The sequence below is a fragment of the Providencia sp. PROV116 genome, from assembly GCF_028482485.1.
Taxonomy (GTDB): domain Bacteria; phylum Pseudomonadota; class Gammaproteobacteria; order Enterobacterales; family Enterobacteriaceae; genus Providencia; species Providencia rettgeri.
Genome location: NZ_JAMPQO010000001.1, coordinates 230,687 through 288,357, shown reverse-complemented (window position 1 = coordinate 288,357; position 57,671 = coordinate 230,687). Strand labels below are relative to the sequence as shown.

52 protein-coding genes, 1 tRNA gene, 1 pseudogene and 1 other annotated feature (2 of these 55 running past the window's edge) are annotated in these 57,671 nt (G+C 39.3%); of the genes and pseudogenes, 25 read left to right on the top strand and 29 right to left on the bottom strand.

The annotated features are described in order from the left end of the window. A protein-coding gene (gene sohB / locus PSE72_RS01440) for a protease SohB (RefSeq protein WP_115167207.1) crosses the window boundary here: on the bottom strand, positions 1-377 show its 5' portion. Its footprint begins 670 nt before the window's first position; only the first 377 of its 1,047 coding nucleotides appear in the window; it begins with the start codon at positions 375-377; its stop codon lies beyond the left edge, outside the window. 177 nt (positions 378-554) lie between these two features. Between sohB and PSE72_RS01435 the strand changes: the two genes are divergently transcribed. From PSE72_RS01435 to PSE72_RS01425, 3 genes are all read left to right on the top strand, one after another. Next, the gene (locus PSE72_RS01435; RefSeq protein WP_109912273.1) at positions 555-1,319 is read left to right on the top strand and encodes a YciK family oxidoreductase; all 765 of its coding nucleotides are present in this window, start codon (positions 555-557) and stop codon (positions 1,317-1,319) included. Between the two features lie 5 nt (positions 1,320-1,324). After that, the gene (cobO, locus tag PSE72_RS01430) at positions 1,325-1,915 is read left to right on the top strand and encodes a cob(I)yrinic acid a,c-diamide adenosyltransferase (RefSeq protein WP_004911054.1); all 591 of its coding nucleotides are present in this window, start codon (positions 1,325-1,327) and stop codon (positions 1,913-1,915) included. Positions 1,916-2,072: 157 nt separating this feature from the next. After that, positions 2,073-2,252, top strand: coding sequence for a hypothetical protein (locus PSE72_RS01425; RefSeq protein WP_115167206.1), 180 nt, complete (start codon positions 2,073-2,075; stop codon positions 2,250-2,252). 217 nt (positions 2,253-2,469) lie between these two features. Here PSE72_RS01425 and aphA read toward each other — a convergent pair whose 3' ends face one another. The 4 genes from aphA to rnm all read right to left on the bottom strand — a co-directional run bounded on the left by aphA (position 2,470) and on the right by rnm (position 6,339). Then, positions 2,470-3,183: an acid phosphatase AphA gene (gene aphA / locus PSE72_RS01420; RefSeq protein ID WP_004911059.1), complete on the bottom strand. Its 714-nt coding sequence runs from the start codon at positions 3,181-3,183 to the stop codon at positions 2,470-2,472. A 368-nt stretch (positions 3,184-3,551) separates the two neighbouring features. Then, entirely contained in the window at positions 3,552-4,469 is a 918-nt protein-coding gene (rluB, locus tag PSE72_RS01415) for a 23S rRNA pseudouridine(2605) synthase RluB (protein WP_004911066.1), read from the bottom strand. Positions 4,470-4,671: 202 nt separating this feature from the next. Next, positions 4,672-5,292: an L-threonylcarbamoyladenylate synthase gene (locus PSE72_RS01410; protein WP_115168281.1), complete on the bottom strand. Its 621-nt coding sequence runs from the start codon at positions 5,290-5,292 to the stop codon at positions 4,672-4,674. A gap of 150 nt (positions 5,293-5,442) precedes the next feature. After that, complete coding sequence (rnm, locus tag PSE72_RS01405) at positions 5,443-6,339, bottom strand: RNase RNM (protein ID WP_272690868.1); 897 nt, start codon at positions 6,337-6,339, stop codon at positions 5,443-5,445. 139 nt (positions 6,340-6,478) lie between these two features. Further along, positions 6,479-6,580: a sequence feature (Trp leader region), on the top strand. 25 nt (positions 6,581-6,605) lie between these two features. Between rnm and PSE72_RS01400 the strand changes: the two genes are divergently transcribed. The 6 genes and pseudogenes from PSE72_RS01400 (at position 6,606) to PSE72_RS01370 (ending at position 14,571) form a co-directional block, all read left to right on the top strand. Further along, positions 6,606-8,180, top strand: coding sequence for an anthranilate synthase component 1 (locus tag PSE72_RS01400; protein WP_198641115.1), 1,575 nt, complete (start codon positions 6,606-6,608; stop codon positions 8,178-8,180). Then, positions 8,180-9,814: pseudogene (gene trpD, locus PSE72_RS19910) on the top strand (bifunctional anthranilate synthase glutamate amidotransferase component TrpG/anthranilate phosphoribosyltransferase TrpD). The gene PSE72_RS01400 and the pseudogene trpD overlap by 1 nt, the downstream one beginning before the upstream one ends. 1 nt (position 9,815) lies before the next feature. Further along, on the top strand, positions 9,816-11,192 hold the full coding sequence (trpCF, locus tag PSE72_RS01385; RefSeq protein WP_110731955.1) for a bifunctional indole-3-glycerol-phosphate synthase TrpC/phosphoribosylanthranilate isomerase TrpF: 1,377 nt from the start codon (positions 9,816-9,818) through the stop codon (positions 11,190-11,192). Positions 11,193-11,255: 63 nt separating this feature from the next. Further along, a complete protein-coding gene (gene trpB, locus PSE72_RS01380) occupies positions 11,256-12,446 on the top strand; it encodes a tryptophan synthase subunit beta (protein ID WP_115167204.1) in 1,191 nt (396 codons plus the stop codon). Continuing rightward, entirely contained in the window at positions 12,446-13,252 is an 807-nt protein-coding gene (trpA, locus tag PSE72_RS01375) for a tryptophan synthase subunit alpha (protein ID WP_115167203.1), read from the top strand. Before trpB ends, trpA begins: the two co-directional genes overlap by 1 nt. A 317-nt stretch (positions 13,253-13,569) precedes the next feature. After that, positions 13,570-14,571, top strand: a complete 1,002-nt coding sequence (locus tag PSE72_RS01370) for a ShlB/FhaC/HecB family hemolysin secretion/activation protein (RefSeq protein ID WP_115167202.1) — start codon at positions 13,570-13,572, stop codon at positions 14,569-14,571. 344 nt (positions 14,572-14,915) lie between these two features. On the opposite strand, the gene ompW is transcribed toward PSE72_RS01370, so the two are convergent. Next, entirely contained in the window at positions 14,916-15,566 is a 651-nt protein-coding gene (gene ompW, locus PSE72_RS01365) for an outer membrane protein OmpW (protein WP_115167201.1), read from the bottom strand. A 404-nt stretch (positions 15,567-15,970) separates the two neighbouring features. Here ompW and PSE72_RS01360 point away from each other — a divergent pair, with 404 nt between their 5' ends. Continuing rightward, the gene (locus PSE72_RS01360; RefSeq protein WP_115167200.1) at positions 15,971-16,723 is read left to right on the top strand and encodes a YciC family protein; all 753 of its coding nucleotides are present in this window, start codon (positions 15,971-15,973) and stop codon (positions 16,721-16,723) included. A gap of 98 nt (positions 16,724-16,821) precedes the next feature. On the opposite strand, the gene PSE72_RS01355 is transcribed toward PSE72_RS01360, so the two are convergent. Next, positions 16,822-18,624, bottom strand: a complete 1,803-nt coding sequence (locus PSE72_RS01355) for a SulP family inorganic anion transporter (RefSeq protein WP_115167199.1) — start codon at positions 18,622-18,624, stop codon at positions 16,822-16,824. Between the two features lie 225 nt (positions 18,625-18,849). Between PSE72_RS01355 and PSE72_RS01350 the strand changes: the two genes are divergently transcribed. Beyond that, complete coding sequence (locus tag PSE72_RS01350; protein ID WP_004911114.1) at positions 18,850-19,407, top strand: septation protein A; 558 nt, start codon at positions 18,850-18,852, stop codon at positions 19,405-19,407. A 59-nt stretch (positions 19,408-19,466) separates the two neighbouring features. On the opposite strand, the gene PSE72_RS01345 is transcribed toward PSE72_RS01350, so the two are convergent. Next, on the bottom strand, positions 19,467-19,664 hold the full coding sequence (locus tag PSE72_RS01345; RefSeq protein WP_004911118.1) for a YqaE/Pmp3 family membrane protein: 198 nt from the start codon (positions 19,662-19,664) through the stop codon (positions 19,467-19,469). A gap of 289 nt (positions 19,665-19,953) precedes the next feature. Here PSE72_RS01345 and yciA point away from each other — a divergent pair, with 289 nt between their 5' ends. Continuing rightward, positions 19,954-20,382 (top strand): acyl-CoA thioester hydrolase YciA, encoded by a 429-nt coding sequence (yciA, locus tag PSE72_RS01340; RefSeq protein ID WP_004911119.1) that lies wholly within the window; start codon positions 19,954-19,956, stop codon positions 20,380-20,382. Between the two features lie 86 nt (positions 20,383-20,468). Here the strand turns inward: yciA and PSE72_RS01335 are convergent, their stop codons facing one another. Together PSE72_RS01335 and PSE72_RS01330 are read right to left on the bottom strand one after the other, a co-directional pair. Further along, positions 20,469-21,188, bottom strand: a complete 720-nt coding sequence (locus PSE72_RS01335; protein ID WP_115167198.1) for a TonB family protein — start codon at positions 21,186-21,188, stop codon at positions 20,469-20,471. A 126-nt stretch (positions 21,189-21,314) separates the two neighbouring features. After that, positions 21,315-21,488 (bottom strand): YciY family protein, encoded by a 174-nt coding sequence (locus PSE72_RS01330; protein WP_004254127.1) that lies wholly within the window; start codon positions 21,486-21,488, stop codon positions 21,315-21,317. A gap of 288 nt (positions 21,489-21,776) precedes the next feature. On the opposite strand from PSE72_RS01330, the gene cls reads away from it, so the two are divergent. Both cls and PSE72_RS01320 read left to right on the top strand, forming a co-directional pair. Further along, positions 21,777-23,237: a cardiolipin synthase gene (gene cls / locus PSE72_RS01325; RefSeq protein ID WP_117162234.1), complete on the top strand. Its 1,461-nt coding sequence runs from the start codon at positions 21,777-21,779 to the stop codon at positions 23,235-23,237. A gap of 22 nt (positions 23,238-23,259) precedes the next feature. Then, complete coding sequence (locus tag PSE72_RS01320) at positions 23,260-23,592, top strand: HI1450 family dsDNA-mimic protein (RefSeq protein WP_115167196.1); 333 nt, start codon at positions 23,260-23,262, stop codon at positions 23,590-23,592. A gap of 78 nt (positions 23,593-23,670) precedes the next feature. Here PSE72_RS01320 and oppF read toward each other — a convergent pair whose 3' ends face one another. From oppF to PSE72_RS01285, 7 genes are all read right to left on the bottom strand, one after another. After that, entirely contained in the window at positions 23,671-24,672 is a 1,002-nt protein-coding gene (oppF, locus tag PSE72_RS01315) for a murein tripeptide/oligopeptide ABC transporter ATP binding protein OppF (RefSeq protein ID WP_198641111.1), read from the bottom strand. Beyond that, entirely contained in the window at positions 24,669-25,658 is a 990-nt protein-coding gene (locus PSE72_RS01310; protein WP_004911130.1) for an ABC transporter ATP-binding protein, read from the bottom strand. The genes oppF and PSE72_RS01310 overlap by 4 nt, the downstream gene beginning before the upstream one ends. Positions 25,659-25,668: 10 nt before the next feature. Beyond that, entirely contained in the window at positions 25,669-26,577 is a 909-nt protein-coding gene (oppC, locus tag PSE72_RS01305) for an oligopeptide ABC transporter permease OppC (RefSeq protein ID WP_004911132.1), read from the bottom strand. 14 nt (positions 26,578-26,591) lie between these two features. After that, entirely contained in the window at positions 26,592-27,512 is a 921-nt protein-coding gene (gene oppB / locus PSE72_RS01300; RefSeq protein ID WP_004254116.1) for an oligopeptide ABC transporter permease OppB, read from the bottom strand. Between the two features lie 71 nt (positions 27,513-27,583). Next, complete coding sequence (gene oppA / locus PSE72_RS01295) at positions 27,584-29,224, bottom strand: oligopeptide ABC transporter substrate-binding protein OppA (RefSeq protein ID WP_115167194.1); 1,641 nt, start codon at positions 29,222-29,224, stop codon at positions 27,584-27,586. Positions 29,225-29,317: 93 nt separating this feature from the next. After that, positions 29,318-30,931 (bottom strand): ABC transporter substrate-binding protein, encoded by a 1,614-nt coding sequence (locus PSE72_RS01290; protein ID WP_425029260.1) that lies wholly within the window; start codon positions 30,929-30,931, stop codon positions 29,318-29,320. 528 nt (positions 30,932-31,459) lie between these two features. Next, positions 31,460-32,104, bottom strand: a complete 645-nt coding sequence (locus tag PSE72_RS01285) for a YchE family NAAT transporter (RefSeq protein WP_004254112.1) — start codon at positions 32,102-32,104, stop codon at positions 31,460-31,462. A gap of 482 nt (positions 32,105-32,586) precedes the next feature. Here PSE72_RS01285 and adhE point away from each other — a divergent pair, with 482 nt between their 5' ends. Beyond that, positions 32,587-35,292, top strand: a complete 2,706-nt coding sequence (gene adhE, locus PSE72_RS01280; protein WP_198641108.1) for a bifunctional acetaldehyde-CoA/alcohol dehydrogenase — start codon at positions 32,587-32,589, stop codon at positions 35,290-35,292. Between the two features lie 198 nt (positions 35,293-35,490). Here the strand turns inward: adhE and PSE72_RS01275 are convergent, their stop codons facing one another. Beyond that, on the bottom strand, positions 35,491-36,120 hold the full coding sequence (locus PSE72_RS01275; RefSeq protein WP_115167192.1) for a thymidine kinase: 630 nt from the start codon (positions 36,118-36,120) through the stop codon (positions 35,491-35,493). 524 nt (positions 36,121-36,644) lie between these two features. On the opposite strand from PSE72_RS01275, the gene hns reads away from it, so the two are divergent. Beyond that, positions 36,645-37,055 (top strand): histone-like nucleoid-structuring protein H-NS, encoded by a 411-nt coding sequence (hns, locus tag PSE72_RS01270; RefSeq protein ID WP_004254106.1) that lies wholly within the window; start codon positions 36,645-36,647, stop codon positions 37,053-37,055. A 465-nt stretch (positions 37,056-37,520) separates the two neighbouring features. Here hns and galU read toward each other — a convergent pair whose 3' ends face one another. Together galU and rssB are read right to left on the bottom strand one after the other, a co-directional pair. Next, positions 37,521-38,441: a UTP--glucose-1-phosphate uridylyltransferase GalU gene (gene galU, locus PSE72_RS01265; protein ID WP_115167191.1), complete on the bottom strand. Its 921-nt coding sequence runs from the start codon at positions 38,439-38,441 to the stop codon at positions 37,521-37,523. Positions 38,442-38,600: 159 nt separating this feature from the next. Continuing rightward, positions 38,601-39,611 (bottom strand): two-component system response regulator RssB, encoded by a 1,011-nt coding sequence (gene rssB, locus PSE72_RS01260; protein ID WP_198641107.1) that lies wholly within the window; start codon positions 39,609-39,611, stop codon positions 38,601-38,603. A 125-nt stretch (positions 39,612-39,736) separates the two neighbouring features. Here rssB and PSE72_RS01255 point away from each other — a divergent pair, with 125 nt between their 5' ends. The 3 genes from PSE72_RS01255 (at position 39,737) to PSE72_RS01245 (ending at position 41,403) form a co-directional block, all read left to right on the top strand. Beyond that, the gene (locus tag PSE72_RS01255) at positions 39,737-40,216 is read left to right on the top strand and encodes a YchJ family protein (protein ID WP_115167190.1); all 480 of its coding nucleotides are present in this window, start codon (positions 39,737-39,739) and stop codon (positions 40,214-40,216) included. A gap of 94 nt (positions 40,217-40,310) precedes the next feature. Beyond that, positions 40,311-41,159, top strand: coding sequence for a formyltetrahydrofolate deformylase (gene purU, locus PSE72_RS01250; RefSeq protein WP_110731961.1), 849 nt, complete (start codon positions 40,311-40,313; stop codon positions 41,157-41,159). 159 nt (positions 41,160-41,318) lie between these two features. After that, a tRNA-Tyr gene (locus PSE72_RS01245) sits at positions 41,319-41,403 on the top strand. 1 nt (position 41,404) lies between these two features. Here the strand turns inward: PSE72_RS01245 and PSE72_RS01240 are convergent. Beyond that, a complete protein-coding gene (locus PSE72_RS01240; protein WP_004911163.1) occupies positions 41,405-42,280 on the bottom strand; it encodes a LysR family transcriptional regulator in 876 nt (291 codons plus the stop codon). A 565-nt stretch (positions 42,281-42,845) separates the two neighbouring features. Here PSE72_RS01240 and xthA point away from each other — a divergent pair. Further along, entirely contained in the window at positions 42,846-43,658 is an 813-nt protein-coding gene (gene xthA / locus PSE72_RS01235) for an exodeoxyribonuclease III (protein WP_115167189.1), read from the top strand. Between the two features lie 65 nt (positions 43,659-43,723). Here the strand turns inward: xthA and PSE72_RS01230 are convergent, their stop codons facing one another. The 3 genes from PSE72_RS01230 to PSE72_RS01220 are packed head-to-tail and all read right to left on the bottom strand — an operon-like array spanning position 43,724 to position 47,262. After that, the gene (locus PSE72_RS01230) at positions 43,724-45,652 is read right to left on the bottom strand and encodes a DNA topoisomerase III (protein ID WP_115167188.1); all 1,929 of its coding nucleotides are present in this window, start codon (positions 45,650-45,652) and stop codon (positions 43,724-43,726) included. Positions 45,653-45,655: 3 nt separating this feature from the next. Then, on the bottom strand, positions 45,656-46,699 hold the full coding sequence (selD, locus tag PSE72_RS01225) for a selenide, water dikinase SelD (protein ID WP_198641102.1): 1,044 nt from the start codon (positions 46,697-46,699) through the stop codon (positions 45,656-45,658). Between the two features lie 11 nt (positions 46,700-46,710). Further along, on the bottom strand, positions 46,711-47,262 hold the full coding sequence (locus tag PSE72_RS01220; RefSeq protein WP_198641101.1) for an NAD(P)H nitroreductase: 552 nt from the start codon (positions 47,260-47,262) through the stop codon (positions 46,711-46,713). A 471-nt stretch (positions 47,263-47,733) separates the two neighbouring features. On the opposite strand from PSE72_RS01220, the gene sppA reads away from it, so the two are divergent. From sppA to pncA, 3 genes are all read left to right on the top strand, one after another. Further along, positions 47,734-49,590 carry a signal peptide peptidase SppA gene (gene sppA / locus PSE72_RS01215; RefSeq protein WP_272690867.1) on the top strand — a complete coding sequence of 619 codons (1,857 nt, stop codon included), beginning with the start codon at positions 47,734-47,736 and terminating at the stop codon, positions 49,588-49,590. Between the two features lie 167 nt (positions 49,591-49,757). Next, positions 49,758-50,777, top strand: a complete 1,020-nt coding sequence (gene ansA / locus PSE72_RS01210; protein WP_004911183.1) for an asparaginase — start codon at positions 49,758-49,760, stop codon at positions 50,775-50,777. Positions 50,778-50,799: 22 nt separating this feature from the next. Then, positions 50,800-51,426: a bifunctional nicotinamidase/pyrazinamidase gene (gene pncA, locus PSE72_RS01205; RefSeq protein ID WP_004911188.1), complete on the top strand. Its 627-nt coding sequence runs from the start codon at positions 50,800-50,802 to the stop codon at positions 51,424-51,426. A 110-nt stretch (positions 51,427-51,536) separates the two neighbouring features. On the opposite strand, the gene PSE72_RS01200 is transcribed toward pncA, so the two are convergent. Next, positions 51,537-51,842, bottom strand: coding sequence for a YeaC family protein (locus PSE72_RS01200; protein WP_115167187.1), 306 nt, complete (start codon positions 51,840-51,842; stop codon positions 51,537-51,539). A 114-nt stretch (positions 51,843-51,956) separates the two neighbouring features. Then, positions 51,957-52,370: a peptide-methionine (R)-S-oxide reductase MsrB gene (msrB, locus tag PSE72_RS01195; protein WP_115167186.1), complete on the bottom strand. Its 414-nt coding sequence runs from the start codon at positions 52,368-52,370 to the stop codon at positions 51,957-51,959. Positions 52,371-52,725: 355 nt separating this feature from the next. Here msrB and gapA point away from each other — a divergent pair, with 355 nt between their 5' ends. Together gapA and PSE72_RS01185 are read left to right on the top strand one after the other, a co-directional pair. Continuing rightward, positions 52,726-53,721: a glyceraldehyde-3-phosphate dehydrogenase gene (gene gapA, locus PSE72_RS01190; RefSeq protein WP_004911198.1), complete on the top strand. Its 996-nt coding sequence runs from the start codon at positions 52,726-52,728 to the stop codon at positions 53,719-53,721. Positions 53,722-54,013: 292 nt separating this feature from the next. Next, positions 54,014-54,895 (top strand): D-hexose-6-phosphate mutarotase, encoded by an 882-nt coding sequence (locus PSE72_RS01185; protein ID WP_198641099.1) that lies wholly within the window; start codon positions 54,014-54,016, stop codon positions 54,893-54,895. Positions 54,896-54,996: 101 nt separating this feature from the next. Here the strand turns inward: PSE72_RS01185 and PSE72_RS01180 are convergent, their stop codons facing one another. From PSE72_RS01180 to PSE72_RS01170, 3 genes are all read right to left on the bottom strand, one after another. Beyond that, on the bottom strand, positions 54,997-55,749 hold the full coding sequence (locus PSE72_RS01180; RefSeq protein ID WP_115167184.1) for a MipA/OmpV family protein: 753 nt from the start codon (positions 55,747-55,749) through the stop codon (positions 54,997-54,999). A gap of 133 nt (positions 55,750-55,882) precedes the next feature. Continuing rightward, on the bottom strand, positions 55,883-56,962 hold the full coding sequence (alr, locus tag PSE72_RS01175) for an alanine racemase (RefSeq protein ID WP_115167183.1): 1,080 nt from the start codon (positions 56,960-56,962) through the stop codon (positions 55,883-55,885). A 60-nt stretch (positions 56,963-57,022) separates the two neighbouring features. Further along, positions 57,023-57,671 carry the final stretch of a D-amino acid dehydrogenase gene (locus PSE72_RS01170; protein ID WP_115167182.1) on the bottom strand. It continues 653 nt past the right edge of the window, so only the last 649 of its 1,302 coding nucleotides appear in the window; its start codon lies beyond the right edge, outside the window; the stop codon is at positions 57,023-57,025.

Sequence of the window (57,671 nt, the reverse complement as noted above, 5' to 3'; positions counted from 1 at the left end):
ATTGCACTGATCTCTTCACGTAAAGAGGCAACTTCACGGGCATCCATGCTACCTTTAAAGTCTAAGACATATAAACAAGGTTTTTTAACCCCTGTTTGGCCTAATTTCGCCCCTGTTTTCTCACTTTTTGATTTCGCTTTTTGCTGCTTTTTAAATGCTTTCAACCACGCTTTATGTTCTGGTTCATTCATTTTAATTTGTTGCATTTGGCGTTGGCGCTCACGATAACTTTCACCTAAATCTGTGATTTTTAAAGCACCTTTAGCCCCTTGTCGGCGCATACCTACGCCAAACACAAAGACAGCTAGCAAAACCACCGCCACCAAAATAGTGACGACTTTTGCTAAAAATAGCCCATACAATGAGAAATACTCCACAATCTGATCCTTTTGATGTTTATCTTCAATACAAAAATAATCTCACGATTACGTGCAAACAACCAGAAAAAAACAGAGTTAGCACACAAACTTCGTTAATAACTATGTTAGATTAGCCAATTATCACAATCAGTGCGATGATAACCGTACATGCTAATCACAATAGTAGGAAAGAATATGCTCCAATATCAACCTAGACAAGACCTATTGAAAGGTAAAACGATTCTTGTAACCGGTGCAGGTGATGGCATTGGCCGTGAAGCCGCTCTCACTTATGCGCGCTATGGTGCATCCCTTATCCTTGTTGGTAGAACACAGCATAAATTACAATCCGTTAGTGATGAAATAGCCGCTTTAGGTGGAAGTAAGCCACCTTGCTTTATATTAGACTTATTAACTGCAACAATTGATGACTGCTATACTCTAGCCTCGCAAGTTGCCGCAATAACACCTTATTTAGATGGCGTATTACACAATGCCGGAATACTTGGTGTCGTTGCCCCCATCACTGAGCAACCCAGCGACCTATGGCATGATGTTATGCAAATAAATGTTAATGCCACATTTATGCTAACTCAAGCATTGCTCCCTTTGTTACTCAAAGCACCTAATGCCTCATTAGTTTTCACCAGTTCGAGTGTAGGTAAGCAAGGTCGCGCCGGTTGGGGCGCCTATGCTGTATCAAAATTTGCCACCGAAGGTTTAATGCAAGTGCTAGCCGAAGAATATAAGCAGACTAATCTTCGTGTAAATTGTATTAACCCAGGCGGCACTCGAACCTCAATGCGAGCAAGTGCATTTCCTGATGAAAATCCGCTTAAATTAAAAACCCCTGCTGATATCATGCCTATTTATATCTATTTGATGGGCGATGATAGCCTGCGTAAAACGGGAAGTAGTTATGATGCTCAACCCGGACGTAAACCTGGTGCTGCGGAGTAAACACGATGTCTCAAAATCGACACGAAGAACGCCAACAACGTTTAAAAGAAAAAGTAGATGCACGTATTGAAGCCGCACAAATTGAACGAGGGATCGTTATTGTCTTTACTGGAAATGGGAAAGGCAAAACCACAGCCGCATTTGGAACTGTCTGCCGTACAGTAGGCCATGGTAAAAAAGCCGCTGTTGTTCAATTTATTAAAGGAGGTTGGGATAATGGCGAACGCGAACTACTAGAACCACAAGGCGTCCCCTTCTATGTTATGTCAACAGGGTTTACGTGGGAGACTCAAAATAAAGAGACCGATACCCTTGCTTGTATGGAAACTTGGCAGTACGCCAAGCAATTGTTAAGTGACCCACAGTACGATTTAGTCATTTTAGATGAGCTCACCTATATGGTGAGTTATCATTACCTCGAATTAGCAGAGGTGGTTCAAGCATTACAAAGCCGCCCTACCAATCAATCTGTCGTGATCACGGGTAGAGGTTGCCACCGAGATTTAATCGAGTTAGCCGATACAGTAACAGAAATGCGCCCAGTGAAACATGCATTTGATATTGGGATTAAAGCTCAAAAAGGGATTGATTGGTAACTAGCCGCTAAGAAAGTGCAATAATTCGATATTTATACAGTTATTGTACTTTTAATCGACTTGTATCTAGCTAACTATCTTTGGTCTTACAGGCCAAAATGGTGGTCTACAAACTAATAATGGTACTGTTAAAGTTAAAGGAGATACTCTAAATAACTTGTATGGTTCAATTGCTGCAAATGTGAATAATAACGCTGCTGCACGTAACGATGTTGACATTAAACTCAAAGCGACATTCAATAATAATTATGGGCAAATTACAGCCGCTAATAACCAAAAGCTTGATATTGGCACATTAGAAAACTACGCAGGAAAAGTGACTGCTGGGAAAACCTAACTATTTATTCCAAAAATCGGGTTAATAATCAGTATGGGGCTTTACGTTCGACTAATACCACTAAGATCACCAGCCCTATCGTCACGAGTGGAACGACAGGAAGCATCTCCGGTAATCGTGTGATTATTGATGCTGTTGTGACTAACTAAAATATCCTACGCTTAAAAAAGGCGGTCATTTCTAAATGACCGCCTTTTTATTATGGCTAATTACAGAATTAATATTCTGAATTAATCACCACCTCTTCACCAAAACGCCCGGCTTTTGGTAATGGTTGATAAGATGAATTAGCTGCACGTAAAATACGGACACCACGAATACCTAACTCATGAGCTGCTGCGATATCTGCATCAGCATCACCATAATAGATGGTTAATTTGTGATCACGCATCCAACTCACTTTATTATTTTGCCCTGGTTCATCACCTGCAAAAATGACAGGTTGCATTTTATCTGCAGGTATTGCTAAACCTTCTTGAACGTATTTAGTCACCGTTTCTGTTTTTGTTTTCGTACGGCCTGTGATGAAATAGACAGTATCACCGCGATCTAAGTGCATTTTGACTAAATCAATACCCACTTGTTTTGGCATGCTGAATTTGTCCCACTCATTATTCATTTTTTCCCAAAATTGTTGGTTTTTGAGATAGCTAAAGTCGTTAGGAGAGAACTCTAATTTACCACGGTAAAAACCTGGACTCGAAAATAACACCGTATCATCGATATCAAACCCAACAGCCATTGGCGCTTTGCCTTCTAGGCTTTGTTTAATTTGTTCGATGGAAACCCAATGAATAGGCTGTTGTTGAGCTAGTTCAACAACGGTAACCCCAGGGCTTACGGTTTCTGGCATTGGAATTTTTGCTTGAGACGTTGCTGTAAAACTTAATGCCAATGCAATCGCACTCAAAGTCAGTGTTATTTTTTTCATGTTTTGTCCTTATTCAGGTTTATCCACTTAAACCATTCTTTATTTATCTGGATAAACTGGGTAAGTAATAGGTTTATCTGTAAATTTATCTTTATTATCAGTAGCAACCCAATATTTTGTGAGATACATCCCACAAGAAGGGTCATACTAAGACTTTTAATTACATTAAAATGAGATGAATATCTCATAAATATCATCTCTTATTGATAGCTTTCATAATAATGTGAACTAGAACATTAATTTTCTTATAATTAACAAGGTTATATTCAATAAAATCATTACGTTGATAGATGAGAATCACTTCCATACATCAAAAAAAGCTGAGGGTGGAGCCTCAGCTTTTTTAATATTCGAGAATTGCAATTAATCTAGATGCGAGTACGACGTTTCGCCGTTGGTCTTGAAGATTGACGTTTTGATGCAGGACGTGATGCAACTTGCGTATGGCGTTTTACCGCACGGCGAATTTGGTTTGCTTTAATACGACGTTGGTCACGCTCAACGGCAACTTTGCTTTCAGTTTCTACCGGCAATTCCACCAGCTCACGGAGATAATTGGTTTGCTCTAAACCCAGTTCCGTCCATCCTCCACGTGGTAAACCTTTTGGTAAATCAATATCACCATAACGCACACGGATTAAACGGCTTACTTGAACACCAACCGATTCCCAAAGGCGGCGGACCTCGCGGTTACGCCCTTCAGTTAAAGTGACGTTAAACCATTGATTCATCCCTTCTCCGCCACGGTAAGAAACCGTTTTAAAAGAAGCTGGACCATCTTCCAACTGTACACCTTGTGTTAATTGACGAATTTTCGCTTCATTGATTTCACCAAACACACGTACAGCATATTCACGCTCAACTTCACGGCTTGGATGCATTAAACGATTAGCTAGCTCACCATCCGTCGTAAATAACAATAAACCGCTGGTGTTAACATCTAAGCGACCAACAGCAATCCACCGTGCTCCCGTTAAGCGAGGTAAACGGTTAAAGACAGTTGGGCGCCCTTCTGGATCATGGCGTGTACATAATTCACCTTCTGGCTTGTAATAAGCCATTACACGGCAAATTTCTTTTTCAGGTTCTTTGATAGCTAATAAACGACCATCTAAACGAATTTTTGTTGCTGGTGTGACTTCAACACGGTCTCCGAGTGTCGCAATTTTGCCATCAACACTAATACGACCCGCTTGCAGGAATGTTTCGATTTCTCGACGAGAACCATGCCCTGAACGAGCAAGGATTTTCTGTAATTTTTCAGTTTTTTGCGGTTTTACGCTCATGTAACCCTCTGCTGTCGCCTTCACAGGCGTCAAATATCTTTTTGGCGCGTCATCTTGTGACCGTACCAAAAAGTAATGAATTTGAAAACCCGCGCATTATACACAGGTTTGTCCTGAACCCCTATAACTTATCTGAATATCGCACTTTCAATACGATTTTATTTAATTCCATGCTAAATCTTAGGCTTTTAGGTATTTGTATTTATTCAAAAGGCGTTGGGTCCCCTGTTCCGACGCGTGCCACAACAGGTGTATCATCAGTAAAGTCAATCACAGTTGTTGGTTTTTGCCCGATATAACCACCGTGTATAACTAAATCGACTTGTTTATCAAGTAAATCGCGAATTTCTTCAGGATCTGATTGCGTGAAATCATCGCCAGGCATAATCAAACTGGTTGACATCAAAGGTTCACCAACAGCTTCGAGTAAATCCCGAGCAATCGTGTTTGATGGCACACGTAAGCCAATGGTTTTACGTTTTTCATTCATTAAACGCCGTGGAACTTCTTTCGTTGCCCGTAAAATAAAGGTGTAATTACCTGGCGTATTATTTTTAATTAAACGGAAAACGGTGTTATCAACATGCGCGTAATTCGATAGCTCAGAGAGATCTCGACACATTAAAGTGAAATTATGGTTAGCATCAAGCTGACGGATACGACAAATACGTTGCAAAGCATCTTTTTCTTCTAAACGGCATCCAATGGCGTATCCTGAATCCGTAGGGTAAACAATGACACCGCCTTTATTTAGAATTTCAACACTCTGGCTAATCAGCCTTGCTTGAGGATTATCCGGATGGACATAAAAAAACTGGCTCATACATACCTCTAATTTTTGGGTATCGACAGCATCACCCGGCAAAAACACCTATAAATGCTACTATCTCTTAATTCCATGAGATGACCTACTCAGAAATAAATCATCACTTATAATAATTATTTTACACCGCATTATTAATACATCAATTAATTAGCTGCTTTTTACCGCATTCCAAAGCGTCCAGACTGCATTATCTTCATTTGGTAACCATAAATTTCGGCCAAGCTCTATCCAAGAACAAGGCCGATGAAAATCTGAACCCACCGATGTATGTAAATTTGCATTATTAGCTAATTCCGCTAAATACTGTTTTTCATGTGGCGGCTGCTGGCAATGAGAAACTTCCATGGCATCACCACCACACTGTTTAAAATACGCAACCAACCGTTTTAACCATTTATTGGATAATTGATATTTTGCAGGATGAGCTAATACCGCAATACCACCGGCCGCATGGATTGCGTCGATAGAATCTTGAATTGAGCACCACTTCGCAGGAACGTATCCTATTTTTCCTTTTGATAAATAACGCTTAAATACGTTATTAATGGTTTTTTCTTTACCTATTTTCACAATATACTGTGCAAAATGAGCCCGCGTTACCTGCCCACCACCAGAAATATGTTGCGCATTTTCCCATGCGTCATCAATTCCCGCTTTTTGTAATCGCCTGCCCATCTCAATACCACGCTCGAAACGACGTTCAGATTGTGCTTTCAACAATTGAGCCATAGCGGGGTGTGAAGGAGCAAAATTTAACCCGACAATATGTATTTCAATGTTTTCCCACAGTGTCGAAACTTCAACACCATTGACTAACTCAATTGGCCTTTCATTTTCAGTAAGGTAGCGACGAGCCTCAAATACACCTTCACAGGTATCGTGATCGGTGATCGCTAAAATATTAACCCCTTTTTCAATAGCACGTTCGATTAACTCTGCTGGAGTGAGGTCACCATCCGAAGCATTCGTATGGCTATGTAAGTCGTAGCGAGTCACTAATGGTAGCGAGGCTGTCGACATATTGATATCTTCTCCAATTTCCATGAAAAATTATTTTTCCTAATAAATTAACAAAGCCCTTGACATAAATAACTCGATCCAGTTTACTAGTACGCAAGATAGCTAAGGCTAAAAAACATCAGTTTATCCAGTGAGGCATACAATGACTTTATTTAACTTATCAAATCGTTGGTGGCGTGACTTCCCAGATTGGGCGGAAGCCGCACGCGCATAGTTATTGTATGTTTCAGTGCCAAACCCGCCCTTCATTGGCGGGTTTTTTATGTCAAAAATTAGCGTAAGGCAACATCATGAACGAACAAAACACCACATTAGCACATTTTAAGTATCTGGATAGCCCAATTAATTATCAGCCTGATCCTACATTATTATTTAATCATCTGTGTCATCAAGTTCCATCAACAATGCTGTTAGAGTCTGCTGAAATTAATAATAAAGCCAACTTGCAAAGCTTGCTGGTTGTCAACAGCGCGCTACGTATTCGTGCTTTTGGCCAACAAGTTGAAATAGACGCGTTGACGCCAAATGGTCAGGCTTTATTACCAAAGCTGTTAGCACAATTAACCCGTTTAATCACACATCATAGCATGCAAGAAAATAGCTTAACGGTAACGTTCAGCTCGCCAGCGAAAGATTTAGACGAAGACAGTCGTCTGAAGGCCGCATCTTGTTTAGACGTTTTACGTGCTCTGCCCGCTCTCGCACAAGCCTATTCAACAAAACCTGAAAACCTGTTTGTTGGTGGTTTGTTTGCATACGATTTAGTCGCCAGTTTTGAAGATTTACCCAAGGTGAATACCGTTAATCACTGCCCTGACTATTGTTTTTTTGTTGCTGAACATTATTTAGTGATCGACCACCAAAATCAGGCTGCTCGACTCAAAAGTTGCCTATTTACGCAAAATGAGCAAGATGTCGAAACGGTTACACAACGCCACGCACAAATTATAGCTTCGTGCCGTCCGTTCTTACCCGCACTTCCTTTAGCAACAGCACCTGATTTTGCGGTCTCGATAAACAAAAATGACCAACAATACGGGGAAATTGTCACCTCATTAAAAGAAGCCATATACCGTGGTGATATTTTTCAGGTTGTGCCTTCTCGTAAATTTACGATGCCATGCTCACATCCCTTAATTGCATATCAAAAACTCAAAGCACAAAACCCAAGCCCTTATATGTTCTACATGCAAGATGAAGCATTCACACTCTTTGGGGCTTCACCTGAAAGCGCGCTCAAATATGCAACAGCAAATCGCAAAGTGGAAATTTATCCTATCGCAGGAACCCGCCCTCGTGGGCGTAACGCGCAGGGTGAATTAGACCTCGACTTAGACAGCCGAATTGAACTTTCCATGCGCTCAGATGAAAAAGAACTCGCTGAACACATCATGTTAGTTGACTTAGCACGCAACGATTTAGCCCGTATTTGTGAAGCCGGTAGCCGTTACGTCGCCAACCTAACTAAGGTTGACCGTTACTCTTTCGTGATGCACTTAGTTTCTCATGTTGTGGGAACATTGCGCCAAGATTTAGATGTTTTTCATGCATACCAAGCTTGCATGAATATGGGGACTTTAACGGGTGCACCAAAGGTAAAAGCCATGCAACTGATTGCTCAATATGAGCAAGAACGCCGAGGGTCATACGGAGGAGCTGTAGGATATTTTCAAGGAAATGGTGATTTTGATACCTGTATCGTTATTCGCTCTGCGTACGTAGAAAATGGTATTGCCACTGTGCAAGCGGGAGGTGGTGTCGTTCTAGATTCCGTACCTCAAGCTGAAGCCGATGAAACCCGTAATAAGGCACGTGCAGTGATCCGTGCAATTGCCCAAGCACATCAAGTTAAGGAGTTATTCTAATGGCGAACATTTTACTGCTCGATAACGTTGACTCCTTTACTTATAACCTAGTAGACCAACTGCGCGCAGGTGGCCATAACGTGGTTATTTATCGCAATACAGTCAATGTAGAACATATTTTATCTGTATTAAATCAAATGATTTCACCGATACTAGTCTTATCACCCGGCCCTGGTAAACCGAGTGAAGCAGGTTCAATGCCAGAAGTATTAATGCGAGTAAAAGGCAAAATTCCTGTTATTGGTATTTGCTTAGGTCACCAAGCCATCGTTGAAGCTTATGGCGGAACGGTTTCAGCTGCTGGTGAAATTTTGCATGGTAAATCTTCGATTGCCACACATGATGGTTTAGCTATGTTTAATCATCTTGAAAACCCAATATCAGTGGCGCGTTACCACTCTCTTGTTGGTAGCCAAATTCCGGAAAGCTTAACCATTTGTGCCCATTCAAATGGCATGGTCATGGCTGTACGTAATGATAGCGATAGAGTTTGTGGATTCCAATTTCATCCCGAATCCATTTTAACAACGCAAGGTAAACAGTTGCTAGAAAACACTGTGGCATGGGCTCTTTCTACTCCCAATGCAACCGAACCTACTCATTCGCACTAACGGAATACTAAAGAGCCAATTATGCAAAATATTTATGATAAGTTATTTAAAGCGCAACCACTGACTCAACAAGAAAGCCAGTACTTGTTTAATGCTATTATTCAAGGCGAATTAACAGAACCTCAATTAGCTGCTGTGTTAATCAGTATGAAAATGCGAGGTGAACAACCGCAAGAAATTGCTGGAGCCGCGTTAGCTTGTTTAGAGAATGCACAGCCATTTCCCCGCCCTGACTACCCATTCAGCGACATCGTTGGCACTGGGGGAGATGGCGCAAATAGTATCAATATTTCCACAGCAAGCGCATTCGTTGCTGCTGAATGTGGGATTAAAGTGGCGAAACACGGTAATCGAAGTGTTTCGAGCCGTTCAGGTTCTTCGGATTTACTTGCCGCCTTTGGTATCGCCTTAGACCTCAGTGCGCAAAGTGCTCGTGACGCATTAGATGAGCTTGGTGTTTGTTTTTTATTCGCACCACAATACCACAGTGGGTTCCGTCATGCTGCCCCTGTGCGTACTCAACTAAAAACTCGAACGTTATTTAATGTATTGGGGCCATTAATTAATCCAGCTCGCCCACCGATTGCCCTTATCGGTGTGTACCAAGGATCATTGGTAAAACCTGTGTCTGAAACACTACAGATGCTTGGTTTTACCCGTGCAGCTGTGGTACACAGTGGAGGGATGGATGAAGTTTCATTACATGCAGTCACTCAAGTCGCTGAATTAAAAGATGGCAAAGTACAACATTATCAATTAACTGCTGATGATTTTGGGCTAGCACCATATCAATTACGCGACTTAGAAGGCGGTACACCTGATGAAAACCGCGTATTGCTTAGTGATTTACTTCAAGGCCATGGCCAAGCGGCTCACGAAGCGGCTGTAGCGGCCAATGTTGCCATGCTGATGCGTATTAATGGCCATGAAGATTTAAAACAAAACAGCGAACACGCACTTGCAATTATTCGTAGCGGTAAAGCATTTGACCGCGTTACAGCTCTCGCGGCAAGGAACCAATAAAATGAAAGCGACAGTCTTACAAAAAATTGTTGATGATAAAGTTGACTATTTAATTGAACGCAAAGCCAAGCAGCCGTTAGAAAGCTTTATTGCTGAAGTTCAGCCTAGCCAGCGTAGTTTCTATAACGCACTAAGCGCTAAACGCCCTGTTTTTATTTTAGAGTGCAAAAAAGCGTCTCCTTCAAAGGGTTTGATCCGTGCTGATTTCGACCCTGCGATGATAGCCAAGACATATGCACCTTATGCGAGTGCGATTTCCGTTCTCACCGATGAAAAATATTTTCAAGGCAATATGGATTACTTAACGATTGTCAGTAATACCGTAAAGCAACCCGTATTATGCAAAGATTTTATCATTGACCCATACCAAATCTATCTTGCACGTTACTACCAAGCAGATGCCATTTTACTGATGTTATCTGTCTTAAATGATGATGAATATATCGCATTGGCTGAAGTTGCTCACCAACTGAGTATGGGGATATTAACGGAAGTCAGTAATGAAGAAGAATTAGAGCGAGCAATTCGGTTAAAAGCCAAAGTGGTTGGCATCAATAACCGGGATTTACGCGACCTTTCTATTGATTTAAATCGGACTCGTGAGCTCGCGCCTCGCTTAGCAAAAGAAACGATAGTGATCAGTGAGTCAGGCATTCATCAACACCAACATATTCAGTCACTGAGACAGTTTGCAAATGGTTTTTTAATTGGTAGCGCACTAATGGAGCAAGCTGACTTAGATAAAGCCATTCGAAACCTGCTAGTTGGGGAACATAAAGTCTGTGGTTTAACCCGCGAACAAGATGCAAAAGCCGCATTTAAAGCAGGAGCACACTACGGTGGATTAATTTTTGCTGAAACCTCCCCGAGAAAAGTGACGTTGTCACAGGCGCAAACTATCATCCATGCTGCGCCGTTAAAATATGTCGGTGTTTTCCGTAATCAGTCCGCCGATTTTGTTGCCCATATTGCCAAACAGCTTGCGTTATCTGCGGTGCAACTACATGGTGAAGAAGACTCTGCTTATATCAATACGTTAAAAACATTTTTACCAAACTACTGTGAAGTTTGGAAAGCGCTTGATATGTCAAGAACAACTTTAAATGACTATGACACACAAGACATTGATGTGTTACTACTGGATAACGGACAAGGTGGCACTGGTAAAACCTTCAATTGGTCAGAAATCCCTTCATCTGCAACACAAAAAATAATGATTGCGGGGGGACTTACACCAGATAACTGCCTAGATGCTGCAAAGTTACTGTGCAACGGATTAGACTTTAATTCAGGGGTTGAAATTGAACCCGGTATAAAAAGTGAACAAAAAATAAATTTGGTGTTGTCAGCGTTGTTAGCCGAATCAACGGCTCACTAATACACAACGAAAAGATAAAACTCCAACACCAATTAATGTAACTGTTAAAATGGACAATAAATAATGAGTAAATTAGATCCGTATTTTGGCGAGTTTGGTGGGCAATATGTCCCAGAAATTCTGATCCCTGCATTAAATCAATTAGAAGACGCGTTTATCGACGCACAGAATGATGCTGAGTTTATTCGTGAATTTCACGACTTACTAAAAAATTATGCAGGTCGCCCTACTGCACTAACATTATGTAAAAACTTAACTGCCGGTACGAAAACAAAACTCTATTTAAAACGCGAAGATTTACTGCACGGCGGCGCCCATAAAACCAACCAAGTATTAGGCCAAGCGCTACTGGCTAAGCGAATGGGAAAAAACGAAATTATTGCAGAAACCGGTGCTGGGCAACATGGAGTTGCAACCGCACTGGCTTGTGCATTATTGAATATGAAATGCCGTATCTACATGGGCGCTAAAGATGTTGAACGCCAGTCTCCCAATGTATTTCGTATGAAATTAATGGGTGCTGAAGTTATATCTGTTCATAGCGGTTCGGCAACCTTGAAAGATGCGTGTAATGAAGCATTAAGGGACTGGTCTGGCAGCTATGATAAAGCTCATTATTTATTAGGAACTGCGGCGGGTCCACACCCTTACCCAACAATTGTACGTGAATTCCAACGTATGATTGGTGATGAAGCAAAACAACAAATTCTTGAAAAAGAAGGCCGTTTACCCGATGCTGTCGTTGCCTGTATTGGTGGTGGCTCAAATGCAATCGGTTTATTTGCCTCTTTTATTCCAGAAGAAAATGTGAAACTAATTGGTGTTGAACCTGCTGGATTAGGTATTGAATCAGGCCAACATGGTGCGCCATTAAAACATGGTCGTGTTGGGATTTATTTCGGTATGAAATCACCGATGATGCAAACTAGTGAAGGTCAAATTGAAGAGTCATATTCCATCTCTGCAGGATTAGATTTTCCTTCTGTTGGACCTCAACATGCTCATTTAAATAGTATTGGTCGCGCAGAATATGTTTCGATTACCGATGATGAAGCCCTGAATGCTTTTAAATTGTTATCACGTAAAGAAGGGATTATTCCAGCATTAGAATCTTCTCATGCCCTCGCATATGCATTAAAAATGGCAGAGCAAGAACCCAATAAAGAACAATTATTAATCGTCAATTTGTCTGGCCGTGGTGATAAAGATATTTTTACAGTGCATGATATTTTAGCCAGCAGAGGAGAAATTTAATGGAACGTTATACCCAACTTTTTAAACGTTTAACTCACGATAACCAAGGGGCATTTGTTCCATTTGTCACTTTAGGTGACCCTGATGCTGAATTATCATTAAACATTGTTGATGCTTTGATTGCTGGTGGCGCTGATGCATTAGAGATTGGTATTCCATTTTCTGATCCATTGGCTGATGGTCCAACCATCCAAAATGCAAATTTACGCGCATTTCAAAGTGAAATCACCCCGACAATTTGTTTCGAATTATTAAGTCGAATTAGAGAGAAACACCCTACTGTTCCTATTGGTTTATTAGTGTATGCAAATTTAGTCTTTACCAATGGAATTGAAAGTTTTTATATTCGCTGTGAAAAAGCTGGTGTTGATTCTGTATTAGTTGCAGATGTCCCGATGTCCGAATCACAGCCATTTCGTGAAGCTGCGTTGGCACACAACATTGCTCCCATTTTTATTTGCCCACCCAATGCCAATGATGAATTACTACAACAAATTGGGGAATATAGCCAAGGTTATACTTATTTGTTATCACGTGCAGGCGTAACAGGCACAGAAAAACGCGCTGAAACGCCATTAGCTCATTTATTGAGTCAATTAAATCAGTATAACGCGGCTCCTGCCCTACAAGGTTTTGGGATATCTGAACCTAAACAAGTCAAAGAAGCGATTAAAAATGGTGCAGCAGGTGCAATTTCTGGTTCCGCCGTGGTTAAAATCATCGAAAACAACTTAAATCGCCCTGATGTTATGCTTACATCATTAACTGAGTTTGTTGCAAAAATGAAAGCAGCAACACAGAAATAGGCTAAACAATAAATAGTAATCAAGTCATACTTAAGTTTATTGGCTTGATTACTTAAATCATATAATTAAATTTTGTCTGGGCGATTTTCAATCCTTTTAACGTTATTTTTAGAAATATTATTTAAATATATTCAGTATTTTTCAGTTTAAAATCCCTCAAATAGTTCAAAATAACTAATCATAATATATAAATCACCAATATTAAAATTAACAGATACGCGTTATTATACTAGTACTTTCTCTTATTATATCTGTGGCGGAGTAAACATTACCATTTGATTAAATTAGTATTTTTCGCACTGGATATATAAAACACTATTTACAATAACTCTGGAAGTCGCCAAACGGGTAAAGACCAAGTTGGAGTAACTCTGTATGCTAATAACCTAACGAGCTTAAACGATACCTTATATGTCTCCGCCGGAAAAGATGCAAAAAACCAAGCACGAAACAGCACCAGTAATGCTTCTATTTATTATGCTGTTCCCTATAATTATTGGCTTTTCTCATTGTACGCAAGTAAAAGTGACTATAAACAAACTATTAATGACTCTGTACTTAGCTATAAATATTATGGTGACAGTAAATATTATAACGCTACGGCCAGTAATGTTTTTTTGCGCGGCCAAACGTTTAAAGATACAGCGTCAATCCAATTGATTAAAAGAAAATCAAAATATAAGTTGGAGGATGTCAGCCTACTTTCCCAACAACGAGACCTTACCAGCCTTAAACTGGGTATTAGCCATCGTCAAAATATCAACAATTCTACCATTGATGCATCATTATACCATCAACGTAACGTACCTTGGTTTGGTGCCGAAGAAAGTTGGGATATGAAATATGGTGATGTCAGCACAATGAGCCGTGTTTATACTGCCGATATTTCGGGAATGTTCCCCTTCTCATTTGACAATTTTATTATGAGTTATAACCCACAACTGTTTGTACAATATTCACGAGACCGTTTAACTATTCAAGATCAATTTTCGTTAGGTAGCCGTTGGACTGTTCGTGGTTTCGATGAAGAGTTTTCACTGATCGGTGATAAGGGGTTTTACCTGCGTAATGAGTTTAACTTTTATATTCCTGGCTTTTCCTTTTATCCCTATTACGCTATTGACTATGGTCGAATACTTGGGGGGGGTTATCCGCTAGATCTCTATTCTGATGACCAACTATTAGTAACGGCTATTGGTATGAGAGGTAATGTTAATATATTCAGCTATGACTTATTTTTAGGTGTGCCACTTTATAAACCTGATGAATATGAAACTAGTAGCGTCAATGCGGGGTTAAATGTGCAATGGTTTTGGTAAGTTAATATCTTAAAATTTAATCATACCTTAAAGCTGAATATCACTCCTATATTCGGCTTTTTATTTTTATGTAGATAATGCCGATATTTTGTTATTCAATCTTATTTATCTTAATAAAATAAGATAACCAATAAGTGTATTTACTTTATTATCACGCTATACACCAATTAATATATTATACCATCATCAATCTTTATGGTTATTATTTTACTGCCAGGTTGTTAAATATATGTTTGTAGTTCATGGAAATTGAAAAATCCGAGAATACGAATATTCTCGGATTTCCTACTTCACTCTAATCCATCAGAATTCAGGTATTACCTGTATTGCATCCTATCAAATTCTTAGAAACGGTAACCCGCACCGAACATAAATACAAATGGGTCTAAACGAGTATCAACTTTATACTGTTCGCCACCTGCTTTAAATTTCACATCCGTTTCAATATTCATCCACCAAACAGAGGCGTTTAACATCCAGTTATCGGTCAGCATGTAGTCCATACCAGCTTGTGCTGCAAAGCCCCATGAGCTTGATAAGTCTAGATCAGATAAACCTGCCGTCTTTCCTGTTGAGTTAAATTTCTCATCAAAGAAGAAGGTATAGTTAACACCCGCACCTAAATAAGGACGTAATTTATCTTCTTTACTACCAAAATAATATTGTGCCATTAATGTTGGTGGTAAATGTTTAACTGTTGCAATATTACCTGTTGGGCCTGTGCCAACTTTATGCTCAAACGGAGTTGCTGCTAATAATTCCACACCGATATTATCAGTGATCATATACCCAAAAGTTAAACCTAATTGAGTATTATTATTCGCTCCAAACGTACCTAAATTACCTAAACCATTAATCTTAACATCATCTCCTCCAACATTAGGTCTGACTGTAGCAGTACCCGCGCGGAAAAGAAAGTCGCCAGCTTCATGAGCAATAGAAACTGCTGGAGCTAAAGTTGCAGCAGCTAATACAAGCGCAGTGAGTTTTTTCATTATCAATCCCATTCCTGTGTTTTTATTTTAGGAAAATATACCGCATTATTTAAATTGATGTTCAAATCAAGATCACATCTTTTACTAATTTAGAGGTAAACCAATAAATATGGATTTATTATTTCATTTATTATTTTTTTAATTTTGATTTAAATCAATTTTTGGAAGATAACTAACAAAATAAAAATTTGATTTCGAAATATATATATTTATTCCGAAACTTAAACATATATTAAAAATACAACTTATATAGTTTCATTTCTTTGGTTAATTAAATTCAATCATTATGTCTATTATATTTTTCTTAACCCCCCGAATTTTATTATCTTTCTCTACCTCTAGGCGTGATACTCGGTTACAATTGGCATAAATTTTTGATCCCGTTTGTAGATAGGAGCAGTGTCATGTCCATTTCGGCCAACTCACTCATTAGTGATAGTATCAATTTCTTTAAAAATCAATTGAGTGGCCTCTTCACCATCGTGCTTTTAGCCACCGTAGTGAGCCTCGTTATCTATGCGGTGATGATCCCAAGTGAACAGATGATAGGTGTTCTGGCACAAGCACAAAGCCAGATGATTGAATCTGGTAATTCGGGGTTACAAGACTGGATTTTAGGTCTATCTGAAGAAGATAAAAGTAGTATTTTGCGTGTTTCTTTCGGGTTGATCCTCTCCGTCACTTTTGGAAGTTTGTTCCTTATTTGTGGTACATTGTCCTATATCTCTGGTATGTCTCGCGGTGAAGATATTACAGGGCTACAGGCAATAACATCATCACTGAACAAAGCACCTTCTATGTTCCTTTTATTGGTCGTCTGTTCTCTGCTTATCCAGTTAGGTATCACAATTATGGTTCTACCTGGTATTGTCTTAGCCATTGGTTTTTCCTTAGCACCAGCGATTTTAATAACAGAACGTACCAACCCTTTCAGTGCGATGGGAAAAAGCTGGAAAATGGCTTATGCAAATTGGCGTGTTGCCTTACCGATGATTTTAATTTGGATGGCTGCTCAAATGCTTATTAGTGTTCTGTTGGGGAACCTTAACATGAATCATATTGTTATTAATGGTATCTCTTTTTTACTCAACAATATTGTAGCAGCATTCGCTTTAATTTACTTTTATCGTTTATATATGCTAATCACTAAAAATTAATTTTCCGCAGATAACACAAAGCGGGAAAAACAACGCATTTATCCCGCTTTGGCAATAACCTCAGGTATCAAAAGATACCTTTTTATTTACGTTATTTTTTAAGTATTATCTGAGCGAATATCCGTCGGTGTAATTCGATTTTCACAATCATGTTCCAATATGCCGAGATCTTTTTGACATTCTTGTGCTTTTCTTTCTTCAACGCATTTCATTTGAATTTGTTGCTTACTTTGAATTAAACGGATTGCAAAATAGATATCCGGTACCACTAATAAGTCATCATCTGAACGATTGATTTTATTTTGTTCTAGCCAACGATTAAGCGACGTTCTGCGCCCTGCTAATACTAAAGTCACCCCTTTCGCCTTCAACGATGTCACAATATCATTCAACGTGGAAAATACGCTCACATCATTGTGTGTGAAGCTGACCGCAGCATCCACAATCACCCAAGCAGGCCTCTTCCGCTGATTATCTAAATGTTTATTTAAACGTTCTTTAAAGTAATTCACATTGAAATAGGTAAGTGGGGAATTGAAACGATAAATCAGGACGCCATCAACTTCTTGAATATCATTTTCTGATGTCATCGAATGCAACATACCATGTTCATCAACGCCTAGTAGTTGATCTGTAGGTCTAAATATAATTCGGATAAACTGCAACAAACCTAATAAAACAGCTAAGCCTACACCACTAATCAAACCAACCACCAGCACTGCACATAGCGTGAAAATACATAAGAAAAAAGCTTCTCTATTGCGTTTTCGCATTGATAAAATACTGCGAAAACTAAGTAATGAGTAAGTTGAAATAATTAAAACTATCCCTAAAGCAGGCATAGGGATATATTCCAATAAATTTATGGAGAAAAGTAATACAGCTAAGATGGTTACCGCGGCAACAAGAGAAACTAGTTGTGTTTTCCCGCCCATCATATCATTAACTGCTGTACGGCTACTTGCAGCGCTAACTGCAAAGCCCTGACCAAAAGCAGAAGCAATATTTGCCATTCCTAACGCTTTTAGTTCTTGGTCTGCATCAACGGTATAACCGTTCTTGCTCGCAAAGCTACGAGCCGTCATCATAAAACTAACAAAACTGATCACTGCCAAGTTTAATGATGGAATGACAAGATCTCGGAGTAAGCCCGGTGGAAAATCCGGCATTGGGATATACGGGAGCCCTTCACCTAAACTCCCAACAGTGCTAATACCATATTGCTCGAGATTAAATAGGATACTTGCCGCTGTTGCCAATACCATTGCAATTAATAACGATGGCCACTTACTACGCACTCGCTTAATCACTAAGGTAACGACCAATGTCGCAATGGCAACTAATAATGTCGGAATATGTGTTTCCGCTAACGCTAATGGTAATGCTATTAAGCGTTCAATAAACCCTGAAGGTAACGTACTGATACCAAATACTTTACTAATTTGGCTGACGATAATCGTGAGAGCAACCCCATTTAATAAGCCCTGTAATATCGGTCTGGATAAAAAATCGGCAAAAGTTCCTAAGCGAAATTTCGCTGCAATCAAACACCAAACCCCAGTCATAAAACTCATGACAATAATCAGCTGCCAACGAACAGTTTCATCCCCCATGGCAAGAGGTGCGACTGCGGCTGCAATTACAGCACATGTAGCGGCATCAGGACCAATAATCAATTGTTTAGACGTACCAAACAATGCATAAAAAAACATCGGTAAAATACACGAGTATAACCCGACAATCGCATTCACCCCCATTAACTCAGCATAGGCAATAGCAACGGGCAAGGCAACTGCAGCGACAGATAGGCCAGCTTTAACATCAGAACCTAAATCTGAACGTTGATAGTTAAATAACGTTTTTAAACCTGGCATCCAGACAAATAGCTGTGCCTTTATCATCGGGGAAAAGTACCTATAAATTAGCAAGTTAAATTATTTTATATACTATATATATCCGAACTAATAAAGTTTATCTAGAAGTAAGTCAAATAATCGTAAAATAGTGCAAATATGATTGGTAACAAAGCATGTTTATTGGTAAAAAGGTGCAAACTTTTAACAATTAAAGCCAAAATCGGTTAAACTACTCCATTATCTTTACGTTGAGGCGCTGTATTCACTGTTATGAAACAACTTATTGATTTTATTCCTTTGATAATCTTTTTTATTGTCTATAAAAGATACGATATTTTCTATGCGAGTGGCGCATTAATGGTGACCACTCCTTTAGCGTTATTAGCAACTTATCTTATTTATAAGAAAGTTGAAAAAGTTGCAAAAATTACCTGTGCAATCGTAATGGGTTTTGCGGCTTTAACTCTTATTTTCCATAGTGATGCATTCATTAAATGGAAAGTCACTATTATCTATGCTGCATTTGCTGGTGCATTACTCTTTAGCCAATGGTTTACTGAAAAACCACTCATTCAGCGCATGTTAGGCAGTAACCAAGAAATAAAACTTGCAGATAGTTATTGGAATAAACTTAATAGTGCATGGGCTATTTTCTTTATTTTCTGTGCACTTCTAAATATTTATGTTGCTTTCTGGATGGCTCAAGATATCTGGGTTAACTTCAAAGTCTTTGGTCTGACAGCAGGAACATTAATATTTACAGTACTGAGTGTGGTCTATATTTTTAAAAATATGGTTAAAGAGCCTGCAGAAAAACACGAAGAATAATTTATAAATAGAGTTAAAAACCTGCTAATTGCATCTCGCTTAGCAGGTTTTTTTATATGTTAATAACGCTTGTCACCAAATGCTTTTTCAATTTTTTTATCTGTATTGTACTGTGATAATGCATATACCGACCAAATGGCGGCTGGTAACCAACCAATCAACGTGATCTGCAAAATTAAGCAAATGATCCCAGCAAAAGGGCGCCCTATCGTAAAAAATTGCAACCAAGGTAATAATATTGCCAATAACAATCTCATTTCATACCTCTAAATTAATCAATAATATTCATAATACTGAGTATAGCTAATTCAATCAGCTGACTAAATATAAAAAACACTTCTTGCTTTTTCTTTGCAAAAGTTGAGCTTTTTATCATATTTAGAAGCTGTTTATTAATAATAGGTATCATATTTGTCTTATTTTTGCAGCAATTCACTCAAATAGTCATTATCAATCAATAAGTACGAGGTTCAGGTTTACTATTGCCTATGTAATTTGCTATAAATGCAAAATCAAAAGTAATAACCCTTTTAATAAGAGTCTGATATGCAATTGCCGAACGGTGAGTTGGTTTTACGTACATTAGCCATGCCCGCAGATACTAATGCGAATGGTGATATTTTTGGTGGCTGGCTGATGTCACAAATGGATATAGGTGGGGCTATATTAGCGAAAGAAATTGCGCTAGGACGAGTAGTTACTGTAGCGGTAAATGGGATTAAATTTCAAAAGCCTGTTGCCGTAGGTGATGTTGTTTGTTGCTACGCACGCTGCCTAAAAACAGGGAAAAGCTCAATTACAATTAATATTGAAGTTTGGGTAAAAAAAGTAGCAACCGAGCCCGTTGGTCACCGCTATCGTGCAACTGATGCTGTATTTACCTATGTTGCCGTTAATGACGATAGTACCTCTCGTTCATTACCCAAAGAAAAGCAGCATTTTCAATTAGCAAGTTCTGAGCAACACGCAGACTAAACTTTAATACCTATATTAAGATAGAGACAAAACAAAAAGCACCTCATTGATTAAAGGTGCTTTTTTATTTTGCTAGAAAAGAATACTTATACTTGGCTGACGGTTCCATCCAATTTGAAATAAATTTCGGTCACATAGCCTTTTGCAGGTTGCTTTTCAAAAGTCCAACGGTTCATAGCACGTTTGACATCCCGCTCGAATAACCCTTTAGGTGAAGCTTCAACAAATTCAATATTTGTCACTCGCCCACCATCATCAATATCATAACGAACTTTCACATACCCTTCTTTCCCTAAACGACGTGCACGTTCAGGGTAGGAAGGTGCTTGTTTATGTAGAGCTCTAGGGCCGCCTTTTTTAGTTGATTGACTATTGCTTGCCCCTGTATTGTTTGCGGTCTTTATTGGGCTATTATTCGTTTTCGGTGCAGTAACATCTGATTTAAGATTATTCATAGCCAATTGCTTTTCAACCGGCTTAACATCTTCTTTAATCTTTTTCTTTTCTTCCTGTTTTGGCTTAGGTTTTTTCTTCACCTCAGGCTTTTTCTTAGGCAATGCAATAACGGGTTCAACCACCGGTTCAGGCTCTGGCTCAATAACGGGTTCAGGTTCTGGCTCTACCGGTGTTTCAACCTGCTCAACAGGTTCAGAAGCAGGTTCAGGGGCAGCAAAAGCAACCATAGCAATCGTCAATGGCTCAGGATCTCTGGCTAAATTAGGTTGATTAAAAATCCATGCCATTGCAAGGCCTGCATGAATAGATAATGAAATGACGATAATTAAAGTCCAACGCATCCAACGCATATGCAATTTCTACCCTACACCTGTCTACCAAAAAGAATATGACTGATAGTTTAAATGCAAATAGCAATCATATTCAATAAGGTTTGTCATACAAAGTGAAAAATGTGAGTGTACGCTGTAATAACCTTACTCAATCCATTGGGTAAAAAGCAGGGAATGTCGACGATGGTAAATATCAATTTTACGCATTGCATAGATGCGCATGTTTCGCCTTGAATGCCCTTCTAGCCAGCGTCTACGGCGACGTAGGGATTGTCTTAACATACGCCAACGCCCTACTTCATGCCTACTACGTCTCATTTAATTGTGTCCTTTTATCGTCTAAAAATTATTAGAAAAAAATATTATATTCCTTTGAAAAAAAGAACCAAGAGGAACTTTTTATGTGAGCTTAGAGTACAACATTTAATTTCAAATAGATAATATCACTATGCGTAACCATTTTTCCTTATGAATTACTCTATTTCACGAAGCTTTTACTGCAGAATTTTGCTAAATTCTATTAAGTTGATATTTTACTAACAGTTTTTTTAGCTAAACTATCTTTTTTTGAACCTTTTTTCTTATCAGTGAGGCATGTGACCCGTTATGGCAACCGTCTATACACTTATGAGTTGGCTTTTGTTCTTCCTATATTGGCTAATTATTGCAGCAATTACCGTCCGCATCTTAGTCAAAAGAAGGCCGGTCACCTCAGCCATGACATGGCTCCTGATCATTTATATCCTGCCATTAGTCGGTATTATTGCGTATGTCGCCTTCGGTGAACTTCACCTCGGTAAACGTCGAGTTGATAAAGCTCATGATATGTGGCCTTCTGTCGCAACATGGTTAGAAAATCTACGAAATTCAAAACATATCTTTGCCACTGATAACAGCCCCGTCGCTGAGCCATTATTTCAATTAGTTGAAAAACGCCAAGGCATTGCTGGGGTTAAAGGTAATAGGATTCAACTTTTAACCACTTGTGAAGATTCATTAAAAGCGATAGTCAATGATATCAATAATGCTCAGCACTCAATTGAAATGGTCTTCTATATTTGGCAACCAGGTGGTTTAGTTGACGGAGTTACCGAAGCATTACTCAACGCTGCAAAACGAGGCGTTAAATGCCGTATTATGGTGGACTCTGCAGGAAGTTGGCACTTTTTCCGTAGTGATTATCCCGAAAAAATGCGTGCTGCAGGCATTGAGTTTATAGAATCACTAAAAGTTAATTTGATGCGTTTCTTCTTGCGTCGAATGGATTTACGTCAACATCGTAAAATAGTCGTTATCGATAACTATATTTCATATACAGGTAGTATGAATATGGTTGACCCTCGTTATTTTAAACAAGATTCAGGGGTTGGTGAATGGGTTGACATTTTAGTGCGTATGGAAGGCCCAGTGAGTACCACGTTAGGTATTGTGTATGCTTTTGACTGGGAGATGGAAACTGGCCAACGCGTACTTCCACCACCGCCTGATAGTAATATTATGCCTTTTGAACAAGCGAATGGGCATACAACACAAATTATCGCCTCCGGCCCTGGCTTCCCTGATGAGTTGATTCAACAATCGCTGATGACCGCCATGTTTTCTGCACGCAAACAACTGATCATGACGACTCCTTATTTTGTGCCTAGCGATGACCTTTTACATGCAATTTGCACGGCAGCAATGCGGGGTGTTGATGTCAGTATTATTATGCCAAGGCAGAATGACTCATTCCTTGTCCGCTGGGCAAGCCGTTCATTTTACAGTGAATTATTAGCTGCCGGTGTTAAGATTTACCAATTTGAAGATGGCTTATTGCACACCAAGAGTGTATTAGTTGATGGCGAGCTCAGCCTAGTTGGCTCAGTCAATCTTGATATGCGCAGTTTATGGCTCAATTTTGAAATCACCGTGGTCATTGACGATAAAAGTTTTGGTAGCGATCTCACGTTAGTTCAGTATGATTATATTGCGCGGTCAACACGTTTAGAAATCGAAGAGTGGGAACAACGCCCTTTCTGGAACCGTGTCGTTGAACGCATTTGTTACTTCTTTAGTCCATTGTTATAAATTTAGTTTATTAGGAAAGGTCATGACTGAAATACAAAACACACCGTTAATCGATGAAGATGACATCATTGAAATCGCTTATGACCTTTTTCTTGAAGGGGCAATGGATAATTTAGAACCCGCTGACCAGTTAATTTTTGCGTTGCAGTTTGAAGAGTTAGGTGCGGCAGAAATTGTCCCCTTTAGTCATAATTGGCAAAGCATTATCAATGATAACATTGAATTAGCGCAATTTAGTGAAGTGGTTATCGGGTTAGCTCAAACTCCTGATGCCGAGCTAGACGATGTCTTTGCCCGCGTATTAATTAGCCGCCACCCTTCTAAACCGTTTCACCATATTCTGTGGAAAAAATAGGAATATCACTATTCAGATTATTCGATAAAAAACAGAGCACTTGGCTCTGTTTTTAATTTATTGGGCATCTATAACAAACTAAAGAGGGTCAATTTTCAAACAAGACACCGCATGTTTGAAACTCCCTTCTAATAATGGCCTGGTTTTTGCACACTCTTCATCGGCTAATGGGCAACGGGTTCTAAATACACAGCCTGAAGGCGGATTAATTGGCGATGGCAATTCACCTTCTAAAAGCTCTATCACCTTATTTTTTTCTTTATCGGGATCAGGAACTGGCACCGCTGACATCAATGCGCGTGTATACGGGTGCAGTGGGTTATTATAAACCTCATCATAGGTACCAAGCTCCACGGCATGCCCCAAATACATCACTAACACACGGTCAGAAATATGCTTAACAACCGCCAAATCGTGTGCGATAAATATGAGAGATAATTTCATTTCACGTTGTAATTCTTGCAATAAATTAACAACTTGCGCTTGAATTGACACATCTAATGCAGAAACGGGCTCATCGCAAATTACCAGTTTAGGTTCCAAAATCAATGCTCTTGCGATACCAATACGCTGGCATTGCCCTCCGGAAAATTCATGGGGATAACGGTTAATTAAGTTTGGTAATAAACCAACCCGCATCATCATTTTTTTCACTTTCTCTGTGATTTGTGATGGCGGCATTTTAGGATGATATGTTTTTAATGGTTCGGCAATAATATCACCAATGGTCATTCGCGGATTAAGAGAAGCCAATGGATCTTGGAAAATCATTTGGATATCACTGCGAACGCTGCGCCACTCTTTAGCGGTTTTACCTAATAAGTTCTGCCCAAGCCAACTTACAGTACCATCAGTCGCTTTCACTAACCCAATGAGCGCTCGAGCAAAAGTAGATTTTCCACACCCCGACTCCCCAACCACGCCTAATGTTTCACCTTCATATAAACGCAGTGTAACGCCGTCGACAGCTTTGAGGCTTTTGTTTGGCTGCCAAAACCACTGTTTTTTGTCTCTAATCTCAAAATGGACTTTAAGATCATTCACTTCTAACAATACTGGTCTATTTTCATGGGTACTCATACCAACTCCTCCAGCGGTTTAAAGCAGGCACGTAACCGCGTTTGACCAAAAGTGGTTAATGCAGGTTCTTGTTCAACACATTGCTGAACGGCGTATTGGCAACGAGGTGAAAATGGGCACCCTTTAGGTAAACGTAGTAAATTAGGCGGGTTACCGGGAATGGTCGCTAAACTCTCGTCATCCCCATCAAGGCGAGGAACGGCAGCTAACAAACCAAGTGAATATGGATGAGATGGCTGATAAAAAATATCCTTAGCGGTACCATACTCCATCGTGCGTCCCGCATACATTACGAGAACTTTATCACATACCCCAGCGACGACCCCAAGGTCGTGAGTAATCAAAATAATCGCAGTATCAAACTCGTGTTTTAACTCATTGAGCAAAGTCATAATTTGCGCTTGCACTGTCACATCAAGTGCCGTCGTAGGTTCGTCAGCAATTAACAACTTGGGTTGGCACAATAATGCCATTGCAATCATGACTCGTTGTCTCATTCCTCCTGAAAATTCATGTGGATACATATTCATCCGCTTACGTGCTTCAGGCATTTTAACTGCATCTAACATACGAACTGATTCTTCGAAAGCCTCCCTTTTACTCATGCCTTTATGTAACATGAGAACTTCTGACAGTTGTGTGCCAATTTTCAAATAAGGATTCAATGATGTCATTGGGTCTTGGAAGATCATTGAAATTTCTTCCGCTCGCATCCGGTTTAATTCTTTTTCTCTTAAATTCAAGATCTCACGGCCGTTAAATATAGCAGAGCCATTAATCTTGCCATTTTTGGCAAGCAAGCCCATCAGAGCAAAAGCTGTTTGTGATTTTCCTGAACCGGATTCACCAACAATTCCTAGCGTTTCCCCCGCACTTAATTCAAAGTTCAATTTATTTACGGCGGTAACGTCACCATCTTGGGTCGCAAATGTCACGCTGAGATCTTTCACGGATAACAGAGGGCTTTTCATTGGGTTATTTGACATATTATTCCCTCTAGCGATCTTTCGGGTCGAGCGCGTCACGCAGCCCGTCACCGATGAAGTTAAAACAAAATAACGTAATGACTAAGAAACCTGCTGGGATCAGTAGCAACCATGGTGTGACCTCCATTGAGTTAGCTCCATCACTTAATAAAGCCCCCCAACTACTTAATGGCTCTTGTGTGCCTAAACCTAAAAAGCTTAAGAATGATTCAAACAAAATCATACTTGGAACTAATAATGAGGCATACACCACGACGACACCTAAAACGTTAGGAACAATATGACGTAAAATAATCTGCCGTGTACTAACGCCACAAACCAATGCCGCCTCAATGAATTCTTTGCGCTTTAATCCGAGTGTTTGCCCGCGAACAATACGCGCCATATCCAACCACGACACCATCCCAATGGCCACAAAGATCAGTAAGATATTGGTACCAAACAACGTGACTAAGAGGATCACAAAAAACATAAATGGGAAGGAGTTTAAAATTTCTAATATCCTCATCATGATGGAATCCACTTTTCCACCCACATAGCCAGCTAATGAACCATATAAAGTTCCTACCACCACGGCAACTAGCGCAGCTGCAACGCCCACCATTAAGGAAATACGCCCACCAATCGCGACACGCACTAATAGATCTCGGCCTGAAGCATCTGTGCCAAAATAATGTCCAGTTGCCATATCAGGTGGCATTGACATCATTTCCCAGTCGGTATCATCATACAAAAACGGCGATAACATGGGAGCAAAAATGACAAACAAAGTAATTAAAAATAAGACACATAAGCTGAAAATTGCCGCACGGTTGTGCATAAAACGGCGCCTTGCGTCTTGCCATAAACTGCGCCCTTCAATATCGAGCTGCTCTGAAAAATTCGCCAGAGCTTCACTATTTTTTTGATTCGATAGCATCGTGTTTCTCCGACTTAGTAACGAATTTTAGGGTCAATAACTGCATACAAAACATCGACAATTGCATTAAATGTAATTGTCAGTACCCCAACTAAAATCGTTAAGCTCAATACCAGTGAATAATCACGATTAAGTGCACCATTAACAAAGAGTTGGCCGATCCCCGGCAACCCAAAAATAGTTTCAATTACCATTGACCCGGTAATAATCCCCACAAAGGCAGGCCCCATGTATGAGAGTACGGGAAGCAACGCTGGTTTAAGCGCATGGCGTAAAATGATAGTTCTTAGTGGTAACCCTTTAGCACGTGCAGTACGAATAAAATTAGAATGCATAATTTCGATCATCGAACCACGTGTAATACGGGAAATACTGGCGATATAAGCTAATGAAAGCGCAACCATGGGGAGCACCATATGTTTTAGGTTTCCGCCATCCCAACCACCGCCAGGAAACCATTTCAAATGAATGGCAAAAATCAGCACCAATAACGGTGCGACAACAAAGCTTGGGATAACAACTCCCGTCATGGCAAACCCCATGACTGTAAAGTCCCATTTGGTATTTTGGTTTAGTGCGGCTATCACCCCTGCGGATACCCCAAACAAAACAGCAACAATAAATGCCGTTGCCCCTAATTTTGCTGAGACCGGAAATGCTTTAGCAACTAAATCATTAACACTGTAATCCTTGTATTTAAATGATGGACCAAAGTCACCTTTGGAAAGCTGAATTAAATAATTAAAATACTGCTTATACATTGGGTCATTTAAATGATATTTAGCTTCAATATTTGCCATCACTTCCGGTGGCAATTTCCGCTCGCCAGTGAACGGACTCCCTGGGGCTAATCGCATCATAAAAAATGAAATGGTAATCAAAACCAAAAGAGTCGGGATGGCTTCTAACAACCGACGAAAAATAAATTTCAACATCGCTCTTTCCTACTTCTATTGCCTAAATAGGCGAATATCTGGCTCCAATAAATGGAGCCAGAGCAACTGTATTAGTGTTTAATAATGTATAAATCTTTTGTATGCAGGTTATCTAATGGGTCTTTCCCACTATAACCACCGACATAAGGTTTCACTAAACGCGTGTTAACATAGTAGTAAAGAGGAACAATACCGGAGTCTTTATCGAGTAATTTTTCGGCTTGTTGATAGAGTTCTGCACGTTCATCATCTGTTTTGACTTGCAATGTTTTTTTCATCACCGCATCAAAATCTGTATTTTTATAATGAACCGTATTATTACTGCTGTAGGAAAGTAACATATTCAGGAAGGAGGAAGGCTCGTTGTAGTCGGCACACCAGCCTGCACGCGCGACATCATAGTTACCTTGATGTCGGCTATCTAAGAAGGTTTTCCACTCTTGGTTCTCTAGTTTCACTTGCGCGCCAATATTTTTCTTCCACATAGAAGAAGCTGCGATGGCAATACGCTTATGTAAGTCTGAGGTATTATACAACAGGTTGAATTTTAATGGGTTGGCTTTGTTATATCCCGCTTCTTCTAGCAACTGTTTCGCTTTTTCATTACGCTGCTCTTGGGTCATATTCGCATACCAATCCGGTTTTTCTGTTTTCATACCGCTGGTAAATGGTGGTGTGAAACCATATGCAGGAATATCCCCTTGCGCTTTGACCTTATAAGTAATCGTATCTCTATCCATAGATAGCTTTAACGCTTCACGAACACGAGGGTCATTAAACGGCGGTTTTTCATTGTTAATTTCATAATAGTAAATACAGAGATACGGGTTTACACGTAACTCATTCGGCATGTTTTGTTGTAAGCTTTTAAATTGCTCGATAGGTAAGTTACTGTATGTCATATCAATTTCACCACTTCGATAGCGGTTAACATCAGTAACTTCTGAAGAAATAGGTAAAAATGTAACTTGATCAATAACCGTATTCGCATTATCCCAATAGCTTGGGCTACGTTCTAATACAATGCGCTCGTTTACCGTCCAATCCTTTAATTTATATGCTCCATTCCCCACAAAATTCTGTGGCTGCGTCCATTTAGCGCCATGTTGTTCAATGACTTTTTTATTGACTGGCGACATAGATGAGTGCGCTAATAATTTAGGAATATAAGGGACGGCTTCACTCAGTGTAATAACTAGGGTTTTATCATCAAGGGCTTTAATACCAAGTTCTTCCGGCTTTTTCTTACCCGCAATAACATCGTCAATATTCTGGATGTGAGCATATTGCAAATAACTTGCATAAGGCGATGCGGTATCAGGGTCAGCCAATCGTCGCCAACTATACACAAAATCCTCTGCCGTGACAGGGTCACCATTAGACCACTTAGCGCCATCACGAATTTTAAATGTCCACTCTGTAAAATCTTTATTTTCCCAGCTGGTTGCCGAACCAGGTAAAATTTCACCATCAGGCCCCACTATCGTGATCCCTTCGAAAAGATCTCTCGCTAAAGCGGATTCAGGCACCCCTTCAATTTTATGTGGGTCCAAAGATTGAGGTTCTGAACCATTATTACGAACCATTACCTGTTTTTCTGCCAGTTCAACACCAGCAGGAACCGTTGCAGCAAAACTTGTTGCTATAGAGCCCATTGCCAGCCCAGCCGTTACGCTAAGCGCAATAATCGATTTATTGATTAACTTACTCATCTTATCGGTTACTCCCATACATAATTATTATGATTGTGTGTTGATACATGTTCACCCAGTAGATGAACACTTTTTATAATTATTTAGATATTATTAATTAGGTTCACTTATATATAACCGTTTAATATCCGTATAATCAAGAGGGTCATTACCTTTAAATCCACTAACACTCGGTTTTATCATTCGAGCACTGACACGATAATAAACAGGAACAATAGCCGAATCCTTGTCTAGCAAAGCTTCCGCTTGTTGGTATATCGTATGACGAGATGAAGGATCTGGTGCAATTAACGCTTTCTCAAGTAAGGAATCAAAGTCCGGATTATTATAAAAAGAGGTATTATTACTGTTTTGAGACAGCATCATGTTCAAAAAGGCGGTTGGTTCGTTGTAATCTGCACACCATGTCGCCCTAGCAACATCGTAGTTTCCTTCATGACGACTTTGTAATGATGTTTTCCATTCTTGGTTTTGCAACGTAACTTGTGCGCCAATATTTTTCTGCCACATGGATGCCGCAACAATAGCTTGCTGCTTATTTTGATCTGAAGTGTTGTACAGTAAAGCAAATTTCAATGGGTTTTCTTTGTTATAACCGGCCTGTGAAAGCAAATCTTTTGCTCGTTGGTAACGTTGCTCCGCCGATAAATTTGCCCAATTAGGTAATGTAAAATTGCCATTATTAATAAAGGTTGGTGTAAAGCCATAAGCGACTTTTTGCCCTTGAGCAATAATTTTATTAGTGATTGTTTCTCTATCTAACCCTAGTTTTATTGCTTCACGCACTCTCGGGTCATTAAACGGCGCTTTTTGATTATTAATTTCGTAATAGAACGTACACAAATAAGGCCGAACATATAACTCATTAGGCCTTTCTTGCTGCATTTTTTTATATAAAACAGGTGGGATTGCAGAATTAGATATGTCAATTTCACCACTACGATAACGATTAATATCGCTCACTTCGGAACTAATCGCTAAAAAGGTCGCTTGCTCAATACGGCTATTCTGGTTATCCCAGTAAAATGGATTTCGCTTGACAACAATACGTTCATTTACCACCCAGTTATCCAATACGTATGCCCCGTTCCCAATAAAATTTTGAGGCTGGGTCCATTTATCGCCATGTCGTTGAATTGCAGATTTATTCACGGGTTTCATAGATGTATGGGAAAGCATATCTACAAAATAAGGCACAGGGTGGCTAAGCGTTACTTGTAAATGTTGCGTGTCAAGCGCCTTCACTCCCAGCGCTGTTGCTGGCATTTTCCCTGCTAAAATTGCACCTGCATTTAAAATATATGCATTTTGTAAGTAACTAGAGTAAGGCGAGCCGGTATTTGGGTCAGACAAGCGTTGCCAGCTATACACAAAATCTTCAGCAGTTACTGGCGAACCATCACTCCACTTTGCATCATCTCGTAAAGTAAAAATCCACGTTGTGAAATTTTCATTACTCCAACTTTTAGCAACGCCAGGAACCGATTTACCGTCTACATCGGTATACACCAGGCCTTCTAGTAGGTTTAATATCACATTGCTTTCTGGCACCCCTTCCACTTTGTGGGGGTCAAGTGAAGTCACTTCTGAGCCATTGTTAATTGTAATAACCTGTTTTACTTTTTCCGTGGCACTTGCCTGTAACGTAACAAATAATAAAGAGAGTACACCAAAACCAAGTGTTGATTTGAACATCCTATCCCTCATGATTCATTGATGGTGCTATAACCTCACTAGCAACCTTCTTTATGCTTATATTTAAGCCCTAGTACCGCTATTTCCTTATGGGCAATCCACTTAATGAACTCAAACAATTAAAACAATTAATTAACATTTGCTAGTTAAAAATTTTAAGTAAGTTTTAAAAAAACAGAGGCTATAATTACAATTCACTTAAATTACAATAAGTTGATGAAGCATTGGTTATATACTATAAGATAGCCCCCAAGCACATTTCCAAACATATCATTAACAAACACCAATTAAAATAGTGAATAAATTTACGTAGCTCACAATTCCTTACTTTTTATCCCTATTTTAGCAATAAATGCCACATATAATTACAGGTATCATTTTTTTAGACGTGATTATTGATAGCCAAAATTTTAACCAGCCAATTAAAGTAAAGAGAAATATGCTATCTGAATAGCAAAACTGATATGTGTGATACGAGGGAAATTAGCAGTAGGTATGGCTGCAAATAGGGCCGATTTGCAGCCATAAAAAGAAATGAGATTACAATAGGCCTGGGAATATAGCCTTAACACCCGTCACTATAAACTCTATTCCCAGCGACATCAGTAATAACCCCATGATACGAGTCACTACGTTGATCCCTGTTTGGCCTAAGTAACGAACCAATAAAGACGCTGAACGAAATAATAACCAACAACAAAAGGCAAAAGCGATACTCGTCAATGCTAGGCCTAAAAAGTTTTGCCAACCATGCCAACGAGATGACCATACAATACAAGAACTTATTGCACCAGGCCCCGCCATTAAAGGTAAAGCTAAAGGTACAACACCAATGCTATCCCTAACCGCAGTTTCTGTTTTTTCTTGCTTGTTCTGTTTGTCTTCACCAATTTTACCGCTAATCATTGACATCGCAATTGTGACGATCAAAATCCCCCCTGCAATACGGAAGGAATCAATTGAAATACCAAATAATTGCAGTATAGAGTCACCAATTAATAATGATGTACATAAAATGATCGCAACTGAGGTATTTGCAATGGTGTTAGTCTTATTTCGCCCGGCATTACTTTGATAGTTTGTCATACTAATAAACACAGGTAATATGCCAACTGGGTTTACAAGTGCAAATAAACCAATAAAAAATTTAATATAACCCGATAAATCAAGTAATGCGCTACTCACCCATTCATTTCCTTAAGCAATTCTCTTTAGAGATTCATTGATACCTTTCATAATTTTACCACCGATGTTATTAATTTCCTTGAGTAAAACAATATTTTCTTTAACTTGCTAAATTTATTTAATATTTAGTTAGATAGACATAGATTATCTGCACAAATTGTTTTGATAATATTAAATTAAGTAATAGATGAACAACATTTATTCAACTTGTGCATAAATACACGTGCTGAAAGGAGTCAGCTTAGCATTTTCGTGATTTAGATCACTTTATTTAATTACCGTTTTGTTAATCTACTCTTAACTGATAGACAGAGCTAATTAGGATATTAACTCAATATTGAATAAGGTTTTTAAGCCAATAAGCGATGATGAGCAGCGTTATTATAGATTACATCTATACTTTCATCTTTAAGCATTTCTTCGCTCTATAGATGCATTGCTCATTGGCTTAAAAAGTTTAACATTTATCAGGAGTAATCTATATGTCCGTAACTAACGTTACCGAACTCAATGAACTCGTTGCTCGTGTCAAAAAAGCTCAACGTGAATTCGCAACTTTCTCCCAAGAAAAAGTTGATGAAATCTTTAGAGCTGCTGCCCTCGCTGCTGCTGACGCACGTATCCCCCTAGCAAAACTTGCTGTCGAAGAATCTGGAATGGGCATTGTTGAAGATAAAGTGATCAAAAACCACTTTGCTTCAGAGTATATCTACAATGCTTATAAAGACGAAAAAACCTGTGGTACGCTATCTGAAGACCCAACATTTGGGACAATTACGATAGCTGAGCCGATTGGTATTATCTGTGGTATTGTGCCAACAACTAACCCGACTTCAACCGCAATTTTTAAATCACTCATTAGCTTAAAAACACGTAACGCTATTATTTTTTCTCCGCACCCTCGCGCCAAAATTGCTACTAACCGTGCAGCACAAATCGTGCTGGATGCTGCTATTGCAGCGGGTGCACCAAAAGACATTATTGGCTGGATTGACTCCCCTTCTGTTGAGCTATCCAATGCCTTAATGCACCATCCTGATATAAACCTGATTTTAGCAACAGGTGGACCAGGCATGGTGAAAGCCGCTTATAGCTCAGGCAAACCCGCAATCGGAGTTGGTGCTGGTAACACCCCTGTGGTGATCGATGAAACGGCAGATATTAAGCGCGCTGTCGCATCTATTTTGATGTCAAAAACATTCGACAACGGAGTTATTTGTGCATCTGAACAATCCGTTGTGGTCGTGGATGAAATCTACAGCCAAGTTCGTGAGCGTTTTTCCAGCCATGGTGGCTACCTGCTACAAGGAAAAGAGCTTAAAGCAGTTCAAGATATCATCTTAAAAAATGGCAACCTGAACGCTGCTATTGTTGGTCAACCTGCCTATAAAATTGCCGAAATGGCCGGTATTAGCGTGCCAAAAACAACTAAAATCTTAATTGGTGAAGTAAAAGCCATTGATGAATCAGAACCGTTCGCTCATGAAAAACTGTCTCCATTATTAGCCATGTATCGTGGTAAGAATTTTGAAGATGCAGTTGCAAAAGCGGAACAATTAGTTGAAATGGGAGGAATTGGCCATACCTCTTGCCTATATACTGACCAAGATAACCAACATGAACGAGTTAACTATTTTGGCCAAAAAATGAAAACTGCGCGCATTTTAATCAATACGCCAGCGTCACAAGGCGGTATTGGTGACCTGTACAACTTTAAATTGGCTCCATCTCTTACACTAGGTTGCGGTTCTTGGGGTGGTAACTCCATCTCTGAAAACGTCGGTCCAAAACACCTTATCAATACCAAAACTGTGGCGAAGAGAGCTGAAAATATGTTGTGGCATAAACTTCCGAACTCAATCTACTTCCGCCGTGGTTGTCTACCTATCGCCCTTGAAGAGATTGCAACTGACGGTGCAAAACGCGCCTTTATCGTAACCGATGGTTATCTATTCAATAATGGTTATGTTGATGAAGTCGTTAGCGTTCTCAAAAAACATCACATTGAAACTGATGTTTTCTTTGAAGTTGAGGCAGACCCGACATTAACGGTTGTTCGTAAAGGTGCAGCACAAATGCAAGCATTCCAACCTGATGTCATTATTGCATTAGGTGGTGGTTCACCAATGGATGCGGCTAAAATTATGTGGGTTATGTATGAACACCCCGAAACTCATTTTGAGGAATTAGCATTACGTTTCATGGATATACGTAAACGTATCCACCGTTTCCCTAAAATGGGCGTTAAGGCAAAATTAGTTGCTATCACAACGACCTCCGGTACGGGTTCAGAAGTGACTCCATTTGCGGTAGTGACTGATGATAAAACAGGCCAAAAATATCCATTAGCGGATTATGCATTAACACCAAATATGGCAATTGTTGACGCGAACTTAGTCATGAATATGCCTAAATCGTTAACTGCTTTTGGTGGTTTAGATGCTGTCACCCATGCGTTGGAAGCTTATGTTTCTGTTTTAGCAAATGAATTTACTGACGGACAAGCACTTAAAGCCCTGAGTTTATTAAAAGATTATTTACCCGCCAGTTACCACGAAGGCGCTAAAAACCCTGTTGCAAGAGAACGTGTACATAACGGAGCAACACTTGCGGGTATTGCATTTGCAAACGCCTTCTTAGGTGTCTGTCACTCAATGGCTCACAAACTTGGTTCAGAGTTCCATATTCCTCATGGCCTTGCGAACGCATTATTAATTTGTAATGTTATCCGTTTTAATGCTAATGATAACCCAACAAAACAAACTGCGTTTAGCCAATACGATCGACCTCATGCACGTCGCCAATATGCAGAAATTGCAGATCATTTAGGGCTCACTAAAGTTGGAGATCGGACTGCTGAGAAAATTGAAAAATTACTCGCATGGTTGGAGGAAATGAAAGCTGATTTAGGCATTCCTAAATCTATTCGTGAGACTGGTGTAACTGAAGCCGACTTCTTAGCCCGTGTAGATAAACTTTCTGAAGATGCATTTGATGACCAATGTACAGGAGCAAACCCCCGCTATCCTTTAATCTCTGAAATTAAACAGTTATTACTGGATTCTTATTATGGTCGTGAGTTTGTTGAGCATCAAGATACGCCTGTGATTGATAAAGAGGAAAAAAAAGCGCCTCAGAAAAAAACAGCCGTAAAAAAAGAAGTAGAAAAGAAAAACGCTAAGAAATAATGTGTTAAACATTATTTAAAATAAAGGCACTACAATTATTGTAGTGCCTTTTGTTTCACTATTTGAAATGGATGACAGCAAGAATACATAAAATCAATATTATATAAAATAATTTAACCCACTGAGTTGATTTCATTAACTGCCGTAATAATCCGATAACCGAAGCCTATTTTAGTCCCTACACCAAAATATTTCTGCTCATCGAAAATGAAGTGGCTGCTTAGGTATAACGCCCTCATTCATCAACTGAGCTTGTTTTATTGCTTCTGAATAGTGCTTACGACAAACAGAGATATACTTTTCATTACCACCTATATCGACTTGTAGGCCTTCATAAACAGGTATCCCATCACTTCCTATACGTAATACCTTGCTCGCCTTACGCCCGCAATAGCAAACCGTTTTTAGCTCAACTAATTTATCAGCCCAAGCAAGCAAATATTGACTCCCCTCAAATAATTGCCCAGCAAAGTCGGTACGCAATCCATAACATAAAACCGGAATATCCTCGTTATCGACTATGTCACATAATTCTTCAACTTGTTTTTTTGTTAGAAACTGACATTCATCAATAAGAACACAATGTACTTTTTGTACACTATTTTCTTTTTTGATCAGCTCAGCCATATTCGTTGTCGTTGAGTATAGTAACGCTTCCGCGGATAACCCTATTCGCGATGAGACCTTTCCTTGTTCAAAACGGTTATCTATCTCTGCCGTAAAAATAACCGTACGCATCCCTCTTTCATTATAGTTATACGATGATTGCAATAATGATGTTGATTTACCCGCGTTCATTGCTGAATAATAAAAGTAAAGCTGAGCCATTTGGCTGTTCCCTCAAAATTAATATACATAATAATTTTACCATAAAACATACTTGAGGATTAACAATATTGATGTCCTTTACTTATTGAAAATTTAACTTTTTTTTGGTTCAACTTGTACCTTATTGCAAATACTGCTTAGCTCATATGCAATAAAAATCAATTTGATATTAACTATAAACAGTTTCAACTAAAGCACATTCCGCTAAAAAACATCATCAAAAAAAGAAAATTTAAGCCAGACCTTCCCTTCAATTCATTCCGAGTAAAAGTAAAATGAGACACGCCTCTTCTTTTTTGAATTATTTAATCACTAAGATTTTGGCTTATTCCTATTTTTCGTTTAGCTCAGTTATTGATAATAGCTATATATATATCTACGAAAAGTTTATTTTTCTTTTGTAAAAAAATTGCATTCGTTAAAGATTACTTTTAAACTAAGAAAGTAATTTAGCTATTGCAGAATTTAAAATAGCATTCTATTATTACTGTACACATGCCAACAAATAATTTGAGACCAGGAAAATGAGCGAATCATTAAAAGCGTTAAATAACATCCGTACTCTTCGTGCTCAAGCTCGCGAAGTAACTTTAGAATCTTTAGAAGAAATGCTGGAAAAATTAACTGTCGTTGTTGAAGAACGTCGTGATGAAGAGAGTCAGGCTCGCGCGGAATTAGAAGAACGTAACCGTAAATTGGAAAAAGTTCGTGAAATGATTCTTGAGCAAGGTGTCGATTTAAATGACCTTCTGCAAACCATGGACTCAGGTAAAAGCACTAGCACCCGTGCTAAACGTGCTGCACGTCCAGCTAAATATAAATATGTTGATGAAAATGGCGAAACTAAAACTTGGACAGGCCAAGGCCGTACTCCAGCGGTAATCAAGGTTGCCATTGAAGAACAAGGCAAATCTTTAGATGATTTCTTAATCTAATAGCCTCAACATGTATTCTAAACACCCTTTTATAAGGGTGTTTTTCTTTAAACCTTTATATATTATTTTATATTAACCTCTACTAAGAAAAAGCGCTTAGCTATTATACCCCCCTTTTTTAGCACTAAAGCCGCATAACTACCGCCCCACTTCAATTAACTGTTCTGTTTAAGCCTTTGCGCTGTATTACACTACCAATCAAATAATCATGATAAATAAAAAAGAGTAGTAAAGATATGTAAGCTTAATTAGATAAACTTAAATATTGTTCAGTGATTTTATTTATGTAATGGGGTTCTATGTTAATTTTTGTACACCTCTCACTTATAATTAGTAGCAACTAAACAGTCTAAATCAGAGCGATACGCCTTAATACCTGACGTTTATTGTTAATAATTTATTTTTTCACGCATAAAAAAGGCTAACAAATTAAGTTAGCCTTTAATAAAAATTTATTGTGAAATTTTATTTTGCTGTATTCAATGACGCTGATAATTTCTTCAACCACTGAGTAAACTCTTCACCCAACGCATCATGCTGCATTCCATATTCAACAAATGCTTTCATATAACCTAATTTATTTCCACAGTCATGACTTTTACCACATAAGTGGTACGCCTCTACAGGCTCATTATTTTCCATCATTAATGCAATAGCATCAGTTAATTGTATTTCATCACCAGCACCGGGAGTTGTTTTAGCTAATGCATCCCAAATCTTTTCAGATAAAACATAACGACCAACAATAGATAAATTAGATGGAGCTTCTTCACGTTTTGGTTTTTCAACCATACGAACAATTCTTTTGCTATCCCCAGGTGCTAGCGTTTCTCCACTGCAATCCACAATACCATAGCTAGATACATCTTCTTCAGGGACTGGCTCAACTAAAATTTGACTTGCACCTGTTGATTCATATTGTTCGAGCATTTCACGCAAGTTAAATTTAGTTAAATCTGTACTGTAACGGTCTAAAATGACATCAGGTAAAATAACCGCAAAAGGTTCTTCACCGACTAACGGTTTAGCACACAAAATTGCATGCCCTAATCCTTTTGCTATTCCTTGTCGCGTTTGCATAATCGTTACATGACTTGGACAAATAGATTGAACCTCATCCAATAACTGGCGCTTAACACGCGCTTCTAAAATAGCTTCTAACTCAAAGCTTGTGTCAAAGTGGTTCTCAATGGAATTTTTTGATGAATGTGTTACTAAAACAATTTCATTGATCCCCGCAGCAATACACTCATTAACAACATATTGAATAAGTGGCTTATCGACTATTGGCAACATTTCTTTTGGAATAGCTTTTGTTGCAGGAAGCATACGTGTACCTAAGCCTGCAACGGGGATTACCGCTTTACGCACCTTGCGCTGTGTCATTTTTATCACTCCAGATATCATCCTTGCCTCTCAAATTTCACTAAAGTATCAAGAGGCATTTTAAGTGCGCAAAAGTATATCAGGAAATATTTATGAATAAATAGCGACGAGTCTGAATAGAGTTATTTAGATGACACATGCATGCATTTTAGACATTAATTATGTCTCCGGGTTAAACATAAGTTTTATTTTCTGGCTATTATTACGAATTAAACACTGCCAAGCATTTCCTTTTACCTCTAAATGGTTAGATTGATAAAATTTAAGTGTACCTAAAGGAAGACTTCTTGGTAACTTAACATGCGTATTTTCTGTCGTTATTTCCGCTTCTAAGCCCGCACTCGCCATTATAATTACTTTATTCTGTGTATTAAAATACCCCAATAAGAGAGGAAATTGCCCACTAAACCCCGAATCCTCTAGTAAATAATTTATTTGATTAATAATCCTATCAATATTCGGTAATTTTTTTTCTGGGTAGCTTACCGCACTTTTTAATAGGTCATTGAACACAACACGAATCAAAAAAGCAGCCATAATACCTTCTTGGGGAGAGCGCTCAGTGTCAATGCAGTAAAATCCTATTTGGCTGTCTGAAATAGCGGCTAAGTCTAATAATAAGCCAAAGCGGTTGGCTTCATTAAGTTGGCGATAGTTAATTCGGTAATTATTTATAATTTGGTTTACTGGCGGTTGTAACTGCTTCAACACCGTCAACATATCTTGAGTATGCTCTTGCATTAATGTAGAAATCTGATGAAGTTCCTCTCCCATTAGCTCTGTTAGGTTATTTTTCTCAGGATACAGTGCAGAAAGGAGGGTCACTTTAACTTCATCTAAATTTTTTATTGGCTTAAGCAAAGCATCTTTTGCCCCTAAACGAAACATTCTATCTAACTGAGTAAAATCGGTTGTTGCTGTAATCACAATGACTGGAATATCGATATTACGAGCAACCAACTCTCGCATAAACGCTTCACCATTCATTATCGGCATATTAAGGTCACATAGAATGATATCAGGGGTGATACCGTTTATTGTTAACATCTCTATTGCTAATTGACCATTATCTGCGGTATAGATCTCAATACCCAGCGTTTCGAGGTAATTTTTTAAAATTGTACAGAAGGTGATTTCGTCTTCTATTATGAGTACTTTTCTATTTTTCATAAGATACCTACTGCAAAAGCCTGGTTTAATTAACAATACAATTATTCATACGATAAAATCATTTATTCGCCATCATTTAAGTATAGTGACTTTTCAATCTTATACTTATTTTTATAGAGAGTGTTATGAAATCACAAGAAGAAGATAGGTGTTGCTGTGGCAACGAAGCACAATTTGAACAATGCTGCGCCCCTTTTTTACAAGGAAAATCTATTCCACAGACGCCTGAACAGCTTATGCGCTCCAGATATAGCGCTTATGTTCACCAAAATGCCGATTATCTGATTAAAACATGGCACCCGGATTGCCATGCTCAAGAATGGCACCAAGAAATTGTAAATAGTTTTTCGAAGACACGCTGGTGTGGTCTTCGTGTTATTAGTTCTTCTTATGCTAAAAATCCCGATGAAGCTTATGTCGAATTTTCGGCTTGCTTTATTGATGAAAAAGCTGATCATAAGCAGCTTATTCATGAACGTTCGCGTTTTATTAAGATGGATTCGTGTTGGTATTATATAGACGGTATTACCCCAAAAATCGGTCGTAATGATTTATGTCCTTGTGGCTCTGGTCAAAAATATAAAAAGTGTGGGCACCCAGACTAATTACCCTTTATTTAATGCCTGTCTAATGAGACACATTTAATACTCAATCTGTCGTTTTTTATATCGCTTTGTTAGTTAAGGATTAGGCTGCTTCATGCAACACAAAATTGTACAAAAGAAAATTCTCAGGACAATTTGCCCTGACGCGAAAGGATTAATCGCGAAAATCACCAATATTTGCTATAAACACCAACTCAATATCGTACAAAATAATGAATTTGTTGATCATCACACTGGCCGTTTCTTCATGAGAACTGAGTTAGAAGGCATTTTCAACGATGAAACATTATTAGCGGATCTCGACGATGCATTGCCTGTTGGGTCTCAACGTGAATTAAACACTGCAGGCCGGCGTCGTATTGTCGTCATGGTAACCAAAGAAGCACATTGTCTGGGCGACCTACTCATGAAAAGTGCTTATGATGGCTTGGATGTTGAAATTGCTGCTGTTATTGGAAACCACGACACGCTAAGAAACTTAGTCGAACAATTTGGCATCCCATTCCACCATATTAGTCATGAAGGCTTAACTCGCGAACAACATGACGAAAAAATGACAGCACAGATTGACCAGTATCAGCCTGACTACGTTGTGTTGGCTAAATATATGCGCGTATTAACGCCCGCATTTGTTCAGCATTATCCAAACCAGATTATCAATATTCACCATTCGTTTTTACCTGCCTTTATTGGTGCCCGTCCTTATCACCAAGCTTATGAGCGTGGCGTAAAAATTATTGGTGCTACAGCGCATTTTGTTAATGACAGCCTTGATGAAGGGCCAATCATTACACAGAACGTGATTAATGTAGACCATACATTCACAGCGGATGATATGATGCGTGCTGGACGTGATGTTGAAAAAAATGTACTAAGCCATGCCCTTTACTGGGTTTTAGCTCAACGTGTATTTGTATATGGTAATCGCACCATTATTTTATAAGCCAACATAGTGGCTTATTTAACAACACATTGTTGATTTAACACACATTAAGAATAAAAAAACAGCAAACGACCATTTTATTGAAAATTAATGCTTTACAGCGGCGCGTCATTTGATATGATGCCGCCCGCTGTCAATGATTACAGCAACTCAAAATCTGGTGGGATACCCAAGCGGCCAAAGGGAGCAGACTGTAAATCTGCCGTCACAGACTTCGAAGGTTCGAATCCTTCTCCCACCACCATTTAATTAACATCCCCCCCTAATTTATCAACAACACCCATAAAACGATTTAGTACACTAGAGTGTGATTTTGATTTATAAATGTAACAAACACTTTTCCCCAAAATCTTGTTTAATGGTATATAAATTAATGATTTATCAATTAATTCTTCTTCTGGATAGTGGTCTATAATGCCAATAAAGTCACCATCTTGAATAAAACTTTGGCAACAGCCAATATTATCCATTTGTCTCACGCTCGTTTTATTATCAACCGTTTCAATTTTTGCTAATAAATCGCTCATCAAAGAACTTTTATAAAATGCGGGGTCACATAACCAAGTACTTTTTTGTAATAATGTAACAAGATCATAATGAAATTTCTCATACAGTTCTTTCCGACAATAAATACCTAATGGTGAATTTTCTATTATTTTTTGTAATGAAAACCGCTCACTAACAACCTGCTCTGAACTAAGAATAAGTGTATTTCCATCATAATCGACAATTTCATCTACTTCATCATAATTAAACCTTAATATATTTACTTGTACATTATTTTGATGTGCTGATTGATATAAATTAATTAAATGATTTTCCTTACCCCAGTCATAATAAATATTAGCCTCATTGATTATATAACCTGAAAAATGTTTTTTCGTTATTTCTTTCTCCTGTAAATAAAGATCTCTTAGATCGTTATAAAGTTCTTGGCCATCCTTAGTTAATGTCATTCCAAATTTTTCTCGTTTAAAAAGCCGTTTACCTAGGCTTGTCTCAAAGTCTTTGATTGACTTCGCGATGGGAGGTGTCGTACGGTTCATCACTCTTGCCGCTTTGCTTAACGAGCCATTTTCAACAACCGCCATAAACGCCTCTAATTTTCTTGAAAAGAACATATCTATGACCCCATTCCATTTATTAAAATGTTAATCAACATACTTAACTTTCTCATTAATAATTATATTGATTAGCCCATAAATTAATCCAAAAAACAAAAAATCAAAGTTGATTTTTTATTGAATGATTAACAATATTTCATAAAAGTATTTTTATAATTTCCATCATTACAAAGCAATATATTATACTGTTTCGATTAATTATTTTTTATGCCTCCACTATTAAATCACATTAAAATATAAATAACCAATTGACTTTAAATGAAATTAAAACCAGTTAATATTGAAATTATTAATTTAATTTTAATCAGAAATTAAATTCTAGCACCCATAATAAATTTAATTAATTATAATATTTTTTGTTTAACTAAATTTATTATAATTTTTATATTACGCTCAGAATTTTGATATCATACCAAGAATGAGTTATGTAATATCCATTTTTATCATAATCGTTATTGGCTATAAAACAACCTAATCGTTGAAACATGCTACTCGGGGTTACAGTATTGCTACCATCTGGTAGAATACGCATAATAATCATAAAACTAGGTGATAAAAAACCATGAAATTCATATCGTTCAATATCAATGGCCTTCGAGCTCGCCCTCACCAACTCGCTGCAATCATCGAAAAACATCAACCTGAGGTTATTGGCTTACAAGAAACAAAAGTCCATGATGATATGTTCCCTTATGAAGAGGTTAGTCAGCTCGGCTATCATGTTTTTTATCACGGCCAAAAAGCCCATTATGGCGTGGCTCTTTTAACAAAAAATGAGCCTCTTGCTGTCCGCAAAGGCTTTCCAACTGACGATGATGACGCACAGCGCCGTATTATCATGGCTGACATCCAAACAGAGCGTGGCCCATTGACTGTTGTTAATGGTTATTTTCCTCAAGGGGAAAGCCGCGACCACCCAACTAAATTTCCCGCAAAAGAAAAATTCTATCAAGATTTACAAAATTACATTACATCAACACAAACGGCTGAGTCTCAATTACTCATTATGGGTGATATGAATATTAGCCCAACCGATCTGGATATCGGTATTGGTGATGCAAACCGCAAACGTTGGTTAAAAACCGGAAAATGTTCTTTTTTACCTGAAGAACGTGAATGGTTAGCTAAATTGTTAGGCTGGGGCTTGGTCGATACATACCGAGCTAAAAATCCTGATGTTGCTGATTGCTACTCTTGGTTTGACTACCGTTCTAAGGGCTTTGATGATAACCGCGGTTTACGTATTGATTTATTACTAGCCTCAAATAACCTTGCTGAACGTTGTATCGCAACGGGTATTGATTATGATATTCGCGGAATGGAAAAGCCATCAGACCACGCACCGGTGTGGTCTGAGTTTGACCTAACAAAATAAATTTCATCACTAGTTATAACGCAAAAAGGCGCTTAAAGCGCCTTTTATTGGTTAACCAAACTCAACTAATCCTCTTTCTTTTTCGTTTTCTTCTTGCCTGTTTTTGCAGGTTTTTTCCCTGCTTTTGCTGATGGGGCTGGTAACTCTCGAAATGTCCTCAAATTTGTAAATTGGCGTGCATGGTGAATTAATTGCATCAACGTTTGACCTAACGGATGCATAAAATCATCATAACGTGATTGTTTTTCACTAATTTGAGTCAGTACTGACTCCCAATGAGCAGTCATATCCGGTAATGTTGCCATATCGGGTAGAACATGAATTAGAGCCCTTCCCGCCGGAGAAGAATGAATGTAACGCCCTTTTTTGAAGAGAAATTGGCGCTTGAATAGTAAATCAATGATGCCCGCCCTAGTCGCTTCCGTACCAAGCCCATCCGTTTCTCGCAATACTTTTTTTAATGCTTTATCTTGCACAAACCGAGCGATCCCAGTCATTGCTGATAATAGCGTTGCATCCGTAAAAGGGCGCGGAGGCTGCGTTTGCCGTTCGACAACTTCCCCTTTCTCACATAATAACTCATCATTTTTACTCACAACTGGCAAAGGCATACCATCGTTTTCAGCATCGCGCTCTTTATTGCCTAATACAACTCGCCACCCCGCTTCAGCAAGAAACCGAGCTTTTGCAATAAATTTACCCTTTTCAATTTCAAGATCAATAGTACACTTACGGTAAACCGCATCCGCCATAAACTGAATAATATATTGACGTGCAATCAGTTGGTAAATTTTACTCTCATTTTCCGTTAATTTTACTGCTGCCGTTTTTGCTGTTGGAATAATTGCATGGTGGGCATCCACTTTTTTATCGTCCCAACAACGATTCTTTTTATCTAACTCTGGCAGTTCAAATTCAGTGAGTTCAGGCTGATGCACAGCAATGGCATTCAATACACTGTGTCGCCCTGCAAAATGTTCATCCGGTAAATATCGGCTATCCGAACGTGGATAGGTAATTAACTTATGTGTTTCGTACAAGCGTTGGCATATATCCAATACTTCTTGTGCACTCAACGCATACTTTTTAGCGGCTTCAATCTGTAAAGACGACAAAGAGAAAGGCAATGGTGCAATTTCAGACTCGCGCTTGTCCTGATATTGCGTCACTATGGCAGGCTTACCCTCAATACGCGATACCACATGGTCTGCAAGCGGTCGGTGGAACAAACGCCCTTCTTCGTCTTGGTAATCAATACAGGAGTCACTTGGCTGCCATATCGCCACAAAACGCTCATCTTTTGGCGTAACAATATAGGCTTTCACCTCGAAATAATCTTTAGGGATAAAATTTTCTATTTCTTCATCGCGCCTAACAACTAGGCCTAAAACTGGCGTTTGTACCCGCCCAACAGAAAGAACACCTTGATATCCACCTCGTTGCCCTAATAGCGTATAAGCACGAGTCATATTGATGCCATATAGCCAATCTGCCCGTGCTCTCGCCAAGGCTGAGACACAAAGAGGGATAAACTCACGATTTTCTCTTAAGCGGTCAATTGCCCGCTCAACGGCTTGTGGGTTAAGGTCATTGATCAAACAACGTTTTACGGCTTTGCGTTTCTCAGGATCGAGCTTTAAAAAATCAAGCACTTCGTCCACCAGCAGTTGACCTTCTCTATCGGGGTCTCCTGCATGGACGACTATTGAAGCTTGCTTCAGTAATGTTTCAATGGTTTTTAATTGTTTAGTTACTGCGGGACGGGGCTTCAATTGCCACTTATCTGGGATAATTGGTAAATCCTGAAGATTCCAACGTGCATACCGAGGTTCATAAGCATCGGGTTCCGCCTGCTCTAAAAGGTGGCCAATGCACCATGTTACGGTTTGGCCATCACCACATTGAATAAAACCATCACCTCGTTTATGGGGTTTGGGTAATACATCTGCAATGGCCCTTGCAAGGCTCGGTTTTTCCGCAATAAACAAACGCATAAATTAATCTATCACTTCAACTAAAGGAACATTATCCTGATGGGGTAATAATTTACCGATAGACTGTAACAAAACACCTTGCTGCTGTGCAATCTCTTTAATTTTAGAGACTTCGGAAGGTTTTACTGCAATGAGTAAGCCACCAGAGGTTTGTGGGTCGCACAATAGCTGACGTTGCATATCACTCATTGGGCCAATAAGGTGACCATAGCTGTCGAAGTTACGGGTTGTTCCACCAGGAACGCAACCTGCTTCAATATATTTTTCGACGTTGACTAATTTAGGGACTTTACTAAAGGAAATTTCAGCGCGAACTTTAGACCCTTCGCAAATCTCACTTAAATGCCCCAATAAACCGAAACCGGTTACATCTGTCATGGCCGTCACCCCTTCTAAAGGCGCAACCACCGCCCCTAACTTATTCATTTGGCACATGGTTTCAGCCGCTAAGTGTTGATGTTCCGGCGCAAGTACCCCTTTTTTCTCTGCCGTTGTCAAAACGCCAATCCCAAGCGGTTTAGTCAAAAACAGTTCGCAATCTGCTGTTGCAGCACTATTTTTCTTCACATATTCCGTATTCACAACACCTGTAACTGCCAAACCAAAAATAGGCTCAGGTGCATCAATAGAGTGCCCTCCAGCCAATGATATGCCAGCATCCGCACAAGCAGCACGGCCCCCCTCAATCACTTCACGAGCCACTTCAGGCGGTAACTTAGCAATTGGCCAGCCTAAAATAGCGATTGCCATAATCGGTTTTCCGCCCATAGCAAAGATATCGCTAATCGCATTAGTTGCGGCAATACGGCCGAATTCAAACGGGGAGTCAACGATCGGCATAAAAAAATCTGTCGTGCTGATGATACCAATGCCGTTACCTAGATCATAAACCGCCGCATCATCTTTCGTTTCATTACCAACTAACAAATGTGGGTCATTAAATTTTGCTTGTTCCGAGTGTAAAATTTGCTCTAATACTTTCGGTGCAATTTTACAGCCGCAGCCTGCACCATGACTATATTGTGTTAATCTAATTTTTTCAGTCATTATTATTCTCTTTAGAAATAAGATACAAAGCCTGTCATATCAGGAGTTTGCACTTTTGCTGGTGCTTTAAGCTCTGGCGTACCTAAATAAAGAAATCCGACAATACGGTCGTTATCTCCACAACCTAATCCCGCACGAACCACGGCATCTTCTGTCCATGCTCCTGAGCGCCATATACCGCCAAAACCTTGAGCAACCGCGGCCATCTGCATTGCTTGTACAGTGCAACTCGCAGCAACTAATTGTTCCCATTGTGGTATTTTCGGATGGTCTTTTAATTTCGCAATTACGGTAATAATGAGTGGAGCACGAAAAGGTGCGTTACGTGCTTTTTCTTCTACTTCAGCACCTAATTGCCCTTCAATTGCCGCTTTTTCTAATAGCTCACTGAAGCGGTTAATACCTTCATTTTGCATAACAACAAAATGCCATGGTTTCAAAGCACCGTGATCAGGTGCTCTCATCCCCGCAGCAAGGATATTGTCGAGTACTTCGCCTTGCGGTGCTGGTGATGTGAGTCTTGAAGCTGAACGGCGGTTCAACAAAAGGGTTAAAGCATCCATATTTGTCTCCGTTTAAGAGTAAACTGATATGATAATCATTCAATTAGATAATGATACCCACGCTATCTATTGTTTAAGCTTAAAGGAAAATCGCTTACACTAATACAATAATAACGGTTATTCGCTAGGTAAAATTACGTTATAAATTCATTGAATTGTATCATTTATCACACATGAAAAATATCGTTGAAGCATTGTACCTTGCGTATCATAATTTTGTTATGCATAAAAATAGCCCGTAGTTGCAACTAATTGTATTGATACAACTAAGACATCAACAATTCGATGTGATGATCGGGTAACAGATTTGCTTTTGAGTATACTGTCGTAAATTCGTGCTACAGGCGGAAATAGCCCAACTGTAGAAAGAAATATTTATGTGATATCCAAAAATAGTTTGTGCCATAAGCCAACGGCAAACCAGTGAAGCTAACACCCGTGTGGTGCAAAATATACAGGATAGGAGAAAACATGCGTCAACTTTGGGACATCATCGCTACCATCTTTAGAATTAGCTGGCGAGCACTAAACTTTATTAGGGAATTCGTTTTTAACGCCATTTTCTTAGTGTTATTCTTTGTCGTTATTGGGTCAATTGCCCTTTACCAAACAGAGACTCAACCCGAAAAAAATTATTTTGGTGCTTTGTATGTTGATTTGCAGGGCGTTATCGTAGACCAAGTTTCTGCTCCAGACCCATTTGGTCGTATGAGCCGTGAACTACTTGGTACTTCTAATAGCCGCATGCAAGAAAATTCATTATTCGACATCGTTGATACTATTCGTACCGCCGCAAATGATGAGCGTATTACAGGAATGGTATTACGCCTAGATGATTTAGTTGGCGCCGACCAACCCTCTCTGGCTTATATCGGTAAAGCAATCAATGAATTTAAAAGTTCAGGGAAACAGGTTTACGCCATCGGTAGCAGTTATAGCCAATCACAATACTATCTCGCCAGTTACGCTGATGATATCTACCTCACACCACAAGGTGCTGTTGGGGTATATGGTTTCGCAACTAATGGCCTTTATTACAAGTCACTGTTAGAAAAACTTAAAGTCAGTAGCCATATTTTCCGTGTTGGTACCTATAAATCAGCAGTTGAGCCATTAATGCGTGATGAAATGTCCCCTGAAGCACGTTTGGCCAATAAACAATGGTTGGATGCCCTGTGGAACAATTACCTCGCAGATATCGCCAAAAACCGCAATACAACTAGCACGCAAATTTTCCCTGGGGCTGATACTATTTTAGAACAATTACGTTCTGTCAAAGGCGATAGCGCACAATATGCTTTAAAACAAAAATTGGTTGATAAACTTTATACAAACGAACAAGTTGAAGATTTACTCAGTAAACACTTTGGCTGGAATAAAGAAGATAAGCAATTCAATAATATTAGTATCTATGATTACTCCGCTAAAATAACAGATACCAATGCGAATCAAAGTGGCAATATCGCCGTGATTGTTGTTCAAGGTGCTATAATGGATGGCCCGCAAACGGCTGGGATTGCAGGAGGCGATACTATCGCAGCACAAATTCGAGATGCTCGCCTTGATGATAATATTAAAGCAATTGTGTTGCGCGTTAATAGCCCAGGTGGAAGTGTAAGCGCTTCTGATTTGATCCGCAGTGAGCTGGCTTCGGCCCATGCTGCCGGTAAACCCGTGGTGGTTTCTATGGGGGGAATGGCAGCATCTGGCGGATATTGGGTATCGACTCCAGCTGACTATATTATTGCTAGCCCAAACACGCTGACTGGTTCAATTGGCATATTTGGCGTGATCAATACCTTTGAAAAATCTTTAGATTCTATTGGGGTGTATACTGATGGAGTATCAACATCACCATTAGCCGATATTTCTCTGACTAAAGGGATTAGCCCACAATTTGCTGACATGATGCAAATTACGATTGAAAATGGTTATGAGACATTTATTGGCTTAGTCGCGAAAGCTCGCCATAAAACACCTGCAGAGATAGATAAAATCGCTCAGGGCCGTGTGTGGATCGGGCAAGACGCGCTTAAAAATGGCCTTGTAGACCAACTAGGTGATTTTGATAATGCGATAGATAAAGCCGCAGAACTCGCTAAACTCACTGATGTTAAGCTAGATTGGATGAAGCCTGAGATGACTTTCATGGATCAATTGTTGCTTGAATTAACCACTAACGTTCAAGCCGCGATGCCAGATGTACTACAGGTGTTTTTGCCCCCAGCAGTCGCAACGGATATCCGCCAGCAAGCTCAGTTTTTCTTAAAAATGAATGACCCTCAAAACCGCTACGCATTTTGCTTAAATTGCGCGGAAATTAACTGATCGCTAAATCCCCTTCAGCACTAATGAAGGGGATTTCTCTCACAAACTCATCAATAACCCCATATCAATCTAATTATTCGCAAGTTAACGATAGTAATACGCTAACAAATGCGTCAAAATCCTGATAATCACTCTCCTTCGATAAGTTGGATAAATTAGGTAATAAGATGCAGAAGAAATCAATTTATGTAGTCTACACTGGCGGAACAATTGGCATGCGCCATTCACCACAGGGATATGTTCCTGTTTCGGGTCATTTGCAAACTCAGTTAGCTCAAATGCCCGAGTTTCACCGCCCTGAAATGCCTGAGTTTACTATCCGTGAGCATCAACCGTTGATTGATTCATCTGATATCACCCCTGAAGATTGGCAGCTCATCGCTGATGATATTAGGGAAAATTATCCACTTTATGATGGGTTTGTCATATTACATGGCACTGATACCATGGCTTTCACCGCCTCAGCGTTATCTTTCATGTTTGAAAACTTGAAAAAGCCGGTAATCGTGACAGGGTCACAAATACCGTTAGAAGCATTACGTTCTGATGGGCAAACAAATCTATTAAATGCCTTATATTTAGCGGCTAATTATCCCGTTAATGAAGTCGGGCTATTTTTTAATAACAAATTATATCGCGGTAACCGCACCGTTAAGGCTCATGCTGACGGCTTTGATGCTTTCAGTTCACCTAACTGCTCCCCCTTAATGGAGGCGGGTATCAATATTCGCACATTCAATACGTGCCCTGCACCTATTGGCATAGGTGAATTTAAAAGCCACCGAATTACGCCTCAACCTATCGGTGTTGTTACACTTTATCCTGGACTTTCGGTTGAGATTGTTCGCAATATTCTCCAACAACCTGTCAAAGCACTTATATTGCGCTCTTACGGTGTCGGTAATGCCCCTCAACAACCAGAATTACTACGTATACTTCGCGAGGCAACGAACCGAGGCATTATTGTAGTGAACCTGACACAATGTATTTCTGGCCGTGTTAATATGGAAGGCTATGCCACAGGGCATGCTCTTGCAGAAGCTGGTGTGATAAGTGGATACGACATGACTTTTGAAGCCGCCTTAAGTAAATTGCACTACTTACTAAGCCAAAATTATACCCCTGCTTTAATCCGAGAGTTAATGCAGAATAATTTACGCGGCGAGTTGAGCTATGCTGATGAATAACAGATAACATACTGAGGACACAATGAAAGCAGCATTACTGTTAGTCGATTTACAAAACGATTTTTGCACAGGTGGCACATTAGCAGTAAATGAAAGTGAACATGTTATTGATGTTGCTAATAAGGCGATGGCTATTTGCCAACAAAAACAGATAGACATCATTGCAAGTCAAGATTGGCATCCCGCGACACATCTTAGTTTCGCGGCTAATTCAAATACTCAAATTGGCGAAGTCGGTGAGTTAAATGGCATTACACAAGTTTGGTGGCCTATTCATTGCGTACAAGGTGAGCACGGCGCTAAATTACACTCAAATTTAAACCAATCGCTGATTAGTGCAACTTTTACCAAAGGGGAAAACCCGCAGGTTGATAGCTATAGTGCCTTTTTCGATAACGATAAAATTAGCCAAACCCGCCTGCATGCATGGTTACAAGAACAACACATTTCACATTTAATTATTATGGGAATTGCAACGGATTACTGTGTCAAATTTACCGTGTTAGATGCCCTAAAATTAGGCTATAGCGTAGATGTTCTAGTGGATGGATGTAGAGGTGTTAATCTTGCAGCCAATGACAGCCAAGAAGCTTTAGACGAAATGAAAAAGCAAGGCGCGAGGTTAATCACGTTAACTGACCTGCATTAACCCAGGCTTTGTAGACAAGTTTTCTCATATCAATTGAGAAAACTTGTTTTAGTGACGCTGTCACTGTACAACACCCTATTGAATAACCAACCTATTCTACAGAGTAACTGTTACTCATCATTATTTTGCGGTTTTAATGTTGCCAACATTTCACCTTGAAACAGCGTTTTTAGTTCTTGTTTGCTCTTCATCGTAATTTCGCCATTAGTCCCTACTGTCATATGTTCTGGGTCATGGTTATGCCGCGACTGCCACAATAATACCATTTGCAAGCTATGCTCTTTTTGTTTTGGCGTTAACATCACCCCATCAGGCCATTTACCGAGCTCAACCGCGGTCACTAGACGCTGATAGATTTCAGGTGTCATCACTGCTAATAATTGTTCAAGTTGCTCTGGATTGACTTCAACGCTCACGGTAAGGCTCCTTCAAGTGCGCAATTAACACGTTATTTTATTATTCTTAATTTTAGCTGATAGCTGAATCGTTTTTGTCATTCTGATATTAAAATTTCAGCACCCTTCAGCTCTTTATCCACGGGTCTTTTCACCACTATCATCATCAATAAAGCTTAATGATGCTGAATTAATACAGTAACGCTGACCGGTGGGCTGAGGACCATCGGGAAATACATGCCCTAAATGCGCATTACAGTGTTGACAGCGAACCTCAATACGATGCATCCCATGCGAGAAATCCTCAATGTATTTGATAGCCTCTTCATTGACGGGTTGATAAAAGCTTGGCCAACCACAACCAGCATCAAATTTGGTCTCAGACATAAATAAAGGTGAACCACAGCATAAACATTCGTACACACCATCTTTACGGTTATGCAATAATTGGCCACTGAATGGCGGCTCGGTACCTGCTTGCTGTGTAACGTAACGTTGCATTTCATTTAATTCTGAAATATCAATAGGTTGGTTATCTTTTTTTGACATGTCACACCTAAATATTTAAATAACTAAAATGTTCAATGGTTATCATACATCAATTTCAATCAACAAAAAATTAACAACATTTTCTGTAAAACTATTCTAAACTAAGAAGCATCTCACTTTCCGTTTTGATTTGTGAACCGTATCACATATATCACTGATAGATGGTTTCATTATGCTGCACAATCCCGATAATACGTGCGGCTGTATTTGCCGCTGAAGTGGCTGACAAATAAGCAATTGGTGGTATCAGAATTGATTTTTTTCAATAATTGACACGATTCCGCTTGACGGCTGGCAAGGTTTTGGTAACTTTAACTACAACTTAATTCACGAATAAATAGCTGGTGGAAATACTATGACTATCAAAGTAGGTATTAATGGTTTTGGTCGTATTGGCCGTATCGTTTTCCGTGCTGCACAAGAGCGTTCTGACATCGAAATCGTTGCTATCAACGACCTGCTCGATGCAGAATACATGGCGTACATGCTGAAATACGACTCAACTCATGGTCGTTTCAACGGTACTGTTGAAGTTAAAGATGGTCACCTAGTTGTAAACGGCAAAAAAATCCGTGTAACAGCAGAAAAAGATCCTGCAAACCTGAAATGGAACGAAGTCGGTGTTGACGTCGTTGCTGAAGCTACAGGTATCTTCTTAACTGATGAAACTGCACGTAAACACATCCAAGCAGGTGCTAAGAAAGTTGTTCTGACTGGCCCTTCTAAAGATGATACTCCTATGTTCGTTATGGGCGTTAACCACAAAGCTTACGCAGGTCAAGAAATCGTTTCTAACGCATCTTGTACAACTAACTGCTTAGCTCCACTGGCTAAAGTTATCAACGACAAATTCGGTATCGTTGAAGGCCTGATGACAACTGTTCACGCAACAACTGCAACACAAAAAACTGTTGATGGCCCTTCACACAAAGACTGGCGTGGTGGTCGTGGTGCTGCTCAAAACATCATCCCATCATCAACGGGTGCGGCTAAAGCAGTAGGTAAAGTTATTCCAGAACTGAATGGCAAACTGACTGGTATGTCTTTCCGTGTACCTACTCCTAACGTTTCTGTAGTTGACTTAACTGTTCGTTTAGAAAAACCAGCAACTTACACTCAAATCTGTGATGCTATCAAAGAAGCAGCAGCAGGCGAGCTGAAAGGCGTTCTGGGTTACACTGAAGATGACGTTGTATCAACTGACTTCAACGGTGAGAAACTGACTTCAGTATTTGATGCTAAAGCTGGTATCGCACTGAACGACAACTTTGTTAAATTAGTTTCTTGGTATGACAACGAAACTGGTTACTCTAACAAAGTATTAGACTTGATCGCTCACATCTCTAAATAAGAGCTGTAACGAAATTTGTTTAACTGAGCCGCCGATTGGCGGCTCTTTTGTATCGTATCCAATAACAAATTAATACTTCATATTTTCTGCTATATCGCTTATGGTTGATCTCCTATTGGATACGCTATAAACATGACTTATTTTAGAATGAATACTATTCACCGTGTCACCGCGCCTTTAAATATGTCGAATAGATACTCTAAATAATTCAAGTGAATGAACACAGTCAGCAATGCTGCAGTTTGAAAGATGACGAGTATTCACACTGTTCCATTAACACAGGCCTAATACCATGCACGACAAACTTTTTGCACTACCAGTCATTAAACAAGTCTCTGCTTACATCACTCAACGCCAACTCGGCGAGCTTCCACTCATTGTCATCTCGCATCCTAAGGTGCGTGGGGCCGTCAGTTTACAAGGTGCTCAACTTATTGATTGGCAACCCGCAGGGCAAAAACCTTGCTTATGGCTAAGTTCAGAAAGTGCTTTTAAAGAAGGTGTTGCAATCCGCGGTGGCATCCCTATTTGTTGGCCTTGGTTCGGCCCTGTTGCTAGTCCTAGCCATGGTTTTGCGCGAATTTTACCTTGGCAATTCACCGCACATAATGAGCATGAAGATGGTGTTATTTTAACCTTCACATTAACGGATACCGACTATACCCGTAAATTATGGCCCCATGAGTTCACTCTGATCCTCCGTATGAAACTCGGTGAAACATGTGAACTTGAACTAGAAAGTTATGGAGATTTCGAAACTACTGCCGCACTGCATAGTTATTTCAATATCAGTGATATTCAAAAAGCCACCGTCTATGGGTTAGGCGGTCACTACTTCGATAAAGTCGCAGATAAAGAAGTTTATGCCAATGAACCCCTCAAATTTAATAAACATACTGACCGTATTTATTCAGAACCGGATGAATATAGCCTATTACGTGATGATGGATGGGCTCGTACAATAGAAATTCATCATTACCATAATAGTGATGTTGTCTGTTGGAACCCTTGGGCAGAGTTATCATGCAGTATGGACGATATGCCAAATAATGGGTACAAACAAATGGCTTGTGTAGAAACGGCAAGGATTAATGTCCCAATGAAAAGTGAGGCACAGCACCCTGCTCGCCTTTCATTAGTGATAGTCAGCCGCGATAATAAACCGCAAGATTAATTATCCAGTCTAAGTGTATAAGATTTCTAAATAGATAAAATTGAGCCCCTGATAAACATAATGATATCAGGGGCTCAATAATTTAACTTTCGATAACAAACTTAGAATGTGTAAGTGACACCTGTCCACATAATGGCGGAAACATCTTTATTCACCATTGGGCTATCTTTCACTTCACTTGGTAGGCGGTCAACACGGCCCATTGCAAATACCGTCCAATTTTCATCAAAGCGATAATTTCCTGTTACTTCAACGTACGGTGTCCAACTTGAACCTGGGTTATAACGTTTTAAACCGCTATTACGAGATTCTTTTGAAGAAATACCATATTCATAACGGTTTTGGTTCTTGCTATCCCATTTAATACCAAGACCTGGGGTAATTGACCACTTATCACCCTCAAAACCATACAGATAAGCAAACTCACCATGAATACCATTACTGATACCTAGGATATCACCAGAAATATTCGTTCTCAGCGTACCCCAATCAGCGTTATGACGATAAGTCAGACCCGTCATCACCGTATCACGGCGGCGGTCTAATTCACGCATGGCTTTATCATCATTGTCTTTAGGTTTAAAAAATTGCGGGTAATAAAAAGCATCTAATGATAATTGGTCTTGCGTATCATTCCATAGGTAATAACCGGCTGCTAATGTATGAAAATAGAAGTTCTCACTGTCATAATTAACAATAGGCACTGGCGTGACATAATCACGGCTCTTAATTCCTTTATAAGGTGTTGACTGAGCCAATACTGAACCACCAACAGACCAAGTTCCAGCAAACGCGGCCCCAGATAACACACTCAAAGCCACAGCAAGTGTCGTTAATTTAATTGCTTTAGACATATATTTAACCTAAAAATAATGAGAAATAGATCACAGCTATATATTATATCAATATAGCTATAATCCCAATATTCGTAATCAAAATCACATTTAAAGCTAAATTCTAACTGTTTTTAGCGTAATTGATTAATAATTATTCTACTTTATTTTCATAAGAAACAGGAACTCTTTTTGCAAGCGCACAAAGTAGCTCATAACCTATTGTCCCCGCGGCTTGCGCAACCTCATCAACCGGTAAATTTTGCCCCCACATCTCTACTCGCTCACCAAGCTTAACATCGTCACAATCACTAATGTCAATTGTCAGCATATCCATCGAAACCGCTCCCAATAGCGCACAACGTTTACCTTTACACCATACAGGCGTTCTATTTGCAGCATGCCGAGGATAGCCATCTGCATAACCACACGCCACTGTCGCAATACGCATCGGTTGAGTCGATGTAAACCGACTACCATAACCAATTGATTGACCTGCTGGAATTTCATGGATAGCAATCACTTCTGATTGTAATGTCATCGCCGCTTTCAAGCCTAACCCAGATATATCAGTAGATTTTCCACTTGGAGACGCACCATACAGCAAAATACCCGTACGAACCCAATCATATTGCGTGTGTTTATGCCACAGTGTTGCTCCTGAGTTTGCGATACAGGTTTCTAAAGATAAATGTTCAAATTGCTGGATTTGTTGAAAAGGCTCAATAACGCCTGTTTTGATATCTGAATTAGCAAAGTGGCTCATTAACGTTAAACTACGTACATTCGGCATTTTAGATAACCGTCGTACGACACTTTCGTAATCGTTCGGTGAAAAACCTAACCGATTCATCCCACTGTTTAGCTTAATATAGACTGAAATTGGTGATGATAATTGGGCATTTTCAATGGCGAATAATTGCCACTCACTATGAACACTAGTTGTTAAATTATACTGGTCAATTAATTGTAAATCTTGAGGCTGGAAAAAACCCTCTAACAATAGAATTGGCCCTTTCCACCCTTCTTTTCGCAATAAAATGGCCTCATCAAAATCTAATACCCCAAAGCCATCCGTTTCTTTTAGCGCAGGCCAAATTTGCTTGATGCCGTGACCATAACCGTCTGCTTTCATAACTGACCAAATTTTTGATTTTCCAACATGTTGCCGTACGACAGACAAATTATGTTGTAAATTCTGTAGATGAATGACAGCACTTATTGGGCGCGGCATTTTAATTCCTTAGTACGTTTAATTAATTCTAAAATTACAATAGTATAAAATATCAAACACTTAACGTGCTGGTGTTAAATCACCATGAGTAGTCAGCTTGGTATTAAAACCATCAAGATACCTAAATACCGATAAATCATCAGACGCTATCTCCGGTGTATTCCCTGAAATTAAATCTGCCAGCAGTTTCCCTGCACCACAAGCCATTGTCCAACCCAGTGTCCCATGCCCAGTATTTAAATATAAATTACCGTATGCTGTCGGCCCAACTATTGGAGTACCATCTGGTGTCATTGGACGCAGGCCCGTCCAAAATTGTGCTTGTGCAATATCACCACCGCCTTGATACAAATCTTGTACCACCATTTTCAATGTTTCGCAGCGTTTTTTCAGAATATTCAAATTAAAACCAACAACTTCAGCCATTCCACCAACTCGAATGCGCTGATCAAACCGCGTTACTGCAATTTTGTATGTTTCATCCAAGATGGTGGACATTGGGGAACGCTGTTCATCGATAATTGGCATAGTCAATGAATAGCCTTTGAGTGGATAGACCGGAATTTGAACTAGGGTTTGTAGCATTGAAGTAGAATAAGAGCCCATTGCAACGACATATCTGTCCGCTTGCAAAATTTCACCATCAATTTTAATGCCACTAACTTTATTTCCTTCTGTTAAAATCTGTTCTACATGGCCACCAAATTTG

Excerpts from the sequence above, each read along its gene's own strand:
- PSE72_RS01435 (WP_109912273.1), top strand. The coding sequence starts at position 555 with ATGCTCCAATATCAACCTAGACAAGACCTATTGAAAGGTAAAACGATT.
- cobO (WP_004911054.1), top strand. The coding sequence starts at position 1,325 with ATGTCTCAAAATCGACACGAAGAACGCCAACAACGTTTAAAAGAAAAA.
- aphA (WP_004911059.1), bottom strand. The coding sequence starts at position 3,183 with ATGAAAAAAATAACACTGACTTTGAGTGCGATTGCATTGGCATTAAGT.
- rluB (WP_004911066.1), bottom strand. The coding sequence starts at position 4,469 with ATGAGCGTAAAACCGCAAAAAACTGAAAAATTACAGAAAATCCTTGCT.
- PSE72_RS01410 (WP_115168281.1), bottom strand. The coding sequence starts at position 5,292 with ATGAGCCAGTTTTTTTATGTCCATCCGGATAATCCTCAAGCAAGGCTG.
- rnm (WP_272690868.1), bottom strand. The coding sequence starts at position 6,339 with ATGGAAATTGGAGAAGATATCAATATGTCGACAGCCTCGCTACCATTA.
- PSE72_RS01400 (WP_198641115.1), top strand. The coding sequence starts at position 6,606 with ATGAACGAACAAAACACCACATTAGCACATTTTAAGTATCTGGATAGC.
- trpCF (WP_110731955.1), top strand. The coding sequence starts at position 9,816 with ATGAAAGCGACAGTCTTACAAAAAATTGTTGATGATAAAGTTGACTAT.
- trpB (WP_115167204.1), top strand. The coding sequence starts at position 11,256 with ATGAGTAAATTAGATCCGTATTTTGGCGAGTTTGGTGGGCAATATGTC.
- trpA (WP_115167203.1), top strand. The coding sequence starts at position 12,446 with ATGGAACGTTATACCCAACTTTTTAAACGTTTAACTCACGATAACCAA.
- ompW (WP_115167201.1), bottom strand. The coding sequence starts at position 15,566 with ATGAAAAAACTCACTGCGCTTGTATTAGCTGCTGCAACTTTAGCTCCA.
- PSE72_RS01360 (WP_115167200.1), top strand. The coding sequence starts at position 15,971 with ATGTCCATTTCGGCCAACTCACTCATTAGTGATAGTATCAATTTCTTT.
- PSE72_RS01355 (WP_115167199.1), bottom strand. The coding sequence starts at position 18,624 with ATGATAAAGGCACAGCTATTTGTCTGGATGCCAGGTTTAAAAACGTTA.
- PSE72_RS01350 (WP_004911114.1), top strand. The coding sequence starts at position 18,850 with ATGAAACAACTTATTGATTTTATTCCTTTGATAATCTTTTTTATTGTC.
- PSE72_RS01345 (WP_004911118.1), bottom strand. The coding sequence starts at position 19,664 with ATGAGATTGTTATTGGCAATATTATTACCTTGGTTGCAATTTTTTACG.
- yciA (WP_004911119.1), top strand. The coding sequence starts at position 19,954 with ATGCAATTGCCGAACGGTGAGTTGGTTTTACGTACATTAGCCATGCCC.
- PSE72_RS01335 (WP_115167198.1), bottom strand. The coding sequence starts at position 21,188 with ATGCGTTGGATGCGTTGGACTTTAATTATCGTCATTTCATTATCTATT.
- PSE72_RS01330 (WP_004254127.1), bottom strand. The coding sequence starts at position 21,488 with ATGAGACGTAGTAGGCATGAAGTAGGGCGTTGGCGTATGTTAAGACAA.
- cls (WP_117162234.1), top strand. The coding sequence starts at position 21,777 with ATGGCAACCGTCTATACACTTATGAGTTGGCTTTTGTTCTTCCTATAT.
- PSE72_RS01320 (WP_115167196.1), top strand. The coding sequence starts at position 23,260 with ATGACTGAAATACAAAACACACCGTTAATCGATGAAGATGACATCATT.
- oppF (WP_198641111.1), bottom strand. The coding sequence starts at position 24,672 with ATGAGTACCCATGAAAATAGACCAGTATTGTTAGAAGTGAATGATCTT.
- PSE72_RS01310 (WP_004911130.1), bottom strand. The coding sequence starts at position 25,658 with ATGTCAAATAACCCAATGAAAAGCCCTCTGTTATCCGTGAAAGATCTC.
- oppC (WP_004911132.1), bottom strand. The coding sequence starts at position 26,577 with ATGCTATCGAATCAAAAAAATAGTGAAGCTCTGGCGAATTTTTCAGAG.
- oppB (WP_004254116.1), bottom strand. The coding sequence starts at position 27,512 with ATGTTGAAATTTATTTTTCGTCGGTTGTTAGAAGCCATCCCGACTCTT.
- oppA (WP_115167194.1), bottom strand. The coding sequence starts at position 29,224 with ATGAGTAAGTTAATCAATAAATCGATTATTGCGCTTAGCGTAACGGCT.
- PSE72_RS01290 (WP_425029260.1), bottom strand. The coding sequence starts at position 30,931 with ATGAGGGATAGGATGTTCAAATCAACACTTGGTTTTGGTGTACTCTCT.
- adhE (WP_198641108.1), top strand. The coding sequence starts at position 32,587 with ATGTCCGTAACTAACGTTACCGAACTCAATGAACTCGTTGCTCGTGTC.
- PSE72_RS01275 (WP_115167192.1), bottom strand. The coding sequence starts at position 36,120 with ATGGCTCAGCTTTACTTTTATTATTCAGCAATGAACGCGGGTAAATCA.
- hns (WP_004254106.1), top strand. The coding sequence starts at position 36,645 with ATGAGCGAATCATTAAAAGCGTTAAATAACATCCGTACTCTTCGTGCT.
- galU (WP_115167191.1), bottom strand. The coding sequence starts at position 38,441 with ATGACACAGCGCAAGGTGCGTAAAGCGGTAATCCCCGTTGCAGGCTTA.
- rssB (WP_198641107.1), bottom strand. The coding sequence starts at position 39,611 with ATGAAAAATAGAAAAGTACTCATAATAGAAGACGAAATCACCTTCTGT.
- PSE72_RS01255 (WP_115167190.1), top strand. The coding sequence starts at position 39,737 with ATGAAATCACAAGAAGAAGATAGGTGTTGCTGTGGCAACGAAGCACAA.
- purU (WP_110731961.1), top strand. The coding sequence starts at position 40,311 with ATGCAACACAAAATTGTACAAAAGAAAATTCTCAGGACAATTTGCCCT.
- PSE72_RS01240 (WP_004911163.1), bottom strand. The coding sequence starts at position 42,280 with ATGTTCTTTTCAAGAAAATTAGAGGCGTTTATGGCGGTTGTTGAAAAT.
- xthA (WP_115167189.1), top strand. The coding sequence starts at position 42,846 with ATGAAATTCATATCGTTCAATATCAATGGCCTTCGAGCTCGCCCTCAC.
- PSE72_RS01230 (WP_115167188.1), bottom strand. The coding sequence starts at position 45,652 with ATGCGTTTGTTTATTGCGGAAAAACCGAGCCTTGCAAGGGCCATTGCA.
- selD (WP_198641102.1), bottom strand. The coding sequence starts at position 46,699 with ATGACTGAAAAAATTAGATTAACACAATATAGTCATGGTGCAGGCTGC.
- PSE72_RS01220 (WP_198641101.1), bottom strand. The coding sequence starts at position 47,262 with ATGGATGCTTTAACCCTTTTGTTGAACCGCCGTTCAGCTTCAAGACTC.
- sppA (WP_272690867.1), top strand. The coding sequence starts at position 47,734 with ATGCGTCAACTTTGGGACATCATCGCTACCATCTTTAGAATTAGCTGG.
- ansA (WP_004911183.1), top strand. The coding sequence starts at position 49,758 with ATGCAGAAGAAATCAATTTATGTAGTCTACACTGGCGGAACAATTGGC.
- pncA (WP_004911188.1), top strand. The coding sequence starts at position 50,800 with ATGAAAGCAGCATTACTGTTAGTCGATTTACAAAACGATTTTTGCACA.
- msrB (WP_115167186.1), bottom strand. The coding sequence starts at position 52,370 with ATGTCAAAAAAAGATAACCAACCTATTGATATTTCAGAATTAAATGAA.
- gapA (WP_004911198.1), top strand. The coding sequence starts at position 52,726 with ATGACTATCAAAGTAGGTATTAATGGTTTTGGTCGTATTGGCCGTATC.
- PSE72_RS01185 (WP_198641099.1), top strand. The coding sequence starts at position 54,014 with ATGCACGACAAACTTTTTGCACTACCAGTCATTAAACAAGTCTCTGCT.
- PSE72_RS01180 (WP_115167184.1), bottom strand. The coding sequence starts at position 55,749 with ATGTCTAAAGCAATTAAATTAACGACACTTGCTGTGGCTTTGAGTGTG.
- alr (WP_115167183.1), bottom strand. The coding sequence starts at position 56,962 with ATGCCGCGCCCAATAAGTGCTGTCATTCATCTACAGAATTTACAACAT.